This window comes from Aureimonas sp. Leaf454 (assembly GCF_001424685.1).
In the GTDB taxonomy this organism is placed as follows: Bacteria; Pseudomonadota; Alphaproteobacteria; order Rhizobiales; family Rhizobiaceae; genus Plantimonas.
Genome location: NZ_LMQT01000023.1, coordinates 110,008 through 167,173, shown reverse-complemented (window position 1 = coordinate 167,173; position 57,166 = coordinate 110,008). Strand labels below are relative to the sequence as shown.

49 protein-coding genes, 1 other RNA gene and 3 pseudogenes (2 of these 53 running past the window's edge) are annotated in these 57,166 nt (G+C 66.7%); 27 read left to right on the top strand and 26 right to left on the bottom strand.

What is annotated here, in order from left to right; genetic code table 11:
• A protein-coding gene (locus tag ASG43_RS18495) for a 3-deoxy-manno-octulosonate cytidylyltransferase (RefSeq protein WP_056508159.1) crosses the window boundary here: on the top strand, window positions 1–607 show its 3' portion. Its footprint begins 134 nt before the window's first position; the window shows 607 of its 741 coding nt (coding positions 135–741); its start codon lies beyond the left edge, outside the window; it ends in the stop codon at window positions 605–607.
• On the top strand, window positions 604–1,539 hold the full coding sequence (locus ASG43_RS18490; protein WP_056508158.1) for a prephenate dehydratase: 936 nt from the start codon (window positions 604–606) through the stop codon (window positions 1,537–1,539). The genes ASG43_RS18495 and ASG43_RS18490 overlap by 4 nt, the downstream gene beginning before the upstream one ends.
• Window positions 1,540–1,578: 39 nt before the next feature.
• Here the strand turns inward: ASG43_RS18490 and nudC are convergent, their stop codons facing one another.
• Both nudC and ASG43_RS18480 read right to left on the bottom strand, forming a co-directional pair.
• Window positions 1,579–2,511 (bottom strand): NAD(+) diphosphatase, encoded by a 933-nt coding sequence (gene nudC / locus ASG43_RS18485; protein WP_056508157.1) that lies wholly within the window; start codon window positions 2,509–2,511, stop codon window positions 1,579–1,581.
• A complete protein-coding gene (locus tag ASG43_RS18480) occupies window positions 2,508–2,921 on the bottom strand; it encodes an HIT family protein (RefSeq protein WP_056508156.1) in 414 nt (137 codons plus the stop codon). The genes nudC and ASG43_RS18480 overlap by 4 nt, the downstream gene beginning before the upstream one ends.
• Window positions 2,922–2,986: 65 nt before the next feature.
• On the opposite strand from ASG43_RS18480, the gene ffs reads away from it, so the two are divergent.
• An RNA gene (gene ffs / locus ASG43_RS22340) (signal recognition particle sRNA small type) lies at window positions 2,987–3,083 on the top strand.
• A 72-nt stretch (window positions 3,084–3,155) separates the two neighbouring features.
• Here ffs and ASG43_RS18475 read toward each other — a convergent pair.
• Window positions 3,156–3,809, bottom strand: a complete 654-nt coding sequence (locus ASG43_RS18475) for an isoprenylcysteine carboxylmethyltransferase family protein (protein ID WP_056508408.1) — start codon at window positions 3,807–3,809, stop codon at window positions 3,156–3,158.
• A 102-nt stretch (window positions 3,810–3,911) separates the two neighbouring features.
• Here ASG43_RS18475 and ASG43_RS18470 point away from each other — a divergent pair, with 102 nt between their 5' ends.
• From ASG43_RS18470 to ASG43_RS18450, 5 genes are all read left to right on the top strand, one after another.
• Window positions 3,912–5,750, top strand: a complete 1,839-nt coding sequence (locus ASG43_RS18470) for a DNA polymerase III subunit gamma/tau (protein ID WP_056508155.1) — start codon at window positions 3,912–3,914, stop codon at window positions 5,748–5,750.
• A gap of 32 nt (window positions 5,751–5,782) precedes the next feature.
• On the top strand, window positions 5,783–6,106 hold the full coding sequence (locus tag ASG43_RS18465; RefSeq protein ID WP_056508154.1) for a YbaB/EbfC family nucleoid-associated protein: 324 nt from the start codon (window positions 5,783–5,785) through the stop codon (window positions 6,104–6,106).
• 209 nt (window positions 6,107–6,315) lie between these two features.
• Entirely contained in the window at window positions 6,316–6,921 is a 606-nt protein-coding gene (gene recR / locus ASG43_RS18460; RefSeq protein ID WP_056508153.1) for a recombination mediator RecR, read from the top strand.
• Window positions 6,922–6,976: 55 nt separating this feature from the next.
• Window positions 6,977–7,594 (top strand): LysE family translocator, encoded by a 618-nt coding sequence (locus ASG43_RS18455; protein ID WP_056508152.1) that lies wholly within the window; start codon window positions 6,977–6,979, stop codon window positions 7,592–7,594.
• 11 nt (window positions 7,595–7,605) lie between these two features.
• Complete coding sequence (locus ASG43_RS18450) at window positions 7,606–8,844, top strand: lytic murein transglycosylase (protein ID WP_056508151.1); 1,239 nt, start codon at window positions 7,606–7,608, stop codon at window positions 8,842–8,844.
• A 90-nt stretch (window positions 8,845–8,934) separates the two neighbouring features.
• Here ASG43_RS18450 and ASG43_RS18445 read toward each other — a convergent pair.
• Window positions 8,935–10,506: pseudogene (locus ASG43_RS18445) on the bottom strand (PhoX family phosphatase); the annotation flags it as partial.
• 759 nt (window positions 10,507–11,265) lie between these two features.
• Complete coding sequence (locus ASG43_RS18440) at window positions 11,266–11,574, bottom strand: helix-turn-helix transcriptional regulator (protein WP_056508150.1); 309 nt, start codon at window positions 11,572–11,574, stop codon at window positions 11,266–11,268.
• 212 nt (window positions 11,575–11,786) lie between these two features.
• Here ASG43_RS18440 and ASG43_RS18435 point away from each other — a divergent pair, with 212 nt between their 5' ends.
• The 4 genes from ASG43_RS18435 (at window position 11,787) to ASG43_RS18420 (ending at window position 17,693) form a co-directional block, all read left to right on the top strand.
• Complete coding sequence (locus tag ASG43_RS18435; RefSeq protein ID WP_156386775.1) at window positions 11,787–12,449, top strand: hypothetical protein; 663 nt, start codon at window positions 11,787–11,789, stop codon at window positions 12,447–12,449.
• 72 nt (window positions 12,450–12,521) lie between these two features.
• Window positions 12,522–14,069, top strand: a complete 1,548-nt coding sequence (locus ASG43_RS18430; protein ID WP_162244743.1) for an AAA family ATPase — start codon at window positions 12,522–12,524, stop codon at window positions 14,067–14,069.
• 8 nt (window positions 14,070–14,077) lie between these two features.
• A complete protein-coding gene (locus ASG43_RS18425; protein WP_156386774.1) occupies window positions 14,078–14,434 on the top strand; it encodes a hypothetical protein in 357 nt (118 codons plus the stop codon).
• A gap of 967 nt (window positions 14,435–15,401) precedes the next feature.
• Window positions 15,402–17,693: an AAA family ATPase gene (locus ASG43_RS18420; protein WP_056508146.1), complete on the top strand. Its 2,292-nt coding sequence runs from the start codon at window positions 15,402–15,404 to the stop codon at window positions 17,691–17,693.
• Between the two features lie 19 nt (window positions 17,694–17,712).
• Here ASG43_RS18420 and ASG43_RS18415 read toward each other — a convergent pair whose 3' ends face one another.
• The 4 genes from ASG43_RS18415 to ASG43_RS18400 form a co-directional block, all read right to left on the bottom strand.
• A complete protein-coding gene (locus tag ASG43_RS18415) occupies window positions 17,713–18,444 on the bottom strand; it encodes a RibD family protein (protein WP_056508145.1) in 732 nt (243 codons plus the stop codon).
• Window positions 18,445–18,561: 117 nt separating this feature from the next.
• Complete coding sequence (locus tag ASG43_RS18410) at window positions 18,562–19,839, bottom strand: NAD(P)/FAD-dependent oxidoreductase (RefSeq protein ID WP_056508144.1); 1,278 nt, start codon at window positions 19,837–19,839, stop codon at window positions 18,562–18,564.
• A 13-nt stretch (window positions 19,840–19,852) separates the two neighbouring features.
• Window positions 19,853–21,403, bottom strand: a complete 1,551-nt coding sequence (locus tag ASG43_RS18405; protein WP_056508143.1) for a sodium:proton antiporter — start codon at window positions 21,401–21,403, stop codon at window positions 19,853–19,855.
• Between the two features lie 119 nt (window positions 21,404–21,522).
• On the bottom strand, window positions 21,523–22,365 hold the full coding sequence (locus ASG43_RS18400) for an oxidoreductase (RefSeq protein WP_056508142.1): 843 nt from the start codon (window positions 22,363–22,365) through the stop codon (window positions 21,523–21,525).
• A 513-nt stretch (window positions 22,366–22,878) separates the two neighbouring features.
• Here ASG43_RS18400 and ASG43_RS23410 point away from each other — a divergent pair.
• The 5 genes and pseudogenes from ASG43_RS23410 to ASG43_RS18380 all read left to right on the top strand — a co-directional run bounded on the left by ASG43_RS23410 (window position 22,879) and on the right by ASG43_RS18380 (window position 26,731).
• Window positions 22,879–23,145, top strand: a complete 267-nt coding sequence (locus ASG43_RS23410; RefSeq protein WP_156386773.1) for a hypothetical protein — start codon at window positions 22,879–22,881, stop codon at window positions 23,143–23,145.
• 169 nt (window positions 23,146–23,314) lie between these two features.
• Window positions 23,315–23,497 (top strand): annotated as a pseudogene (locus ASG43_RS23650) (chromate transporter); the annotation flags it as partial.
• 245 nt (window positions 23,498–23,742) lie between these two features.
• Window positions 23,743–24,702 carry a hypothetical protein gene (locus ASG43_RS18390; protein ID WP_162244742.1) on the top strand — a complete coding sequence of 320 codons (960 nt, stop codon included), beginning with the start codon at window positions 23,743–23,745 and terminating at the stop codon, window positions 24,700–24,702.
• Window positions 24,703–24,834: 132 nt separating this feature from the next.
• Entirely contained in the window at window positions 24,835–25,740 is a 906-nt protein-coding gene (locus ASG43_RS18385) for an AraC family transcriptional regulator (protein WP_244488158.1), read from the top strand.
• Between the two features lie 82 nt (window positions 25,741–25,822).
• A complete protein-coding gene (locus ASG43_RS18380) occupies window positions 25,823–26,731 on the top strand; it encodes a DMT family transporter (RefSeq protein WP_056508139.1) in 909 nt (302 codons plus the stop codon).
• A gap of 52 nt (window positions 26,732–26,783) precedes the next feature.
• Here the strand turns inward: ASG43_RS18380 and ASG43_RS22335 are convergent, their stop codons facing one another.
• A complete protein-coding gene (locus ASG43_RS22335; protein ID WP_244488157.1) occupies window positions 26,784–26,960 on the bottom strand; it encodes a hypothetical protein in 177 nt (58 codons plus the stop codon).
• On the opposite strand from ASG43_RS22335, the gene ASG43_RS22960 reads away from it, so the two are divergent.
• Complete coding sequence (locus ASG43_RS22960; RefSeq protein ID WP_156386771.1) at window positions 26,951–27,157, top strand: hypothetical protein; 207 nt, start codon at window positions 26,951–26,953, stop codon at window positions 27,155–27,157. The two genes, ASG43_RS22335 and ASG43_RS22960, sit on opposite strands and share 10 nt — an antisense overlap.
• A gap of 605 nt (window positions 27,158–27,762) precedes the next feature.
• On the opposite strand, the gene ASG43_RS18370 is transcribed toward ASG43_RS22960, so the two are convergent.
• The 7 genes and pseudogenes from ASG43_RS18370 to rmuC all read right to left on the bottom strand — a co-directional run bounded on the left by ASG43_RS18370 (window position 27,763) and on the right by rmuC (window position 37,969).
• Window positions 27,763–28,209: a hypothetical protein gene (locus ASG43_RS18370; protein WP_056508137.1), complete on the bottom strand. Its 447-nt coding sequence runs from the start codon at window positions 28,207–28,209 to the stop codon at window positions 27,763–27,765.
• The gene (locus tag ASG43_RS18365) at window positions 28,206–30,167 is read right to left on the bottom strand and encodes a hypothetical protein (protein WP_056508136.1); all 1,962 of its coding nucleotides are present in this window, start codon (window positions 30,165–30,167) and stop codon (window positions 28,206–28,208) included. The genes ASG43_RS18370 and ASG43_RS18365 overlap by 4 nt, the downstream gene beginning before the upstream one ends.
• 4 nt (window positions 30,168–30,171) lie before the next feature.
• Complete coding sequence (locus ASG43_RS18360; protein WP_156386770.1) at window positions 30,172–31,962, bottom strand: hypothetical protein; 1,791 nt, start codon at window positions 31,960–31,962, stop codon at window positions 30,172–30,174.
• A gap of 64 nt (window positions 31,963–32,026) precedes the next feature.
• A complete protein-coding gene (locus ASG43_RS18355) occupies window positions 32,027–33,304 on the bottom strand; it encodes a tyrosine-type recombinase/integrase (protein WP_056508134.1) in 1,278 nt (425 codons plus the stop codon).
• Between the two features lie 1,259 nt (window positions 33,305–34,563).
• A pseudogene (locus tag ASG43_RS18350) lies at window positions 34,564–35,028 on the bottom strand (alkaline phosphatase PhoX); the annotation flags it as partial.
• Window positions 35,029–35,156: 128 nt separating this feature from the next.
• On the bottom strand, window positions 35,157–36,650 hold the full coding sequence (locus ASG43_RS18345; protein ID WP_082491040.1) for a serine protease: 1,494 nt from the start codon (window positions 36,648–36,650) through the stop codon (window positions 35,157–35,159).
• A gap of 149 nt (window positions 36,651–36,799) precedes the next feature.
• Window positions 36,800–37,969 (bottom strand): DNA recombination protein RmuC, encoded by a 1,170-nt coding sequence (gene rmuC / locus ASG43_RS18340; RefSeq protein WP_056508402.1) that lies wholly within the window; start codon window positions 37,967–37,969, stop codon window positions 36,800–36,802.
• A 121-nt stretch (window positions 37,970–38,090) separates the two neighbouring features.
• Here rmuC and def point away from each other — a divergent pair, with 121 nt between their 5' ends.
• The 4 genes from def (at window position 38,091) to ASG43_RS18320 (ending at window position 41,816) form a co-directional block, all read left to right on the top strand.
• Window positions 38,091–38,606: a peptide deformylase gene (def, locus tag ASG43_RS18335; RefSeq protein WP_056508132.1), complete on the top strand. Its 516-nt coding sequence runs from the start codon at window positions 38,091–38,093 to the stop codon at window positions 38,604–38,606.
• Between the two features lie 32 nt (window positions 38,607–38,638).
• Window positions 38,639–39,598, top strand: coding sequence for a methionyl-tRNA formyltransferase (fmt, locus tag ASG43_RS18330; protein WP_056508131.1), 960 nt, complete (start codon window positions 38,639–38,641; stop codon window positions 39,596–39,598).
• On the top strand, window positions 39,598–40,359 hold the full coding sequence (truA, locus tag ASG43_RS18325; RefSeq protein WP_056508130.1) for a tRNA pseudouridine(38-40) synthase TruA: 762 nt from the start codon (window positions 39,598–39,600) through the stop codon (window positions 40,357–40,359). Before fmt ends, truA begins: the two co-directional genes overlap by 1 nt.
• Before the next feature lie 197 nt (window positions 40,360–40,556).
• On the top strand, window positions 40,557–41,816 hold the full coding sequence (locus ASG43_RS18320; RefSeq protein WP_056508129.1) for an MFS transporter: 1,260 nt from the start codon (window positions 40,557–40,559) through the stop codon (window positions 41,814–41,816).
• A gap of 45 nt (window positions 41,817–41,861) precedes the next feature.
• On the opposite strand, the gene ASG43_RS18315 is transcribed toward ASG43_RS18320, so the two are convergent.
• Entirely contained in the window at window positions 41,862–42,500 is a 639-nt protein-coding gene (locus ASG43_RS18315; RefSeq protein ID WP_056508128.1) for a hypothetical protein, read from the bottom strand.
• Window positions 42,448–43,662, bottom strand: coding sequence for a succinyl-diaminopimelate desuccinylase (gene dapE, locus ASG43_RS18310; protein WP_056508127.1), 1,215 nt, complete (start codon window positions 43,660–43,662; stop codon window positions 42,448–42,450). Before dapE ends, ASG43_RS18315 begins: the two co-directional genes overlap by 53 nt.
• A gap of 173 nt (window positions 43,663–43,835) precedes the next feature.
• On the opposite strand from dapE, the gene ASG43_RS18305 reads away from it, so the two are divergent.
• Window positions 43,836–45,233 (top strand): transglycosylase SLT domain-containing protein, encoded by a 1,398-nt coding sequence (locus ASG43_RS18305; RefSeq protein WP_056508126.1) that lies wholly within the window; start codon window positions 43,836–43,838, stop codon window positions 45,231–45,233.
• A 135-nt stretch (window positions 45,234–45,368) separates the two neighbouring features.
• Here ASG43_RS18305 and dapD read toward each other — a convergent pair whose 3' ends face one another.
• A complete protein-coding gene (dapD, locus tag ASG43_RS18300; RefSeq protein ID WP_056508125.1) occupies window positions 45,369–46,223 on the bottom strand; it encodes a 2,3,4,5-tetrahydropyridine-2,6-dicarboxylate N-succinyltransferase in 855 nt (284 codons plus the stop codon).
• Window positions 46,224–46,487: 264 nt separating this feature from the next.
• On the opposite strand from dapD, the gene ASG43_RS18295 reads away from it, so the two are divergent.
• Entirely contained in the window at window positions 46,488–47,366 is an 879-nt protein-coding gene (locus tag ASG43_RS18295) for an LOG family protein (protein ID WP_244488163.1), read from the top strand.
• A gap of 88 nt (window positions 47,367–47,454) precedes the next feature.
• Window positions 47,455–47,754: a hypothetical protein gene (locus tag ASG43_RS18290; RefSeq protein ID WP_056508124.1), complete on the top strand. Its 300-nt coding sequence runs from the start codon at window positions 47,455–47,457 to the stop codon at window positions 47,752–47,754.
• Between the two features lie 16 nt (window positions 47,755–47,770).
• Here the strand turns inward: ASG43_RS18290 and ASG43_RS18285 are convergent, their stop codons facing one another.
• A complete protein-coding gene (locus tag ASG43_RS18285; protein ID WP_056508122.1) occupies window positions 47,771–48,496 on the bottom strand; it encodes a pyrimidine 5'-nucleotidase in 726 nt (241 codons plus the stop codon).
• A gap of 95 nt (window positions 48,497–48,591) precedes the next feature.
• Between ASG43_RS18285 and ASG43_RS18280 the strand changes: the two genes are divergently transcribed.
• A complete protein-coding gene (locus ASG43_RS18280; RefSeq protein WP_056508120.1) occupies window positions 48,592–49,500 on the top strand; it encodes a DMT family transporter in 909 nt (302 codons plus the stop codon).
• Between the two features lie 34 nt (window positions 49,501–49,534).
• Here the strand turns inward: ASG43_RS18280 and ASG43_RS18275 are convergent, their stop codons facing one another.
• The 5 genes from ASG43_RS18275 to ASG43_RS18255 all read right to left on the bottom strand — a co-directional run bounded on the left by ASG43_RS18275 (window position 49,535) and on the right by ASG43_RS18255 (window position 56,351).
• Window positions 49,535–50,824 carry an MFS transporter gene (locus tag ASG43_RS18275; RefSeq protein ID WP_056508119.1) on the bottom strand — a complete coding sequence of 430 codons (1,290 nt, stop codon included), beginning with the start codon at window positions 50,822–50,824 and terminating at the stop codon, window positions 49,535–49,537.
• A 132-nt stretch (window positions 50,825–50,956) separates the two neighbouring features.
• Window positions 50,957–52,111, bottom strand: a complete 1,155-nt coding sequence (locus tag ASG43_RS18270) for a porin (RefSeq protein ID WP_056508117.1) — start codon at window positions 52,109–52,111, stop codon at window positions 50,957–50,959.
• A 120-nt stretch (window positions 52,112–52,231) separates the two neighbouring features.
• Complete coding sequence (argB, locus tag ASG43_RS18265; RefSeq protein WP_156386794.1) at window positions 52,232–53,119, bottom strand: acetylglutamate kinase; 888 nt, start codon at window positions 53,117–53,119, stop codon at window positions 52,232–52,234.
• A 32-nt stretch (window positions 53,120–53,151) separates the two neighbouring features.
• Window positions 53,152–54,429 (bottom strand): crosslink repair DNA glycosylase YcaQ family protein, encoded by a 1,278-nt coding sequence (locus tag ASG43_RS18260; protein WP_082491039.1) that lies wholly within the window; start codon window positions 54,427–54,429, stop codon window positions 53,152–53,154.
• Window positions 54,430–54,434: 5 nt separating this feature from the next.
• Window positions 54,435–56,351, bottom strand: a complete 1,917-nt coding sequence (locus tag ASG43_RS18255; protein WP_056508112.1) for an AMP-binding protein — start codon at window positions 56,349–56,351, stop codon at window positions 54,435–54,437.
• A 670-nt stretch (window positions 56,352–57,021) separates the two neighbouring features.
• On the opposite strand from ASG43_RS18255, the gene ASG43_RS18250 reads away from it, so the two are divergent.
• On the top strand, window positions 57,022–57,166 hold the start of the coding sequence (locus tag ASG43_RS18250) for a response regulator (RefSeq protein WP_056508110.1). The gene runs 218 nt beyond the window's last position; the window shows 145 of its 363 coding nt (coding positions 1–145); its start codon is at window positions 57,022–57,024; its stop codon lies off the right edge, out of view.

Here is a 57,166-nt window from a genome sequence, read left to right as displayed (position 1 = left end):
CGTCGTCGCGACGGATGCGGGCGAGATCGCCGAGGTCGTCCGCTCCGCGGGCTTCGAATGCGCGATGACGCGGGTCGACCACGTCTCCGGCTCCGACCGCATCCACGAGGCGCTGCAGTCGATCGATCCCGGCCGAACGGTCGACACCGTCGTCAACCTCCAGGGCGATCTTCCGACGATCGATCCGTCCATCGTCGGTCAAGTGCTGGAACCCCTGAAGGATCCGTCCTGCGACATCGCGACCCTCGTCGTCGAGATCACGGACGAGGCCGAGCGAACCAATCCGAACGTCGTGAAGATGGTGGGAACGCCCGTCGCGCCGGATCGCTTGCGGGCTCTCTATTTCACCCGCGCCACTGCTCCCTGGGGCGAGGGGCCGCTCTATCACCATGTCGGCATCTACGCCTATCGCCGCGCGGCGCTGGAGCGCTTCGTCGAGCTTCCCGCCTCGACGCTGGAGCTGCGCGAACGGCTGGAGCAGCTGCGCGCGCTCGAAGCCGGCATGACCATCATGGCCGGCATCGTCGACACGGTTCCGCTCGGCGTCGACACGCCGGCCGATCTCGAACGCGCTCGCCGTCATCTCGAAGAGGAGAAGCGGTCATGAGCCGCGTTCGTAAGATCTCGTTCCAGGGCGAACCCGGCGCCAATTCCGACATGGCCTGCCGCACCGTCTTCGGCGATGCGCTGGAGCCGATGCCCTGCGCCTCCTTCGACGAGGCCTTCGAGGCGGTGAAGACCGGCGAGGCCGAACTCGCCATGATCCCGATCGAGAACACGCTCGCCGGTCGCGTCGCCGACATCCACCATCTCATGCCGCGCTCGGGCCTGCAGATCATCGGCGAGCATTTCATGCCGATCCACTTCCAGCTGATGGTGAAGCCGGGCGTCGCCCGCGAGGAGATCCGCGCCGTCCACAGCCATGTCCATGCGATCGGCCAGTGCCGCGAATTTCTGAAGCGCAACGGCTGGAAGCCGGTCGTCGCCGGGGATACGGCGGGCGCGGCCCGCGAGGTCTCCGAGATGGCGGACCGCAGCCAGGCCGCCCTCGCGCCGGAACTCGCCGCCGGCTATTACGGCCTCGACATCCTCGACCGGAACGTCGAGGACAGCGATTCCAACGTCACGCGCTTCGTCATCCTGCGTGATCCCGAGCGCGTCGACATGGCCGACGAGGAGGAGCGGCGCTTGAGCCTCTGGGCTCCGCGCGATCCGCGCCTCAACGAGACCGAGCGCGCCTATATCAGCCGCGACGTGGTGACGACCTTCGTCTTCCGCGTCCGCAACATTCCGGCCGCCCTCTACAAGGCGCTCGGCGGTTTCGCCACCAACGGCATCAACATGACGAAGCTGGAGAGCTACCAGATCGGCGGAAGCTTCTCCGCGACGCAGTTCTACGCCGATATCGAGGGTCATCCCCACGATCCCGCCGTCGCCCGGGCTCTGGAGGAGCTCCGCTTCTTCTCCGCCGAATACCGCAATCTCGGCGTCTATCGCGCGGCGGAGAACCGGCACGCGCTTCTGCTGCCGGCCGAGTGAACCGTCCTGCGGCGAGCCCGGTTCAGGAGCTCGCCAGCATCAGACCGTCGTCGATCCGTCGACGAAGGCCTTCACCAGATGATGGGCGATTGCGAAGCTTTTCGGGGCCGCGAGGCCGTCGGCATGCGTTCCCGCCATCATGGCCGCGACCTCGTCCCGATGGAACCAGCGGCAGTCCTCCAGTTCCTCCCCGTCGAACGAGACCTCGAAGCTCGTGGCGAGCGCCGTGCAGCCGATCATCAGCGAGCCTGGAAACGGCCAGGGCTGCGAGGCGAGATATCTCACCGTCCCGACCTCGATCCCGGCCTCCTCCAGCGTCTCGCGCCGCACCGCGTCCTCCAGCGTTTCGCCCGGCTCGATGAAGCCGGCGAGGCAGGACCACATCTTCTCGGGGAAGCGCGGCTGGCGGCCGAGAATGCAGCGGTCGGCGCCGTCGTGGATCAGCATGATCGAGACGGGATCGGTCCGGGGAAAGTGCGTGTCGCCGCAGCCGGGGCACGTGCGGCGGTAGCCGGCGGCCTCGGGGACGGTCGGCGTGCCGCAGCGCCCGCAGAAGCGCGACTTGGCATGCCAGTTCAGGAAGTGCTCGGCCTGCCCGAGCTGTCCTTCGATGTCGGGATCGAGCGCGCCGCCATTCGCCAGCGGGCGCAGCCCCATGGCGGCGAGCCCCGCGCCTTCGCCCGCCGCGGCGCTGGCGGTGACGGCGAGGGAGGGCGCGCCCGACGCATCGTGTCCAAGGAGAACCGCGGCGGAAAGATCCGAGCCGAGCGCTTGGGCCGTGGCGACGTCGAGGACCGGATCCGCCGTTTCGCCGTCGCCCCGGCAGAGCCAGAACCCTTCGGCGGCGACGAAGACCCGCGCGCCGGAATGGCCGAGCGCCGCCGCGAGCGTTTCCGCGGTCCGTGTCTCTCCGCCGCGCTCCAGGCGGTTTCCGGCAAAGCCCAGCCGGAGGTCCCGGGTCCCGCCGCTCACGAGGCGAGCACCGCGTCGCGCAGCCGCCCGACGGATCGATCGGCGTCCGCGGCATCGTAGACCTCGGCCATGCCGTGGCCCCAGACCGGACCCGGCCACCCCGCGTCGCCTTCGTTGCGCGCGATGATGTGGAGATGCAGCATTGCGACCATGTTCCCGAGAGCGCCGACATTCATCTTCTTTGCACCGAACGCTCGCTTCATCGCCTCGGACACCGTCACGGTCTCGAAGGTGAGCAGCGCCTGATCGAGCGGCGTCAGCTCGAAGATCTCCGAGACGGAGGGCCGGCGGGGCACGAGAATCGCCCAGGGCCAGCGCCGGTCGTTCATCAGGCGGAGCTCGCAGAGCCCCAGGGTCGCGACGGGGAGCGTATCCCGGGCCAGGCGCGAATCGAGTTGGAATGGGTGCATCGCCATCCTTCGCATGCCCGGCGCGGCCCTTGCAATCGGTCCGCAGCCCTGCGATATGAGCCCTGGGAGGTTGGTGGTGGACGAGCCACTCGCCAACCGGGTCAGGTCCGGAAGGAAGCAGCCCCAACGAGCACGGCACGGGTCATCGTGCCAGCCTCCCACCCTTTCCCTCGACGCTCTATCGATCGTGACGACGGCCCCGCTCGAGTGGGACCCTCGGTGATGCCGGGTGCGTCAGGGCAGCAGGAGGCGGATCGGCAGATAGCCGCCGGCCTGGAGCAACTCGATCCCTTCGAAGAGCGGGATCGCCGCGAGAAAGACCAGTCCGTCCGTCAAGGTGCGATAGACCCGGTCCGTGCGAATCGTCATTTCCGGGCGGTCCCGATAGGCGCAGACATTCGGAACGAAGCGCGGAACGCGATCCAGATAGGCCTGGTAGGGCGCGCCGAAGAGGCGGGCGAGATGACGCTCCTCGCGACGGATCACCGGCTGGAAGGCAAGTGCGCAACCGGCCGCGAACGCGAGCGCGAGGATCACGCTTCCCGTCTGTGCGCCGACACCGGCCGCGGCGACCGTTGAGAAAAGGTAGAGCGGATTGCGCGTCATCGAATAGGGGCCGGCATCCACGATCTCCGCCGACTTCCGCCCGCCGATGTAGAACGTGCACCAGATCCGGCCCGCGATGCCGACGACCATCAGGGCGAAGCCGACCTGTTCGATGAGTTCGTGCACCGCCTGGCCATGGCTGGAGCCGACGACGGCGAGGGCCAGGAAAGCGGCAGCGAGAAGCGCGGCCAGAACGCCGCGGCGCAGGCGCTGGAAATGCGAGAGATCCAAGTCGGCCCCCAGGGTTCGATATCGCGGGGGACCATCGCCCCGGTCGGGCATCTCGCCCGGCGCACTTTGAACGGCCGGCATCATGGCTTAAGTGAGGAGCATGGCGCTTCGACTCCCTTGGCTTCGACCCTTCCGACCCCGCGGTCCCGCCCGATGAGCGCGACCGATCCGGCCGCCGCGCCCTATCGGGTGCTGGCCCGAAAGTACCGGCCTCAGAGCTTCGATGACCTGATCGGCCAGGAGCCGATGGTGCGCACGCTGACGAACGCCTTCGAGACCGGTCGCATCGCGCAGGCCTGGATGCTGACGGGCGTGCGCGGCGTCGGCAAGACGACGACGGCCCGCATCCTCGCCCGCGCGCTGAACTACGAGACGGCCGAGATCCACGAGCCGACGATCCACATGAAGGAGCCCGGCGTCCACGACCGGGCGATCATGGAAGGGCGGCATGTCGACGTCGTCGAGATGGACGCGGCCTCCCATACGGGCATCGACGACATTCGCGAGATCATCGCCCAGGTGCGCTACCGCCCGGTGTCCGCGCGCTACAAGGTCTACATCATCGACGAGGTCCACATGCTCTCCAACCAGGCCTTCAACGGCTTGTTGAAGACGCTGGAGGAGCCGCCGGAGCATGTGAAATTCGTCTTCGCCACGACCGAGATCCGCAAGGTGCCGATCACCGTCCTGTCGCGTTGCCAGCGCTTCGACCTGCGCCGCGTCGACGCCGCCAAGCTGATCGGTCATCTCCGCCGCATCTGCGAGGCCGAGGCCGTTCCCGCCGAGGACGACGCGCTCCGTCTGATCGCGCGGGCGGCCGAGGGCTCCGTGCGCGACGCCCTGTCGCTGACCGATCAGGCGATCGCCCACGGGGCGGGCGCGGTCGGCGCGCAAGCCGTGCGCGACATGCTGGGCCTCGCGGACCGGGGACGGGTGATCGATCTCTTCGAACACCTGATGAAGGGCGACGCGCGTGCGGCGCTGATGGAGCTTCGCGACCAGTATGACGGCGGCGCGGACCCCGTCGTGATCCTTTCCGATCTCGCCGACTTCACCCATCTCGTCACCTCCTTCCGCTTCGTGCCGGGCGCGGCCGAGGACCCGACGCTGGCGCCGGCCGAATCGCAGCGCGGCCTCGACCTCTCCCAGCGTCTCTCGGTCCGCACCCTGTCGCAGGTCTGGCAGATGCTGCTGAAGGCGGTCGAGGAGGCGAGGGCGGCGAGCGCTCCCCGTCAGGCGGCGGAGATGGCGATGATCCGCATCGCCTATGCCGCCGACCTGCCCTCGCCGATCGACCTCCTGCGCGAGTTGCGCGGCGGGGGCGACATGCCGGCGGCGCCGGCGGCGCCCGCCGGGCCGAGAGACGCTTCCCTCGTGGAGGCGCGCGCGCCGCAGCCGGCGACGTCGTCGCAGACCGCAGCGCCGCCCCCGGCTCGCCTCTCGATCGCGTCCGGAGGCGGAGGAGAAGCGCGGGCGCAGACCTTCGCGCCCGCTCCGACGGCGATGCCGACACCGGAGCCGCCGGCGCAGATGCCGCGCTATGACTCCATCGAGGCGCTCGTCGCGCTCGCCGAGGAGAAGCGCGATTCCAAGATGCGCGCCTATCTCCGTCGCTATGTCCGGCCGGTGAAGGTCGAGGACGGGCGCCTGGAGATCGAGCTGACCGACGAGGCGCCCCGCACGCTTCCCGGCGATCTCCAGCGCAAGCTTCTCGAGTGGACCGGCAAGCGCTGGACCGTGACGATCTCGAGCGGGGGACGCCCGACCGTGGAGGAAGGCGAGGCGGCGCGCCACACGGCCCTCGTCACCGATGCCGCGGAGGATCCCGAGGTGGCGGCCATCCTGCAACTCTTTCCCGGCTCGCGCGTCGTCGGAGTGAGGCTGCGCGGCGAGGCGGCGGAGGCCGAAGCGGCCGATCTGTCCGGCGACGCCGCGATGATCGAGGACGCCCGGAACGACCCGCCGGTCGACGACGAGGACGACGAGCCCTGACGGGGTGAACGCAACGACTGGAAAGGACGGCCATGAAGGACCTCATGGGGATGATGAAGCAGGCCAAGGCCATGCAGGAGAAGATGCAGGGCCTCCAGGAGGAGATCGGCAACATCACCGCCACCGGCGAATCCGGCGGCGGTCTCGTCCGCGTGACGCTGAACGGGCGCTCCGAACTGACAGCCCTGTCGATCGACCCTTCCCTCGCCAAGCCGGAGGAGAAGGACATTCTGGAGGATCTCCTGATCGCCGCGCATGCGGAGGCCAAGCGTCGCCTCGAGCACGAAATTCAGGAAAAGACGCAGGCCCTCACCGCCGGCCTCCAATTGCCGGGCGGCCTGAAACTGCCGTTCTAGCCCCCCGGCTGGAGCCCCGGACGCCTCAAAGCCTGCGCGACGTCGGCCGACATCCTCGGATCGGCGCCTCGCGCCGCTGAGGCAGCCGGTCCGATCATGGGGACGATGCGGCGGGACGGCGATGTGCCGAGGTCCGGCGATCGCGGCCCGATCCATCCTCTGGCGTGGCTGCAGGCCCGCCGCTCGCACGCGAATCGAACGTCGACACGATGGCCAAATCCATAGCCGGTCCCGAGATCGAGCGGCTGATCCAATTGCTCGCCAAGCTGCCCGGCCTCGGACCCCGTTCGGCGCGGCGGGCGGTGCTGCATCTCGTCAAGCGCCGCGAGCAGCTCCTGTCGCCGCTGGCGAGCGCCATGGCCGAGGCGCTCGACCGGGTCGTCGTGTGCTCCCATTGCGGCAACATCGACACGCGCGACCCCTGCACGATCTGCTGCGATCCCGCGCGCGACCAGACGCTCGTCGTCGTCGTGGAGGATGTTTCCGATCTCTGGGCGCTGGAGCGCGCCAAGGCCCTGTCCGCCGCCTATCACGTTCTCGGCGGGGTCCTGTCGCCGCTGGAGGGCGTCGGGCCGGAGGATCTCACCATCCGAAGGCTCGTCGAGCGCGTCGCCTCCGGCGACGTGCGCGAGGTCATCGTCGCCGTCAACGCCACCGTGGAGGGCCAGACGACGGCGCATTACATCATCGATCAGCTCGCCGGCTTCGACGTGAAGATCACGCGTCTCGCGCACGGCGTGCCGGTCGGCGGCGAACTCGATTATCTCGACGAGGGCACGCTGTCGGCGGCCATGCGGGCCAGAACCGCATTCTGAAGCCGGCGACGTTCTGCTAGGACGATCGGCGACGCCTTGCCCCGCGGAGCCGACGATGACGCCCTCCAGCCTTGCCGCCTACAGTCTGGCCCTCGCCATCGCGGCTGCGATCCCCGGTCCCGGCGTCATCGCCCTCGTGGCGCGTTCGCTCGGCTCGGGCTTCCGGCACGGGCTCGCCTTTCTCGCCGGCCTCGTGCTCGGCGATCTCGCTTATCTCGCCGCGGCCTGCTTCGGGCTCGTCCTCGTCGCGGAAGCCTTCGGCGAGGTCTTCACCCTGATCCGTTACGGAGCCGCCGCCTATCTCGCCTATCTCGCGATCGCCCTCTGGCGCTCGGCTGGGACTGTCGGGCAGATCGAGGCGCTGGCGTCGGAGCGGATCGGCCGAAGTTTCGCGGCCGGATTCATGGTGACGCTGTCGAACCCGAAGACGATCTTCTTTTATCTCGCCCTTCTTCCCACCATCCTCGACCTCTCGGCGATCGGTCTGCCCGACTTCGCCATCCTCGTTCCCGTCACCGCCCTCGTCCTCGTCGTGGTGCTCACCCCCTATGCCGCGCTCGCCTGGCGTGCGCGCACGGCTTTGCGTCGCCCCGACATGCTGGCCCGCCTGAACCGCTGCGCGGCGGCCATCCTCGCGGGTGCCGCCGTCTGGACGGTGATGCGACGCGTTTGAAAGATCTCTCCATGTCCCTGAAATTCCATAGGGCCGCTGCGCTGCTCGCGGTGCTTCTCTGTTCGGCGTCTCCCGTTGGGGCTCAAACCTCGGTCGAGGCCGGTTTCCGGACGTTCCTGGAAGCCGACATCTGGCCGGCGGCGAGGGCCAACGGCGTTCCCCGCGCCGTGTTCGACGAAGCGTTCCAGGGGGTGAAGCCCAATCTCGATCTGCCCGATCTGCAGAAGCCCGGCGAGACCGCGAAGGTGGAAGAGGTCAACCGACAGGCGGAGTTCCAGAGCCCCGCCGCCTATTTCGACGAGAAGAAGCTCGGCGGGCTCGTCGCGAAGGGACGGGGTCTCTTGAAGACGCATGCCGCGCTTCTGAAGCGGATCGAGGCCGAAACCGGGGTGCCGGGGTCGATCGTCGTCGCGATCTGGGGCCGCGAGTCCGGTTTCGGCTCCGCGAAGATCCCCCACAACGCCTTCGAGGTGCTCGGCACGAAGGCCTATCTGTCCCGGCGCAAGGAGATGTTCCGCGCGGAGCTGCTGGCGGCGCTCGACATCGTGGCGGACGGTCATCTCAAAGTGTCCGAGATGCGCTCGTCCTGGGCCGGCGCGCTGGGCCAGCCGCAGTTCATGCCGACGAAGTTCAAGGCGCTCGCGGTCGACGAGGACGGCGACGGGCGCCGCGACATCTGGACGTCCGTTCCCGATACGCTCGCCTCGATTGCCCGCTATCTCCAGTCCTACGGCTGGGTGAAAGGCCGCGACTGGGGTTTCGAGGCGAACGTGCCGGACGCCGTCTCCTGCAGCGGCGAGGGGCCCGACAAGGGCCGCCCGATCCGCGCCTTCGTCGCCGACGGCGTCACCCGTGTTTCCGGCAAGCCGTTCCCCGCAGGGGAACTGCCGGCGACGGGTCATCTCATGATGCCGGCCGGCCGTTCCGGCCCGGCCTTCGTCGCCACGCCCAACTTCTACGTCTTGAAGAGCTACAACAATTCCGACCTCTACGCGCTCTTCATCGGCCATGTCGCCGATCGCATGGCCGGTGGGGGCCGCTTCGAAGGCGGATGGGCCGAGGCGACAGGTCTCTCGCGCGGCGATGTCGCGCGCATGCAGGAGCGCCTGCAGGCCGCCGGCTACGACGTCGGCGGCGCCGATGGGCTCCCCGGCTTCAAAACACGCCGCTCGATCGGCGCCTTCGAAGCCAAGGCCGGACGGCCGCAGACCTGCTGGCCCTCGAAGGATCTGGCGCGGCGCCTGAAGTGAAGCGGCAAGGCGCGGCGCAGACGCCGCCGCACCTTCGATTCCCGGGAGAAGGCGGGGCCGGCCGGGGAAAACCGGCGGCCGGCGCCGGCGTCAGGCCGCGGCGATCTTCCCGCCGCCCTGCCGTGTGATGACGACCACCGAGGGGCGCACGGGCATGTCGGGCTTGAAGTCCGGCCAGCGCGTGGACAGGTCCTCGTAGTAGGACAGGCGTCCGAATCCCTCCCAATCCTCGCCGCCGTCGCCGGGATGCTGGACGGCGACGAAGGCGGTCTGAAGATCCGGCAGGAGCAGGGGTCCGCACATCTCGGCGCCGACCGGCACGCGGAAGAAGAGCTTCGACGTGCCACGCGCCGCGCCTTCCGTGTCGACGGCCCAGAGCCCGTCGGTCCGGCCGGTGCCCTTCGGCGAATTGCCGTCGGTGGAGACCCAGAGCCGGCCCTCCGTGTCGACCGCGCAATTGTCGGGCATGCCGAACCAGCCGTTCTTCGTGGTCTCGGTCGAGAAGGTCGCCCCGACCTCGGCGACGGCGGGATCGCCGCATTTCAGCAGAACCTCCCAGCGGCCCTTCGTCGCCGTGAAGTCGCCATCCGCCTCGGCGATTTCGATGATGTGTCCGAAGGCGTTCTTGGCCCGGGGATTGGCGGCGTCGATCTCATCGTCCTTGCGCTTGGTGTTGTTCGTCAGCATCACGTAGACGCGGCCGTTGGTGCCGTTCGGCTGGATGTCCTCCGGACGGTCCATCTTCGTCGCTCCGAGAAGATCGGCGGCCCGGCGCGTCTCGATCAGGACGTCCGCCTGCGACGAGAAGCCGTTCTGGGCCGTCAGCGGACCCTCGCCGAAGACGAGCGGCAGCCATTCCATATCGCCGCTCTCGGCGAACTTCGCGACGTGGAGCGTGCCCTCGTCGAGAAGGTCCATGTTGGCGGCGCGGTTGTCCGGGTCGAACTTGCCGGCGGTCACGAACTTGTAGACGTAGTCGAACCTTTCGTCGTCGCCGAGATAGAAGACGACTCGCCCGTCCTTCGCCACGATCGATTCCGCGCCTTCGTGCTTGAAGCGGCCGAGCGCGGTGCGCTTCTTCGGCATGGACGAGGGATCGTCGACATCCACCTCGACCACCCAGCCGAAGCGGTTCGCCTCGTTCGGCTCCTTCGTCAGGTCGAAGCGGTCGTGGAATTGGCCCCAGGCATAGGTGCCCTCGGGAATGCCGAGGCGCTTGTAGTTGGCGGCCTCCGGATGGCCTTCGGGCAGCGCTCCCATGAAGTAGCCGTGGATGTTCTCCTCGGCCATGACATAGGTGCCCCAGGGCGTGACGCCGCCAGCGCAATTGTTGATCGTGCCGAACACCGTGCGTCCCGTCGCATCGGCCGCCGTCTGGAGGCGCGCATGCCCTGCCGCGGGACCCGTGAGCTGCATCGGGGTGGTCGCCGTGATGCGGCGGTTCTTCGCGCCGTCGGTCGCGACCTGCCACTTGCCGTCGGTCTTGCGGATCTCGACGATCGTGCCGCCATGGGCCGCCATCTCGACGTCGACGCGCGCCTTGTCGGCCGGCGCGACATCGAGGACCTTCACGGTCTTGGTCGGATCCTTTTCGTCCGGCTTTTCGGAAACCGTGACGATGCCGGGAAACATCAGGTGTTCGTTCGTGTATTCGTAGTTTATATTACATACAAATCTGTCCGGCAGGCTTTCGTCAGGGTCGAGGCACCGAGTGATGCGGGGTTTCCGCGAATCTCTACGTGATCCTGCCAACCAGTCTGTCCGCGGACACTTTCCGTACCCGGCGTCAGTCGGGATCCGGTCTGGCTGTCGGGCAGATGCGTAGCCCGATTTGCGAGCGCGGAACGGCTGCTGCCGAACGATCGCCCGCTTCGTCCGACCGCTTGCGAGACTCTTCTACAGTCTTACGTTTTCCCAGACGCCAGTATCGGTTCAAAGTTCGTGCGTAACCTTTGATAGAATGCGCAAATATCCATCGGCCGCTGTGGTAACGTTGCAATAATCCTATGTTGTCGTCATAATGCAGGGCTGCCTGGCCGACATCGGGGCAGCTTTGCTCGCCTTGACGGAGCGCGTCATGTTCATGGCAACGCGCTTGGACCATACGAGCCGGCATGAGCGTCCAGCGGTCAGGTCGCCATAAGTTGAATGCCACTCCATGCAGCGAAGATGAAGGCACGCTTCGAAGCCAGTTGCATCGGTCGCCTTGCGTCCCGTACGCATCGCAGTGCTTTGGCGAACCGAGATGACGCGTGCTGCCTCAGACCGGGTCGTTGCGCGCTTCCAACCCGAGCATGCCCGCCAGAAGAGGGTCGCCGGTGGTTGAGAAAGCGCGGGCCTTGCGTCCTTCGGCGACCCGCGATTTGACGGAAGCAAGCCGTCCGTTCCGCGCCATGCCGCTCGAGCCATGACGCGCCGGGATCACGCCGAGGGCTCTTCCTGCTTTGCGCGACCGCGGCGCTTCTCTGTACGCTTCCGCGTCCAGCGCTTCGCCGTTGCGCGGGAGACGCGGACTCCCGGTCCGTGGAGTTCCGTCTCCCCCAGGAAGATGATGCCTTCCGCCTCCAGCACCTCCTTCACGAGTTCCATCGTGGACAGCAGGCAGTCGGCTTCGCCCGCCTCCATGTTCTGGAGGGAACGGCGCGACAACTGCGCCCGCTGGGCCAACTCATCGAGCGACAATTTGGCCAGCAGCCGGGCGGCCTGGAGGAGGTTTGGATCGACGGCCATTGGGCCGGAGCATCCCTGAGAGGACGTCGTTGTCAACAATTAGAAGGGGCATGCATTTTGATGGCTTGTGAAGGCAATCGAAGTGGTTTCACAGGCAAAGCATTGCATTCCGATATGGCGAGCAGTATGGAATCGGCATCGAACGGCAGCACGCCCGATTCGCGGGCTAAGCCGGGGCTGCGAGCATCAGCGAGCGAGCGGAGGTGCGTGACGTGACCGCGGTTCCCCTTAACCACGAAGAGATCCTCGGCATGGCCCAGGCGCGCCGGGACCGGAGAGCGGCCAAGCTTGCCGACGGGGCTCGCCGCCTCGCGGCCGCCTCCGGCACGCGTCTCCCGTCCGCCGACGAGCTCCTGCGCGGCCATCCCGTACTGGGCGAGGACATCAGGCGCGACATCGAAGGATTCGTCGACCGTGCCTTGCGCGGGTTGCGGCACCCGGAGGCCACGGAGTCCCTCCGCCGGCTCGCGGAAGCCGCACGCGGCACGATACAAGATGCGCGCGGCGGCGATGATGCGATCCTCGCGGCGATCCGGGCATGCAGCCTCCCGCCCGAAGCTGACCCCGACGGCACCATCCGGCTGCGGTGCGTGATCTATGCCGCCCTCCTCGGGGACGTCGATGCCGCGCATGTAGTCGCTGCCGAGGCCGCACTTGCGGCCTACGTGCAGGATTGGCACCTCGAGGGCGACGGCAGCGACCTCGTTTGGCAGGCGGTAGGCTGGTCCGCGTTCGCCGCCTCCCGCGTCGAGGCGTTTCGGCCGCTACCGTACGCACTCGCCGAGATGCCTTCGGTTCGAGATCGCGTCGACGCGTTCGCCGAAGACTTCCGTCTGAAAGTCGGCCGACTGCTCGATGAGACGGATCGGACATGAAGTTCGTCGATGGGCGCGTCTAGCTCGGATGAGTGCATTTCCGTTACCGAGCTGAACAGGCGGAGACCGCTGATGGTAGACAAGATCGCGGGCACGCTCTCCGTTGACGAGATCGAGCTCTTGCGCGACCGGCATCTAATTCATGGGCTCGTCGCTTGCGGCCGTGCCGGGCTTGAGGATCGACTTCGTGAGGTGCGTGAGGGCCTCGCCCATGAGCGAAGCCGCTTCCTCCTCGATACCGTTGCCGAAGCCAGCAGGATTGAACACTCGCATCTTGTGGACTCCCCGCTTGCGGAGCTCCTGCAAGATGCTGACGAGACCCTTAGGTGGACAGTGCTCACCTACCTTGCCACCTCAGGATACCGCCCTGCCCAGATCGAGCTGTCCAGCCGCTGCGCCGCCGAGGCCTACCTCATGGCATCCCTGCGCGACAACGTTCGAGGAAGAACGCTCGACGTCGCCGGTCGCCGCTTGCTCACACGCGCACTGAACGACGCCGAATGGATGGTGGGCCATGCCGCGGGCTGGGGTGCCGTCGCGAACGGGGCACGGAGCCGAAACCGCCGCGAGGACACCTCGCTCACCGACCATGCGAAGGACTTAGGGGTGGAGGTGACGTCCGGCCTCTGGGCCGCCGTTGCGACGGAAGCTCGAGACGATGGGTATCGGGAAGGATACGCGACGGGTCTCCACGGCGCCGACACAGGTGCAAAGGACGTTCGCGCTGCCGCCGAGCCGACATTCGAGGCCAGGCTGAGCGAGGATGCTCCGTCGCTCGTGGTGGTTTCCCATTCCACGCTGCCGTCCCAAGAGCGACGGGAGTCAGGCCTCTGGGACATCGTCGGCAAGGCCCTGCCGCTCGTGACCGCAAACTTGCTGACCGAGAAGCGTCGTCATCTTCTCGACGCGCACCCGCATGCGGTCGATGCGATCGAACGAATCCTGGGAGACCTCCGCGAGGGGCACGCCGTCTCCTTCCGGCCTACGCTCCTGGTCGGCGCTCCGGGGACTGGCAAGAGCCGCCTCTGTCGCGACCTTCTCGACGCCTTCGGCATTCCGTTCGCGCCTGTCGACGCCGGGACGACGTCGGACCACGGCCTGACCGGATCCGCGCGACGTTGGTCGGGAGCCTATCCGTCCGTGCCCGTGCGCCTGTGGGTCCAGCACAAGATTGCGAACCCCGGCGTTCTGGTCGACGAGCTTGAGAAGGCCGGCCGTTCCTCCGCGGGGTCGGTGCACGATCCTCTCCTGTCGCTTCTCGAACCTCTCTCCGCCGAACGTTGGCGCGACCATTACCTCGACACCGAGGTCGACGCGTCGAAGCTCAACTGGCTCTTCACCTCCAACTCGACGACATCGATCCCCGGTCCACTCCTGAACCGCCTTCGGGTTTGCAGGCTCCCGCTACCTTCGCTCCCGCACGTTCCCGCCATTGCCGCCCGCATCCGGCTCGACCTGCTTCGGGAGCGATCGCTGGACCCCGCCATGGAGCCGCCACTCGACAGCGAGGAGCTGACGGCACTGTCGGCGGCATTCGGAGCGCAAGGCAGCCTTCGCGACCTCAAGCGATACGTCGAGGGCGTGCTCGATGCCCGTCTGCATACCACATTGCGGAATTGAGGACTGCGATGAGCGACAATCCAGATTGGCGTGTGCATCTTGGCCGGCACTGGGCCGAGCAGTTCCAAGGGAGTCCCTTCAGCTTCGCCGTGGGGGACGGTTGGGCCGACCTTCTTCGTACCGTGTTTCGGCGGGTCGACGCCGTGCTCGATGACGACGAACGCGGGTTCTTCGCTTGGTCCGACATCAAGGAAAAGTTCGGCGCCGTGCGCATGACGCACAACGGTAGCGACCATGTCGATGCGATCGTGGACTGGGCCGAGGAGGCGTCGAAGCGGATCTGTGACCGATGCGGCCGCGAGGGGCGGATGCACACCGACGGCGGATGGTGTCGAGTTCGATGCGACGTCTGCGTAGGGCTATGATCAATCATCTCAGGGCGACTAGGAGCCGCAATCACCGGAACGGATACGTCGGATCGCCGGCCTGCGGTAAAGCGAATACCGACGACCTGCAACTTCCATCAATTTCAAGTCGCCATCGAAAGATGGTCGCCGTGGCGCGGCCACTGTTGGCTGTTGGTTCATCCTTCAATCGGCAAGGAATTACGATGACCATCCTCGTGACGCCCGACGGAGCGCTGCGCCAAATCGACGAGCACATCGACATTCTCCGACGTCTCTTGACTGATCTCGAGGAACTTCGTCGAAGCGGTGTGCCCACCCCGAGCTCACTCGGCGAAGCCCCGTTCCTCGATAAGTGGTCGTTTGCTCACCGACTGGTACCCTGCCTGAGCGGCTATCCCGAAGGTCATCCAACGTGCCGATCAGGGCGGATGGCGAGGACCTCGGACCTCTGGGTCATCGCGCCGGAGCGAGGCTACGCCCGCACCCTTACGCGTTTTTATCGTCTGGGTACGCGCGGATCCGTGGACGCCACAGCAAGTTAGGCCGGTATCACCTCGACGAGGCGTTATCCCGACTTCGGCGGCAGCGGCGAAGATGGGATACTGTCTGTGGCTTGGTGGAACCGGTGTCTGCGCCGCCGCAGCGTCTACGCGGTCATTCCGCCAAGCCAGTCGGCCCGCGAAGGCCCGGGTCTCCGTCTACGACATAGCCGCGTCTTTGAAGGCAGCCGAGACACCTCGTCCAGCCGGAAAGGTCAGGCGCACGATATCACCACATCGACTACGAGCCCCTCCGCGGTGGACCAGGTCACGCCGGATGACCGATGGGAACAATCGAGGCGGAGCGGTCGCTCCTGACAAGCACGCCCACCATCCGCCGATGGCGTGAGCCGGAACTGTGGAAAGGGCATCGGCGGCACTACGGAAGCTATCGACACCTGAGGTAGTGTCGTCTAGCCCGTCCGCCGCTCCGAGCCCTTGCCACCATGCTGAAGAAGATCGTTATCAACAACGTCGGCGTGCTGAAGGCCTTCAGCACGCCTAGCAGCCCGCGGCTCGAGCGGTTGACGACGATCTACGCACGGAACGGACGCGGTAAGAGCACCCTCACGGCGATCCTGAAGGCCGCCGGGGACGGTACTGCCGAACCCGTCGTGGGACGGCATTCCTTCGGTAGCGACCGCCCTCCCGAGATCGTCCTTGCAAGGGACTCGGGAACCGTCCGCTTCGCCGGCGAGCGTTGGACGTCGCGCTTGCCCGTTGACGTGTTCGACACGCACTTCATCGCCGAGAACGTGCACGCGGGAGAGATGCCAGACCTCGGGCACGACCGCGGGCTCTTCTCGGTGATCGTAGGCCGGGACGGCGTGCGCCTAGGCCGACGGCTCGAGTTCTTCTCTGGAGCCGCCAAACGCCTTGCGGCCCGATTGAAGGCGGCCGAACAGGCCTTGGTCCTCGACCGGCCGAGCGACATGCCGCTCGCCGACTTCGTCGCCTACGCGGCGGACAGAGGACTGGACGAGCGCATCGCAGGAGCGGAGCGCGCCTTGCGGTCCGCGCGGCAGGCGGAGAGGGTGGCAAGGCTTGCCGAACTGACCCCGCTCCCGATACCGGCGACCCCGGCGGGGGTCGCCTCCGTCCTCGCATCGACCGTGGCGGACGTCGACACCTCCGCGCGGGAGCGGCTCGCGGAACACTTCCGCAAGTTTGGACTCGGGAAGGCCGGCGGCGAGTGGGTGCGGTTCGGCCTTGAACACGTGCACGGGGACGCCTGCCCAATGTGCGGCCGGGACGGCGTCGACGAGCAAGGTCTCGTGACACTGTACTCCGCCGTCTTCAGCGAATCCTACCGCAACCACCTCGAATCCGTTGGCGCGGTCGCGGACACGGTTCGCGACGCCCTCGGACCATCGGCGTCAGGCAGCATGACCCGGATCCTGTCGGACAACGGGACGCTGGTCCGCGATTGGGCCGAGTTCCACGACACTGCCGGCTTCGGGCTTCCTGACGTCTCGATGGCATTGGACGACCTCGCGCGTGCGCACGAGCCCCTGTCCGCGCTTATGGAGGCGAAGCGCGCGTCTCCGCTGGAGCCCGTCAACGCGCCGGACGTCCTCGCTGCCGGCCTGAAGGCGGCCGCACGCGCGGAGGAGCGTATACGAAAGTACAATGTAGCCGTGGAGGCAGCCAACGTTTCTCTCCGCCAGCGCAGGTCCGTCGAGGCCATCCCAGAGGCCAGGGCGGTCGCCGTGCTGCGCGACCTCACCAAGCTGCGCGACCGCATAGACCCCGGCGTAGCGTCGCGGATCGCCACCTACGACAGGGTGCGGCGACGCGATGAATGCGCGCGCCGGATGCGGAAGGTTGCGCAGGACAGGCTGAAGGCGGCGAACCTCGACGCCTCATCGCACTATCACCGCCAAGTGAACTACTATCTTGCCCGCTTCGGCGCCAAGTTCGCGATCTCCGAGATCACTAACAGCATGGCTGGGAACGCCGGCGCCTCGGACTACGGCCTCCTCGTCCGCGGCACTCCCGTCGCGCGGGGACGCGGTCGCGACCGGCAGTCCGAGAGCACGCCGAACTTCCGCAACGCGCTCTCGACAGCAGACAAGACAACGCTCGCGCTGGCGTTCTTCTTGGCCAAGCTCGACCGCGACCCCGACCTTTCCGGACGCATCGTCGTATTCGACGACCCTCTGTCGAGCCACGACAGCCATCGCAGGTCGCGGACGGTGGAGGCCCTGCGGGAGCTGGGGACACGGTGCCACCAGGTCCTTGTCCTGTCGCACGACGAATGGTTTGTGCGTGAGCTGTGCAGGGCATGCCATGCCATGAGCCCGGTGACCTACCAGATTGAGTTCGAGGGCGCCGAGCAGTGGTCAGTCGCCAAGAGCGTCGACCCGGACGACCTGTGTCGGAGTGACCACGCGGTCTCGGTCGACACGCTGAGGGCCTTCCACGAACGACGCGACGGCGACCCCGCGACCGCCGTGCTACATGTCCGGAGGGTGCTGGAGACGCATTTCCGGCGCGCCTACTCCGGCTGGTTCGGTCCCGTCGACGATCTCGGAGCCATAGTCGACGTGATCAGGAAGGAAGGGCCCAACCATCCATGCGCGTCGCTGCTCCCCCGGCTGGACGCCTGCAATGCGGCGACACGCAAGCGGCACCACGGGGAGGACGCGCGGTTCGGTTCGAGAACGGGTGTTGATCCCGATGAGCTGGACGGCATCGTACGGGATGCCCTGGTGCTCATCGGGGCGGTCAGGAGCTAAGCCATACGCTTCACCAGGTTCAACGAGCGGCGCACTGCTTATCCGTCTGGGACGCGGTCACCGCGTACCGTAGGTGAAGAAGGTCATGTTCCAACGGCTCGGCACCGATCAAGGACAGTTGGACCTTACCCGCCAACCCCTCGTCCCCATGGGCAACGATCCCCTGCTCGTTGACCCGGCCCACAATCGCGGGCGCAACGATAACGCTCAGCTCGTCGACGAGTCCTGCGGCGAAGAACGAGCCGTTGATGCCGGCCCCGCCCTCAAGCAGAAGGCTTTCGATCCCGAACGCTACTCGCAACGTCCGAAGCGCCTGCGCGAGATCGATCTCGGGTCCGTCAGCTACGATGTACGAGATCCCGTCGGCCGCAAGCTCCGCGATGTGCTCGTCCGGAACGTCGCTGCCAAGGACCACGATCACGGCGTCGCCGTTGATGTCGGGCTTCCGGAAGTGGAGCTTCCCGGATCGGTCGATCGCGATCGCATATTTCCCGGTCCCGGGACGGGCGACGTGGAGCGGCCTCTCGACACTGACGGGGCCTGAGGGACGATGCGGTTCACCCTTCGCCATTTCGGCCATCGTTACGCGGCCCACGAGCCAAGCGTCGCCCGCGAGGGCTTCATGAACTGCTTCATACGCCTCGTGCCAGTCCTGCACGGTGCCGTTCGGGCTTTGCGTGTAACGGCTGGGATGGAGCCCGCCGTCGATGGACGACATCATGTGGCAGATCACCTTGGGACGGTCGTTCATGCTCGTTTTCCTCGATTGATCGTGATGATCGGGCATCGTCCGCGCCGACCTCGCCGTCGTCGTGTCTTGGCGTCGCCTCTCGCTTAAAGGCGCTCGGGATCGTTGGCACGGACTGGGCTAATCCTCGTGAACTTTTGCTGACGCGAACCCACGCAATCGAGCGCCCCGCGTGACGGCGGCGAAGGCTTCGTTTGCGGCACGGACGCCGCTGTCATGGGCGCCGTGCGCTGTGGTGAAGTCGAACGGGTGTGTGGCTTCGCCTGCGAAGAACACGCGATCGTCGAACGGCTCGGCGAGGCGTGCTCGAGCCGCGGCATAGCCGGGCAAGGCGCAGCTATAGGCGCCGCCGATCGAGGACGTTCGGTGCCAATGTGAGGCTGCCAGTGGACGCAAGAAGCGCTTCACGTCGCTTCCGAACAGTCCCACAAGCTCGTCCCGAGCGAATTCGAAGCCTTCATCCATTCCTTGGTCCACGACGCCGGCGCCATCCCCGCCGAGGAAGCATTCGATGACGGGCGCCCCGAGTGGTCGGATGTAGTAGCTCCCTGTTGCCCGGGTCCGGGGGTTGCCGAGCACGCTCGTTTCGTCCTCGAACGGCGCGTCGCCGACGATCTCGAGGAACACCTTCTCGTTCCGTCCGAGCGGCAGCGAAGCAGCGGACGCTTGCCATAGTTCGAGGTCGGGGGGCATCCGGATGGCACTGCTGGCAAGGACCGCCGTCGAGACGGTGAGGATGACCGCGCGGGCCTGGATCAGGCCGACAGTCGTCGTGACCGCAACCCCATCCCGAGTGAAGTCGATACACTGAACGGCAACCCCGGTGTGCACGGTCGCGGACGGCGGCAGGCCGGTGGCGATCAGGGCGCCGTAGCCCCCGACGACGCGCCAGTTGTTGCGCGTCGACGCATCGTCGTAGGTGATGTAGTCCTTCGCTGAGATGCGCTCGGGACCGACGCCGCTGATGAACCCGGTCATGGCCGCGATGAAGCCGTTCCAAGGTCCGTCGGGAACGAGCGCGTCGCTCGCCCTGTCGCTAGAAGAGGCAGCGTCGGCAAGGCGGTCGGTCCATGCTTCGTACGCACGCCTGGCCGCTGCTTGGTCCTCTCGTGGGAAGCCAAGGTCTCGGAACTGCTGGCCCCAGACCGCAGCGCGGCGATCGACGGTGAAGCCCGACCGCTCGGCTATCGCGGTCCAGGCGTTCCGGTCTCCCGAATGAAGCCATCCGCAGCCAAGGTCGAGCGCATGCCCGTTGACGACGCGCGTTTCGGCCCGCCCTCCGACGCGGTCCATCGTTTCGAGAAGCAGCGGGGACGCGCCGAGTTCGGACAGGCGCCGCGCCGCGCCGATACCGGCTGCGCCGGCGCCGACGATCAGGAAGTCGACTTCGTGGGTCATGCCGTGCCCTGCCTCAGGTTCGTGTCGCGACCGCGAGGTCGGCGACGTCGAGCTCCTCCTCGATGAGATGGAACGCGTCGTCGCCGATCGTCCCGTCCCGTCGAAGTTCCAAGAGGCGCTCTCGTCTCGCGACCAGAGCCCTGGCCCGCACGGCCTTTTCCGGTGGCGTCGGCCTTCCGTCGCCTTCCCTCGCCTCTTCGGCCACACGGCGCTCAAGGGCCAGCTCGTCACGCAGGACCTTGGCTCCCGGCGCCCCGTCATCCCGAATGGATGCGATCCCTGCGTCCGCGGTCGCGATACGGGCCTGCCGGACTTCCATCTCGATGGGGTCCACCTCTTCGAGGTGAAGCGCCTTCACCAGCGGGCGCAAAGTCAGACCCTGGATCACGAGGGTGCCGAGGGTGACGGCGAACGCGCAGAACAGGAGCATGCCCCGTTCCGGGAAGTCGCCGGGCAAGGCGAGAGCCGTCGCGATGGTGACGATCCCCCGCGTGCCGGCCCAGCCGACGATCAGCCCCGTCCGCCAGTCCGGCAGCGTGCCGCCGTCAAAACGTGCCGGGTGGCTCCGCTTGATCTGACGTCGGTTCCATGTGGCAGCCGCAAGCGTCCAGACGAGGCGGACGCCGATCACCGTCGCGAGGACCGCTGCGCCGACCAGCGTCCAATGTCCGAGCTCGTGGGCGGGAGCGGCGGCGATGACGGGACCCAGTTCCAGTCCAATGATGAGGAAGGCGAGAATGTTGAGGACGACGACCGCGGTCTCCCAGACGGCATAGGAGGGAATGCGCAGACGCGCGGACGGATAGGCGGAGGGCAGCCGCGCCAGCGTCATCGCATAGCTGACGATTGCCAGGATCGGCGACATGCCGAGCCATTCCGCGGCGACCCAGACGCCGAAGGTCGAGATGAACTGGAAGATGATCGACGAGGGCACGTCCTCGATCTGACGGGTGACCTGCCCGACGAGCCAAGCCAAGGCGACACCCGCCACCAGGCTGCCAACCAGCGACAGGAGGAAGGCAGGCGCGATCACTTCCGCCCCGATCCCGCCGCCCGAGGCTACAGCCGCCAGCGCCAGCCGATAGATGAGCAGCGTGGACGCGTCGTTGAGGAGCGCCTCGTTGCGCAGGATGACGGAGACGCGGTGGGGCAGTTTCACGTCGCGAAGCACGGTCGTCGCGGCGACCGCATCCGGCGGCGCCACGATCGCGCCGATGGCGATCGCTGCCGCCCAGGGGATGGTCGGCACGAGGTGATGGACCACCACGGCGACCGCCGCGGTTGTCAGGCCGACGGCGATCAATGCAAGGCTCAACACCGCGCCCCAGTTCCGCTTGAGGTCCCGGAGCGAGGTGTCGTAGGCCGCGTCGAGCAGGACCGGAGCGACGAAGAGCGCCAGCACCAGCGAGGGTTCGAGGTGAAACTCGACGTCGAAGGGTGCGATCGCGATGGCGACACCGAGGAGTGCCAGCAGGACCGGGTAGGGCAAGTGCCAACGCCGGGCGAGCCCGAGCATGCCGACGCCGACTGCCAGCATGACGAGGATGGTCTCAAACACGATCATGGAGCGCTCACAGGCAGCTTTGCCGACCGCAAAAGGTAGAGCGGTTCTCCTGCATCACCATCAGGACGCTTCGGCCCCGTGACGGAAGACCGAGATCCGTCAGGACCGAACCGCGCATCTCAATGATCGCTTGGGAAATCTGCGCCGAGCGACACCTCTTCCCATTGGTCGAACTCCTCGCCGATCGCAGCGAGCTGCTGGCGCGCCATCTTGAGACCCGGTGCGCCCAGCACGAGCCGAAGCGGAGGCTTCTCGGCGTCGACCGCGGCAATGATGGCATGCGCAGCCCGGACGGGATCGCCGACCTGTTTCCCGCTGCTCTCGGCAACCTGTTTGAGACGCGCGTGAACGGTTTCGTCGTAGGCGGCGATCGGCTGTCCCGAGCTCTGGAGGGAACGTCCCGCCCAGTCGGTTCGAAACGGGCCAGGGAGCACGACCGTCACCTTTAGCCCGAGGGCACCCACCTCCTTCGACAGCGCCTCAGAGAAGCCGACGACGGCGAACTTCGTGGCGGCGTAGTAGCCGGAGCCGGGATTGCCGATCAGGCCTCCGACGGAGGAGATGTTGACGACGTGGCCACGCCCCCGGGCGCGCATGTGGGGGAGGGAGGCTTTGGTCATGGCGATCAGGCCGAACACGTTGGCCTCGAACTGCGCACGGTAGGCCTCTTCCTCCGCTTCCTCGATCGCGACGAGCAGGCCGTACCCGGCGTTGTTGACGAGGACGTCGACGCCGCCGGATGCCTCGACCGCGGCGACGGCTGCCGCCACCTCGTCCGGTTTCGTTACGTCGAGCTGGAGAGCCGTGGCGTTCTCGTGGCCTTCGACGAGGTCGGTCAGGTCCTCGAGCTTCCGGGCGGTCGCGAAGACGCGCTCGCCGCGTTCGATCAGGACTTCGGCGAGAGCCCGTCCGAGCCCGGTCGAGCAGCCCGTAACGAGCCAGTTGCGGTGGTCTTGGGGCATGTGTTTTCCAATCGGTTGGACACGAACGCATGGTTTGTCGGCATGCGATGATGTTCGCTGGCCAGTGGCGGATCATGAGCCGCGACTAACCTAAGGTGTCGGTCAGCGAGGCGCTCCGGTGTCCTCCAGCCACTTCGTAACCTCCGTCAGGGTCTCGCGTTCCTGGTCGCATTCCTTCGAAAAGGCTTCGAGGAGCCGGGCGTCCGGCGCGTGTTCGGCAACTGTGCTGCTCTCTCGCTGCTGTCACGACTAGGATCGCTGGGTGCCGGAAGTTTACGACACAGAGATCGGAAAATATTTCTGCTCTGTTGGGCAGCCAAAACATGCTGGCGATAGGGAGCGGCTGGAAGGCTGCTGTCGACTGAAGCTTGCCGTTCGACGTGCTTCGCTGGAGACGTGAAAGCGGCCGTTCCGCGGTACGGGTTACTACGCGCTGATCGCCACGCCCCCCCAAGGGCCTTCCACGAACGACGCGAGGGCGACCCCGCGACCGCTGTGCTGCATGTCCGTAGGGTGCTGGAGACGCATTTCCGGCGCGCCTACTCTGGCTGGTTCGGTCCCGTCGACGATCTCGGGGCCATAGTCGACGCGATAAGGAAGGAAGGCTTCCGCCATCCATGCGCGCCGTTGCTCCCCCAGTTGGACGCCTGCAACGCGGCGACGCGTGAGCGCCACCACGGAGAGGACGCGCGGTTCGGTTCGAGAACGGGTGTTGATCCCGATGAGCTGGACGGCATCGTACGGGATGCCCTGGTGCTCATCGGGGCGGTCAAAAGCTAAGCCATACGCTTCAGTAGGGTTCAACGAGCGGCGAGCTGGTCATCCGTCTGGGACGCGATCACCGCGTACCGCAGGTGAAGAAGGTCATGCTCCAACGGCTCGGCACCGATCAAGGACAGTTGGACCTTACCTGCCAACCCCTCGTCCCCATGCGGTGGCGGCGCCGACCCATCTGTCCTTCGGTATCCCGCGCAGGGCCGGCGTCGCCTGCCTCGCCCTGTTCGCGGTCCCGCTCGTCGGGTTGCCCCTGCTGGCGACGGCTACTGGGTCGCAGTCGGTTGCCCTGTTCGACGCTTTCTACCGTTCCGGCTCGCTTGTGTTCGGAGGCGGCCACGTGGTGCTTCCCCTCGTGGCGGTAATGCCGTTCAACGAGACGGGAGCCGAACCCGGCCAGACCTACTTCGCGGATGGGCTCAGCGAAGACCTCATCACCGGGCTTTCCGCTATCCTGAGCTGGCGGTGGTCGCCCGCAACTCCACCTTCGCCATCCGTGGGCAAGCCATGGACACGCGGACCGTCGGTCGCACCCTCCATGCCCGCTATGTCGTGGAGGGCAGCGCGCGGCGCCAAGGCGAGCAGTTGCGGATCTCGGCCCAGTTGATCGACGTGGAAACGGGTGCGCACCTCTGGGCCAGGACCTACGACCGCGCCGTCACGGACGTCTTCGCCGTGCAGGCCGAACTCTCGACTGAGATCGTCGCGGCCCTCGTGCCCTGTGTCCGGCGTTCCGAACTGGTTTCGTCCGACAAGAAGCCAACCGAGGACCTGGGGGCATACGATCTCGTGCTCCGTGCCCGGGGCGCCCATCCACATGGTGCGGTCGACGCGGCTTCCCTCGACGTCTCTCGCGACCTCCTACATCAAGTCTTGGCCGCAGATCCCGACTATGCAGAGGCACACGCGCAACTTGCCCTGAACCTGATCCAAGGGACGGTTCTCGGCAGCGGCGCCGGCGACCTCTCGGCGGGCGTTGATCAGGCACGCCAGGCGATCCGACTCCAGCCGGACCTCGCGCTTGGCTATCGTGCCCTGAGCTTCGGCCTCGCGGTCGGTGGCGACTATGCCGGGGGCCTCCATGCGGCGGAGCGCTCGGTGTCCCTCAATCCCAACGATCCGGAGAGCTTGGCGGGATTGGCGAAGGCGCAGCTCCGCTTCGGATCCTACAACGAGGCGGCACGCAACGCCGCCCGGGCCAGCGAGCTTCATCCCATGGCACCCGACTACTACGCCTTCATCGAGGGGCAGGCTCTCTACGCCTCGGATCGTTTGGACGAGGCAGCCGACGCCATGCGGGACTGCCTGATCGGCACAGACCAACGCGCAAACTGCCTGCGCATAGCGGCGGCCGTCGACGTCCGCCGCGGGAAAGTGGACGAGGCGAGGGAGTCCATGCGCCTCCTCATGGCCCTGGACCCCGGCTTTACGCTGGAGAAGGAAGCGGGGGCCCAGCGCTACGGGACGATGCCCGTCCTGCGTCGCTACATGGCCGATCTGGGGGAAGCCCGCCCGCCGAGGTCCGCGACGATAGAGATCGTAGCGCCGCGTCCTGCGAGCTGAACGTAGGCTTGGAACAAACCGATAGGCCAGTGTGAGAGCCGTGGTGATTAGTGCTTAGGCTCATTCGGGTGGAAACCGGTCGAGCAGCTTTCGAGGCGTTTGGTGCAGAAAGCTGCCGTTCGCGATAAGTGGATGAACGGTAACAACGGCGTGAACAGTCAGGTGGAAGCGATGGATGATGGGCCGGGCCCTGTGTCCCGATCGGAGCGGGTGTCGCTTCGGCGTCCGCTCGGCCATCGCGGCCTCGAGACGCTGGCGGCCCACTACGTGCGCCAGCGGTTCAAGCCGCACTCCCACCCCGAATATCTGATCGGCGTCATCACCGGCGGCGTGCACTCGGTCTGGTGCCGTGGCGAGCGTCATACGGCCCTGCCGGGAACGGTCATGTCGATGCGGCCCGGCGACGTCCATCACGGCAACGCGGCCGTCGAGGCCGGCTGGATGCAGCGCATGTTCTACGTCGCCGAGGACACGATGCGCGAGATCCTCGGCGATCGCCTTGACGCATCGACTGCTCCGCTCCCCGACTTCGAACGCTGCGACCGCCACGACCCCCTGCTGGCCGTGCGCCTCAAGCGCATCCACGACAGGATCCACGCCTCGCGGCTGATGCTGTCGCGCGATGCGGCCTGGGCCGACTTCGCGGACGTCGTCGCCGTGCTGGCCGGCGGCGCGCCTGGAGACGACAGCCCAGGGGCTTTGCCCGATACGCGCGCCCGTGCGATGGTCGACTATCTACATGCCCATGTCGGCGAGGACGTCAGCCTGGACACGCTCTCGTCGCTCGCTGGCCTCCGCCGCCGGCAGACGATCGACCTATTCAAGAGGGAAACCGGCCTACCGCCGCATGCCTACCATATCGGCCTGAAGGTCCGTTTGGTTCAGGACCGCCTGCGCAAGGGGCACGCGCCCGCCGCCGCCGCGATGGAGGCGGGCTTCGCCGACCAGAGCCACATGGCCCGTCACTTCTCGGCCATCGTCGGCCTGACGCCTGCGGCCTATGCGCAAGCCGACCGGGTCCGCACTTTCGTTCTATAGCGCGCTCGCCTCGTTCCCTACCAAGCCCACCGGAAGCCGAGGACCGCTGTGGTCCGGCGGCAGGCAGGGCGAAGGCTTGAGCATGTCCCATCCATCCGGCACCGCGGCGCAAGGCGCGCACCGATCGACGTTTGCCGCCGACGCGGCGGTGCTCGGCATCGCGCTCGTGTGGGGCGCGAGCTATCCCGCCACCAAGAGTGCGCTGGCCTATGCCCCCGTCCTCGTCCTGATCTTCTACAGGTTCACGGCCACGGCCTGCCTGATGGGGCTGGCGGCGCGCCGCGAGCTCGCTTCCGCCGGGCGGGGCGACGTCCTTCGCGGCGCTGTGCTCGGGACGATCCTGGCCGCGATCTTCGTCTGCGAGATCGCGGGCCTCGCGATGACCAGCGCGACGAACGCGGCCCTCATCATCTCGCTCTGCACGCTCTTCACCCCGTTCCTGGACCATGGCCTGTCGCGCCGCCTGCCGCCGCCGATCGTCGTCTGCGGCGCGATGATCGCATGCGTTGGCGTGGGCCTGCTCGTCGGCGGGCTGACGAGCTGGACGCAGGGGGACGCGCTCATTCTTCTCGCCGCTGTGCTTCGTGCGGTGATGGTGGTCTCGACCAAGCGTTTGATGTCGGCACGTTCGCTCTCCTCGGTCGCGCTGACGGCCGTGCAGGCCGCGACCGTCGCCACTGTTGCCCTGGTCGCCCTTGCCCTGACAGGCGGCGTCGGGGGCTTGGCAGTGCGGGCCGGCGCCGGCTTCTGGGGCAGCGTCGCGTTCCTGTCCCTGTTCTGCACGATCGCTGCCTTTTACGTCCAGAACGCCGCAGTCCGCCGCATGAGCCCGACACGGGTCGGTTTTCTGATGGGAACCGAGCCGTTGTTCGGCTTCGCCTTGGCGCATGTCCTTCTGGCCGAGCCCGTCACCGGCGCCGCCGTGCTCGGCGCGGCACTCGTCGTGGCGGGAACGTTCGCGGGGCTTCTGGCCGACCACCGGACGGGCTGAAGCCGGCGGCCATCCCTCGATCATCGACTGCGGCGCTCGGAGTATCCAGCCATCAGCGTAGGGTGCGAAACGCCTTGCGCATCTCGTCCGCGAAGACTTGCGGCTGCTCGAAGGCGGCGAAGTGCCCGCCACGCTCGACCTCATTCCAGTAGAAGAGGTTGGGCCATTTGGCCTCAGCCCAGGCTCGCGGCGCGCGGTAGATCTCTTTCGGGAAGATCGTTGCCGCCATCGGCAGCTCGATGGTATGGCCTCGCTCACATCCTGTCGATGGTCATCACCCGCGAGACCGGCATCGCCATGGCCCCGACCCTCGGCGGGCCGGAGCTGATCCTCGCGGCTCTCGTAATCATGGTCGGCGGGCTCGTAGCGCTCCTGCCCGCCGCCTTGCTGCACCGGTGTCCCCTGGTCGAAACGCTGCGCGCTTGACCACGCGTGGTTGGCAAGCCCCGACGCTGCCGGCAGATGCGGACCGATGCGGTTGCCTGAGGGCGTGCCGGCTCAGGCCGCAAGCTCTGCGGCGATGACGCCACTGACGTCACGCGCGGTCCGGGCGGCACTGATGAGAGTTGCGGAGGCCGGTCGATTCAGTCGCCATAGCAAGCAGCCACATGCGGAACTCGGCGACCGACCGGGCCCCGTCCATCGCTATGCGGCTGTCGTCGCCGACGATCCCGAGCGGGCGGAAATGATCGAGGTTGGACCGGAAGCCGGCCACCACATGACCGCCTCCTCAAGGATCTCAGTCTGCATCGTCTTGCTGCCGAGCAGTCGCTCAAGGTTGCGAATCCGCGTCCGCAGATCGCGGACCCTCTGCACGCCTCCTGCGGCTGGAGCGGCGAACGAGTTCGGTATCGTGCCGCCCTGGGACTGCGCGTCGCAGAAGGCGACATGGTGAAGTTCGTCTCGATTGCCGCAGCGCGGATGTTCGCCCGAGTGACTTGCCCAGGCACTGTCGACGTCTTGAAAAAAGGCTTCGGCGAACGCGCGACATCCATGCCGCGGGCGGCACATGCGGTGCCCAACACCGATTATCACTTGCCCATGTCGTCGGGTGGTCTGAAGGCGACAACGTTGTTTCCGGCCTCGGATCGGTCCTGCCGCGCGGCGCGTCGCTTCCCTCTATCTGTTTCCTTCTCGAGCTCCCGCATGCGGATGATCATTGCCGCAGCCGCGTCCAGGGCTCTGTCGCGATCCTCCGTCAACTGCTTGTTCGTTCTGTTCAGCCCATCGAGCTTCGCCTGCAAGCGAGCGAGGGGCCCCTTCTCAAGAATTTTGATGCGATCGAGTATCGCCGTTCGCTCATACAATGTGCTCCGACCTCGTTTGGCCTCCTTGGCCACGTTCATCGGATTTAATCGAATCGTCTGACCCTTCTTGAGTTTCGCAACGAGTTCCGGATGACTGGGACACTTCTGAAGTATGCGGTCGATCGCGAGATTAAAATCGCGGTCGATCTCGTCGCATGATTCCTCGATCATTCGCCTTTTACCTCCGCCGCCTTGATACCGAACCGGGACAACACCGAGGCACATTGAGCCATCCTCAACCGTGAGAGGCTTGCGAGGCCGGCCTCGCCTGACGCGGTCGCGGACTTGTAGACCTCATCGTAACGGTCCCAGCGCGCACGCCAGAAGGCTGCGTGGTCGGGGGACAGGGCGAGGTTCTCGCACTCCCAGCATACATCTGGCCGGGCGGCGGACCAGAGCGGGGTCGGCATCACCCAGCGGGCAACGCATCCCATCGTGCAACGGCCGGATCCCGGGCGATAGATGCAGTCGCCGGCCGGCTGGCCCCCGAAGCTCAGTTCGTGGACCCGAACGCCCGTTTCGATCACGATGTCCTCGATGTCGCTCCTCCTTTCGGCATCGTCCCTGTTGCCCAAACGGACCCCGAGCCGCTCCCCCGACTGCCGCACCGTTTCCGCCATGGTGCCGGAAGTGGACTTGCGCTCCGATACGAGGGAACCAAGAAACGCGATGGAGTTCTGGACCGCGGCGTCGTCAAGCACCTGCCTGTACTCGGGGTCGACCCTCGCGTAGCCGACTTCCGTGACGGCGAGGTTGACGTGTAGAAAGTGCGTGCGAAGCGCCGGAGGCATGCGGCTGTCGGTGCGGACCACGAACTGGGCGAAACTCTTTCGCCACTGGCTGGGAGCGATATTCCAGTCGGTTATGCCCGCATGCTCCCTTGCAAACGCCTTCTGTGCACGTCGCACCTGATCGCTAATGGCCGGGACGAAGGTCGTCGCGGGAGTGATGTAGGTTTGGGCCCGCTGAGCGTACAGGGCGAGCCGCCGCTTGTTGGCGTCGGTTCGGAAGCAACGGTACAGCCTGACCAGCGCGAGGACAGCCTTGATCGGCGGGGGCAGATGGCTCGTGCCGACGGGTCTGGAGCCGGCGACCCACTCGTGTTCCGTCCAGTCGTGGCGCCCCTTGTACACCCTGCCCTTTATGAAGAAGATCTCGTCGAGTCCGGATACGGACCTGCGCACCGAGATGCACGCCGGGAAGCCCGACCTTGTCGGATCGACGACGAGGCCGCAATATTCCGAAGTGCGCAGACCCACGCCGCCTTGGATCATTACCGAACACGCGTCGCGCACTGTTGCCATTGCGCTCCAGATTAACCAGGCGGCTTCGCCTTGGAAGTAGGGCAGCGCGCCCGGGAACTTGCGTGAGACCGTTCCTAGATACCGACGCAGCCTCGCCTCTCGCTTGCACTCGCCGAGGGCGGCGATTCCGCCGGCGATTTTCATGTAGGCTTCGATTGCGCCGATGATCTCGTCGACGACGTCCAGCACTGCCATCGCGGACGTCATCACCTTGATGAACACGTCGTCTTCCATTGGGGGGATTTGTCCGCGCGCGTCAGCGGCCAATTCCTTCGCTTTGGAGAAGGGCGACGCGCCTCCGTAGGGTTCGCCGGCAGCGGGCTCGACGCCCGCCAACCTCAACTCCGAAGCCTGCTCCCACAGCAGTCTCGGCAGTGTGAGGAAGTGCAGGAGGTAGGTGGCGGTCGGCGGGTTCACGCGACCGACGATCTTGTCCAGGCAAAGATGTTCCACGTACTCTTCGAATGCGGTGGCATCGAGCTCGGCAAAAGCCCTGTAGTCGTTCTCAACCATCCAGCGGGCAAGGTAAGCGACCTGCTTGCCAAAGTAGGAGGCCATCCCCGGCTTGTATCGGATCCCAGCAGTCGACGCCGTAAACAGCGACCATATCAGACGACGGAACGAGTCCAGCAGACTTTCCCACTTCGGATCGGCGAGCCGCGATCCGTCGTGCAGACGTACCGCCCAGTTGATCGTGCTGCGGTCGTCGCGCTGGCCAGCGGTGTGATTATCAAACTTCCATTGGTCGTCATTCCAGAACGATCTGTTGCTGACCCTTTGGCCGCACAACGACTCCTTTTTCAGGTGGTGGAGTTTCGCCTGCATCTGTTTACTCGATGATGTCCAAGGGCGGCAGGCGCATGTCTTCGGCTGCTGCCCAAACGGTTCGATCCGAATACAACGGAAGCCAGATTGTCCTAATGGCTTGGAGGGCTGGAAGCCAAAAGCCGATCCAGCGCGACGCATTCACGACCGACTTCGCAGATTCGATGGAGGCTTCCAACTGGACGATACGGGCCAAGCTGTACGGATCCCGAGGGTTGACGGCAGCCAGCGGGCACATCGGGCAACTACCCCAGGCCTGGCACAACCTTCCCGGCTTTTCGCCCTCGATCGGCGAGTCGTAGGGGTCGAGGCAATCGTAGCCGTCTGTCGCCGCGCGTGTCGCTCCTCCCTTGCCCGACTGCCTTGGATCGGACTTGCCTCTAGTCGCGACCCAGCGGTCCCTTCGATTCTGATGCTGTGCAAGCCTCTCCTTGCCTCGCTCCTTTGAGGCGTCGGACGTGTAATGCATCTCCGTGGTTTCGTAGCTCTGATGATTGAGTATCGACTGCCTGGCGATGATGTCGCCATGGTACAGTATATCCACCATCTCAGAGATGGTCGGCCGGATCTGTGCCAGCGTGAATGGATGCAGCTCGTTTTCCGCGACGAATTTCTTCAGGTTGTGGCCGAGCAAACTTTGGTCGCGCACCTGAAAACCCCCGACCTGGGACGTGCCTGTCTTCGGGAAGATAAACAGCTTGTTTGCGTCATGCGGTACCGAGGCCCAACGAATGCGCGCGGTGAGCTTCCTTACGGCTTTGATGAGATTGATGGGGTTGTCGATGCTTCTGTCGCTCGCCGGATATGTGCGATACTGGCTTATGCGCGAGCGGTTCTTCTTCCCAAGCAGTCGATGGCGTCTGTCACTGCCGAAAATCTCGGCATCACCGATTAGCAGCGGACTTTCCCGTACACAGTCCTGTCTAATTGTGATGGTCGTCTGTGAATTGAATGCAGTCTTGATGCAAAGAAGAACGATGAACGGGATGACAGTCCTTGAACTGAGGTGCAGGTAGCTCCAGACTTCCGCAAGCCCACCAGCATCGCGCACTCCTCTTCCAAGCGCCGGATGATGGGCATCCGCCTTTTCGATGGTCGGCAAGTAGCCATTCATTTCGCGGGCGATAGTCGAGACGGTCTGGGCCAGCGTTGTCGCCGCACCCCACGTCGGCGGCGGGTTGCTTCGGCCTTGGCGGATGAGCAGCCCACCTGCTCGGTGACGCGCCAACGCGACGTTGATCTCCTTTAGACACGCAAGCTCGATCTTGGTGAGCTCGACGATGGGTATCCCCTTCCGGGACACACCGTCGCCGCGTGCCCCGCTCCATGGATTGCGGCGCAGCCGAAGATCGGGAGGCAGCAATTTGGCATAGGCAGGTATGGTTTTGAGCGACGCAATTATCGCTCGGAACGTCCCATAGTAATGACGCCTGGTCCCTTCGCCCAGGCTCACGGTGAGATGGACGATGTACCGGTCGACCAACTCCTCAGAGAATTCCTCAAGCTTGATCGCCGATCTCCCGTCCTCCTTGAGAAAACCGAAGAAATTGGTGGCTGCGGCGAATGCCGCCCGCGCGGTCCCTTCGACGTTCTTGTGGTAGGCGATGAAAAGGGCCTCCGCGAACGGAACGGCGATATGGACGCAATCTGTCCACTGCGCAGGGGCGCGCAACGGTCGGGCGGGCCCCTCCGTGCCCTGCGGCATCAGTATGGACAGTTTGGCGATCGATCCCGAGGCCTCACTTTCGACCGTGACGCCTCCTTTGTAGCGCTGGTGATCGCGAAGCTGGACCACGTTGCCCGGAGCGCTCGCGCTCCGCCGCACGGCAGAAACAAGCGAGGACCGATCGATCGTCCGCCTAGCCACCTCGGAGCCTCCGCATGTAATCGTTCAATGCATCGGAGACTTCTGCCTCCATGCCGTCCACACTTCTCAGATATATCTTAATGGTGGTACTTACGTGGGCATGTCCAAGTAACCGACTGAGTACGAGCCAAGGTGCGCTTTTACCTCGGCGGACAAGCTGTTGGTACATGACGGCAGCATAGGTATGCCTCAGATCGTGGAAATGATGCCGGGCAACCGTGATCAGTTCCTGGCTTCCGTTCCATTCGATCGCCTCCACATAGGTCAGCCCGGCTTGCAGCACGGCTTTGCGGAAGTTCCGCCACAGGGTGTGGTTTGTAAGTGGACGACCCGGGTTGCGATGTGAGTCTGAGCGGTTGACGAACAGCGCCAGAGTCTTGGGACGGCCCAAGACGCATTCGGCGCGCTCGCCGGCGATGTATTCCTTTATGTCCTCGTAGATCGGTAGGGGAATGAACACCCTTCTTGGCTTCATCCCCTTCGTTTTCGTGATCAGCATCGGGACGGAGCCTTGCCAACCGCGTGGCCGCAGGTTCAGTATGTCAAGAACCGTGAGGTTGGTAATCTCGTCGAGGCGCATGCCAGTTCCCACTGACAGGCTCGCCGCCAGGCGGTAGACTGAGGTTTGCGGCGCGACCCGCGCCTGCGGCACCGGACCCAGAATGCCGAGGATCTTGGTCAAGTCTTCGATGCCGATCGCGTCGACGCTGTCGGTCCCGTCTTCTCTAGGTATCAAGTCATCGTCACTGAATTCCTTGTATTTTCCCTCTTCGTTGCCTCGGGCCGGTGCGTTGCAAGCGACTTCGAGAACATCCTCAGGATCCGCCTCGAACAGATCGTCGCAAAGCCTATTCCGGTAAGCCCATCGGTAAAACTTGCTTATCGTTTGCAGTCGCCTGCGGATGGTGGATAACTTGTATTTCCGTTTCGTCAGGGGAGAGGGCGTTGACATGAGCGCCTCTCGGTATTGCGTCAAGTCGCTGAATACGACTTCGTCCCAAGCGAGCCCAACAACTACCAGAAATGAAAACCATTCGTAGAGATCGTCGCAGAATGCTTTCTGGCTGTTCCCGACCGATGCCACCCTCGCGGATTTAACGCAGCGAGCGTAGAGGAACAGCAGGACGGGACCTATGACGGCCTGATCGGCCGAGACCAGGTATCGAAATCCAGGTGGCAGCGCGTATCGACGGATGCTTCTCCATTCATCTTCGGTGCATTGGATCTGTTCGCGTCGCATTTCACCTGCGGTCACAATGCGGATAGCCATCAGTCCTCGCCGTTCCAGCGCGACTGCGCCATGCTGCTATCCCGCCTCCCATGGCGCTGCGGTGGGGCAGATGGCAGCCGACTTCTCCCGCACGCCCAGATGGTATGATGGTGGCACCCTCCTCACTTGCGTAAGCATCCGTTCATGCCAGCATCGGAAACTGTCCAGTCGTTTCGCACGCGTTTTCTCCTATCAGCATGCATGAATACCCAATATCATTAAAACCAGCAACTGATTGCGCGAGAAGCCAAGACATAATATGCACATTTTTTCAGTTATCCGTGGAAATATCAACAAACTACAGATTGAATATTGAAAAAACCCGCATACTACGAAGCAATAGGATTCAAACCTTCGCTTGCTGATGCAGATAGATCCTATTGTAAGGACTTAATCCTTTCATCAAGGATTCGTTCTGTTCGGTTTGCGTCACCGTACCGAATTGCGCGAATACAACCTAGAATGACATATCGGCGGGTTCAGTGGTTAGGCGATCGTCCCGAGACGTTCTTGGTCCCGCTCGCAGCGGTCTCTGTCCGCAATAATTTTTCGGCAGTCGCATTCGGCACCCTGAAGGTCTTCGCCCGGCCTCAACGAGGCCAGGTCCTTCTCTGCCCTTCCGTGGCCCTGCGGGCAGCAGCCCGTCTCGACCTACTGCTTGCGCTGCGGACGGTCCGCGGATCCCCACGCTTCCCAGCTTCCCAGCTTCCCAGCTTCCCAGGACCCGGACGGCTTTTCGCCGTCGGTGGTGGTTCGTTACGCCCACAGGGGCAATGCCGCTTGTCCTCATGCCTGCTCATGGCGGTGGGCACATGGAATAGCCGCAAGATCGCTAGGCATTGTGCGTCCGGCCAGCGTCCCATGCGAGTGCAAGCGATCCTTAGCCCATTAGCGGTGCGGCCTTGTCGCCATTACATTGAGGAATGTATCAAACCTCGCCCTCGTCGACTGCCGCCAGTCTGATCATCTACGAAGCCGCACCCGACGCGATGGCCGCGGTGCTTGTGGTCGGGTGTTCGGAGTTCCGACGCCTGCGTCCCCGCCGCGCGGAACACGACTGCTTCATTGACCGCTTAAAGCCCGCCCTAGGGGCGGGTCCAGGGAGCAATCTGGATCCAGAGCATTAGGAGAGGAGGGACGCCTACGGCACTTTGGAAGGTGCGCCGTCCCTCCTCTCCTAATGCTCCTCTGGTCTGTGCAACCAATGCAGGTTGATCACGTCGGCCAGAGGTGCGGACAGTTCGCTAATGTAAGATAACGTGGTTGACGACGAGCAGTCCGTGCTCGCTCGATCCCGCGATCGGAATGAAGCCGACATAGTCGTTGTTGTAGCCGAACTGGCGCGACTGCGATTCCGCGGTCTGCCGGGTTGGGTCGAAGGCGGGCGAGTCGGGGAAGAGGGCATCGCCCCAACGGAGCAGGACGTCGGCATCGTAGCCCTCGGCGACGTGATGACGCTCGTCGATGCCGGCTTCCACCTCCTGGAAGCTGAACCGCGATGCTGCCGTCTCGGCATGGGCTTCGTCGGCCGAGAGAAGGGCGAGGGGGCTCACCGTCGCGGCGATCGCGGCGGTTGCGAGGGAGCCGCGCAAGAAGTCGCGCCGGGAGAAGCGCGATGCGATGATCTCGCCCATCGTCGCGTTCGGCGAGACGTTGTGTCCCTCGCCGTCATTGTCCTCGAGGAGGCTGGTGCGGAACGCCCCGCATGTCGTGTCCTGCGTCATGGTCCAAAACCTTCCCCTGGAGGCAGCGCCTCACCTTGAAATGGTTCCAGACTGCTAGACGCGCCGCATGACAGCGCAATGACGCCTGCGGATCGACGCCCGCAGACGCCGGACGACCGTAACCGATCTCAGCCTTCGTTGAGGCAGAGGACGGGGAGGATCCCGGACTGGACGCCTTCCGTCGTGTCGGCGACGCTCTTTTCCGCGGCGGAGGCCGAGGCGGCGATGTAATCGATCCCCTGCGCTTTGAGGAAGCGAACGGCGGCGTCGGGTCGGATCGCGAAGTTGATCGACTGCGGAATGTCGCCCGTCGCGTCCGCGATGGCGACCGCGTTCAGCTTCGCCGTCACCACGCCGACGACACGTCCCGACAGATCGACCAGGGGACCGCCGGAATTCCCGGGCTGCACCGGCGCGGAGATCTGCAGATAGCGCGGGTCGTTGCCGAGGCCGAGAAGCGAGGAGATGTTGCCGCGCGTGACGTTCAGGCTGTCGGCAAGGATCGACCGGAGGGGATAGCCGAGCGCCAGAACGTCCTCGCCCAGGCGGGGAACGCCGGTCATGACGGACAAGGGCGTGCCGAGGTCGCCGGGCACATGGACCAGAGCCAGATCGTTCGCCTCGTCGATCACGATCTGGTCGGCCTTGCCCGCTGTGCCGACCATGACGCTGCGGCAGGCCTTGGCGACATGGGCATTGGTGAGGAGCCAGCCGTCCTTGGACACCACGAAGCCGCTGCCCGACGAATCCACGGCGGCGGTCCGATCCCCATCCGGCTCCGGCGCGATGCCGACATGGAGCAGCGACGAGCCGAGCGAGGCGCGCTCGGAGGGGACGACCGCCGACACGATCCCGCTTTCTTCGCCCACGGTTTCGCGTCCGACCAGCCGCAACTCCGACCCCGGACCAACGGGTTCGAAGAGGTTCATGGCGACCGTCACGAAGGGCCGGAGCTTCGCCTCGTCGGAGCGCGCAAAGGAGATGACATAGCCGCGAACGTCGCCGTCGACACCGCCGAAGCGCATCGCGTAGGGGCGTCCATTCTCCTGCCCGGAAACCGAGAAGCCGTCGATGGAGACGATCGCGTCCTCGACGGTGCGCGTTTCCGTCGCGGTGCCGAGGACCTCGAACAAACCGTCCAGGGACTGCCCGTCGCCGGACAGACGGACCGTTTCGATCTCGATCGAACCGTCGGCGGAGCGCCAGACGCGACCGACATCGGTCGTTCCGGCATCCGAGACCAGAGCCGTCGGGAGCGCCAGGCGGGTGCCCGTCTCGGCATCGTCGAAGAGCTTGAAGCCTGTCGCCTTCTCGGCCGTGTCGCTGATGTCGATCAGGCGACGAAGCATGTCCTCGTCGATGATCCCCGTGGCCGCCAGGCCGTGCCGCGCCTGGAAGTCGCGAATGGCGCGCAGGCTCGCGGCGTCGATCTCGCCGTCGAAGGCGCCGGAATAATCGCCCGCCCAGGCCAATCGCATCTGCAGGCCCAGGCGAAAACCGACTTCGGTCTCGTGATTGTAGGCGGACGAAAGCGACGTTGCGTCAGACGTCAAGGTTCCGCCGATCGCCGGCGTGGCGATCAGGAAGCAACCGAGGAAAAGGGCCTTGAAATGGCGACGCATGCCGCTCTCCGAAGGGCGAGGTACCGTACGAAAGGCATAACGTCTCTTAGCAGATTTTCGATCCGCCCGCGCGTAACGATTTGTCAATCGTGCCGTGTGATCTTTTTCGCCCCCGAATGTTCGAGCCGTTGCGGCGCCGATCTCTTGGGTCACGTCACGCCGGCCATGCGCTCCTGCAGGGCTGCGGGATTGCTCTCGCTCGACGGGCCGAGTTCGACCTCGCCGATTCTCTCGCCTCGCCGAAGCAACTTTTCCGTCGAGATCAGGATCTGGTCGACATCCCGCCCGGTCTGCCCGAAATGCGTGCGAAGCGCCGCGACCCGGGTATCGAGGCGGGTGATGTCCTCCATGAGGAGCCGGACTTCCGACTGGATGCGCCCGGCTTCCTGCCGCATCCGCGCATCCTTCAGGATCGCCTGGACGACCTGGATCGAGAGCATCAGGAGCGAGGGTGAGACGATCACGACCCGAAGGCGCTGGGCTTTCTGGACGATGTCCTCGAAATGCTCGTGCAGTTCGGCGAAGATGGACTCCGATGGGACGAACAGGAACGCGGTGTCCTGCGTCTCGCCCGGCAGGAGGTAACGCTCGGCGATCGCCTTGGCATGCACGTCTATATCCCGGCGCAGCCGCGCGGCGGCCAGTTGCCGGTCGACATCGGCCTCCGAACCTCGGAACGCCGACCAGGCCTCCAACGGAAACTTCGCGTCGATGACGAGGGCGGGCGCCCGGTTCGGCATATGCACGAGACAATCCGGCCGCCGTCCGTTCGAGAGCGTCGCCTGGAAGGTGTAGGCCCCGCGCGGCAGGGCGTCCGCGACGATCGCCTCCATCCGCCCTTGTCCGAAGGCGCCGCGCGCCTGCTTGTTGGAGAGAATGTCCTGCAGCCGCACGACCTCGCCGGCGAGGTCGCTGATGCGCCCTTGCGCCCGATCGATGACGGCGAGGCGCTCGGAAAGGGCCGAAAGGCTTTCCTTGGTCTCGCGGGTCGTCTCCAGGATCGAATGGCCGACCCGGTTCGACATGCCGTCGAGCCGCTCGGACAGCGTCCGCGTCAGATCGGCCTGCCGCGTGCCGAAGATTTCCGCCATGGTCTGCATGCGCCCGGTGATCTCGGCCTGCGAGCGCAGGACCGCATCGAGACGCTCGGCCGTGTCGTCCTGCGACTCGCGGGCGCGACGGCGTCCCCGAAAGGCCAGAAACGCAGCGAGGAGAAGGAACCCGGTCACCCCGGCGACCAGCCAGTCTCCGAGACTCAGCGACCCGCCGAAAAGCGGAACGGGACGCGAAAGGACAGCGCTGAGGGTCACGGGATCCATGCGAGGAACGCTACCGGCAACGCTGAGGAAAAGCCAGATCAAACCATGAACAAAAAATCGTCCCATTCCGCGCGGCCGTCTGTCGATTGACCGCCGCGCCGCCAGCCATTACCTGACGGGAATGTCGATCAAGCCGCTCATCATCCTTCCCGATCCCCTTCTGCGCCAAGTCTCCCGCCCGGTCGAGACGGTGGACGCGGCAGTCCGGCGCCTGGCGGATGACATGCTGGAGACGATGTACGACGCACCCGGCATCGGGCTCGCGGCGATCCAGATCGGCGAGCCGCTGCGCATGTTGACGATCGATCTGGCCGGGGAGGACGAGGAGAAGGCGCCGCAGGTCTTCCTCAATCCCGAGATCGTCGCGACCTCCGAGGCGCTCTCCGTCTACGAGGAAGGCTGCCTGTCGATCCCGGACTATTATGCCGAGGTCGAGCGGCCGGCGAGCGTGACCCTGCGCTATCTCGGGCTCGACGGGGCCATGCATGAAAGCGAGGCGACGGGACTGCTGGCGACCTGCCTGCAGCACGAGATCGATCATCTGAACGGTGTTCTTTTCATCGACCACATTTCCAAGCTGAAGCGGGACATGGTCGTGAAGAAGTTCACGAAGCTGGCGCGCAAGGCGACGGCCTGACGCCGCCGGCGGCGTTGCCCGAGAGGCCCGACATGCGCATCGTCTTCATGGGAACGCCGGCCTATGCCGTGCCGACGCTGCGCGCGCTGGCCGAAGCCGGTCACGACATCGCCGCCGTCTATTCCCAGCCCCCGCGCGCGGCCGGCCGCCGCGGCCTCCAGTCGACGCCGTCGCCCGTGCAGGCCGAGGCCGAGCGGCTCGGCCGTCCCGTTCGCACGCCGCTTTCGCTGAAGGGCGTGGCCGAGATCGCGGATCTCGCGGCGCTCGAGGCAGACGTCGCGGTGGTCGTCGCCTACGGCCTCCTCCTGCCGCAGGCCGCGCTCGACGCGCCGCGTCTCTTCTGCCTGAACGGACATGCCTCGCTTCTGCCGCGCTGGCGCGGCGCGGCCCCGATCCAGCGCGCGATCGAGGCCGGGGACCCGGAGACTGGGGTCATGATCATGCGCATGGAGGCCGGGCTCGACACCGGCCCCGTGGCCGCGACCCGGACGGTCGAGATCGCGCCGAACGAGACCTCGGGCGAACTCCACGACCGACTGTCGCGGCTGACCGCGGAGGCCATGATCGCCGTGCTGGACGATGTGTCCGTCGGCTCGCTGGACTTCGAGCCACAGGAGGCGATCACGGCGCGAACGGGGCGGGAAACCGTCTATGCCCGCAAGATCGAGAAGGCCGAGGCGGAGTTGGATTTCGCCCTGCCCGCCGACACGATCGCCCGGCGGATCAATGCCTTCTCGCCTTTCCCCGGCGCCTGGACCCTGATCGACTTCGGGCCGGGGCCGGAACGGGTGAAGCTCCTTCGGGCCGAGAGGGTGGAGGATGCGAGCGGGGCGGAGCCCGGCACGGTCCTCGACGACCGCCTCCTCGTCGCCTGCGGACGGGGCGCCGTCCGCATCCTCGATCTTCAGCGCGCGGGCGGAAGACCCCTGTCGGCGCAAGCCTTGCTTCGGGGCGTTCCGCTGCCCCCCGGCGCTCGCATCGGTCGGCGCTGATGCCGCGCTACAAGCTGACGGTCGAGTATGACGGCACGCGCTATGTCGGTTGGCAGCGGCAGGCGAACGGCCATGCCGTGCAGGAGGCGATCGAGACGGCCTTCGAGGGTTTCACGGGTGCGAAGGTGACGATCTTCGGCGCGGGGCGCACGGATGCCGGCGTCCACGCGACGGGACAGGTCGCCCATGTCGACCTTGCCAAGGACTATCGCACCGACACGGTGCGCGATGCGCTGAACGCCTATCTGCGCGACGAGGCGGTGACGATCCTGTCGGCGGAGGTGGTGCCGGATAGCTTCGACGCCCGTTTTTCCGCGCGCAAGCGCCATTATCTCTATCGCATCTTCAACCGCCGCCCGCCGCCCGCCATCCTCAAGGGGCAGGTCTGGTGGGTGTGGACGTCGCTCGACGTGGAGGCGATGGACCGCGCGGCCAAGCGGCTTCTGGGAACCCATGACTTCAACACGTTCCGCTCGGCGCACTGCCAGGCGAAGAATCCCGTCCGCACGTTGGACCGGCTCGATGTCCTGAAAGGGCCCGGCGACGAGGTGCACATCCACGCGAGCGCGCAGTCCTTCCTGCACAACCAGATCCGATCCTTCGCAGGATCGCTGAAGCTCGTGGGCGAGCATCGCTGGTCGGAAGACGACCTCGTCGCCGCGCTTCGATCGCGCGACCGCAAGCGTTGCGGACCCGTCGCGCCGCCGGACGGCCTCTATCTCACGCAGGTCGATTACGGGGCCGCGCGCGCCGAACCTTGAGACCGGCAGGCTTCGTCCGGTCGCTTCGGCATAGGAGCCTTGCACAAATGCGAGGAGTCCCCGGAAGCCTCCGGGGGTAGTATCCCAGCTTGGCCGGCCCGCTCCGCAGAGCGCGTGAACGCCCGACGCCATTACCCGAAGCCATCGCCCGAAGCCATCGCGCCGAAGCTCAGACCGCCGGAACCAAGGGACCTCTCATGTCCGACATCTCGACCGTCGAGCCGGCGTCCGTACGCCGCGACGCGGCCGGCGCCGCGGGGGTGTCCCCGAAGGCCGCCGGGCTCACCGAATTCGCGCTGGCGATCGGCGGCTTCGCCATCGGCACCGGCGAGTTCGCCATCATGGGCCTCCTGCCCGAGGTCGCCACGGGGCTCGGCGTCTCGACGCCCGAGGCCGGCCACGTTATCTCCGCCTATGCGCTCGGCGTCGTCGTGGGCGCGCCCTTGATCGCGGTCGCCGCGGCGAAGATGGCCAAGCGCCAGCTTCTCCTCATCCTCATGGTCGTCTTCGCCCTCGGCAATCTCGCGAGCACCCTGGCGCCGTCCTATGCGAGCTTCCTCGTCTTCCGCTTCCTGTCCGGCCTTCCGCACGGCGCCTACTTCGGCGTCGCCGCGCTCGTCGCGGCGTCGATGGCCGCGCCGAACCGGCGCACGCAGGCGGTCGGCCGCATCATGCTGGGCCTCACCATCGCGACGCTGGTCGGGACGCCCCTGGCCACGTGGCTCGGCCAGCTCGCCGGCTGGCGCTCGCTGTTCGCGAGCGTCGGAGCGATCGCGGCGCTGACGGTGCTGCTCGTCGCGATCTTCGTGCCGCAGGACAAGGTGCGGGACGGCGCCGGCGCGCTGCGCGAACTCGGCGCCCTCCGGCGCTCCCAGGTCTGGCTGACGCTCGGGATGGCCGCCGTCGGTTTCGGCGGCATGTTCGCCGTGTTCAGCTACGTCGCCTCGACCGCGGTCGAGGTGGCCGGCCTCACGGAAGGAAGCGTCCCCTTCATCATGGCCGCCTTCGGTGCCGGCATGGTTCTCGGCAACATCGCGGGGTCATGGCTCGCGGATCGTTCGCTGCTCGGCACGATCGGCGGGATGATGGCCTTCAACGTCGTCGTTCTCGCCGTCTTCGCGCTCTTCGCGGCAAGCCCTGCGGTGCTGTTCGCCTGCGTCTTCCTCATCGGCTGCGGGGTCGCCGTCGGCCCGGCGCTCCAGACCCGGCTGATGGATGTCGCGGGCGACGCGCAGACGCTGGCCGCGGCCCTCATGCATTCGGGCTTCAACATCGCGAACGCGCTCGGCGCCTGGCTCGGCGGCGCGGCGATCGCGGCCGGCTACGGCTATGCCTCGACCGGCTGGGTCGGCGTCGTTCTCGGCCTCGGCGGGCTCGCCATCTTCGCGTGGTCGCTCTCGGCCGAACGCGCCCGCCCGGCATCCTCGGTGCTGCGCGAGGCGGATGCCTGCGCCTGAGCGGGTCCGGGATCGGCCCATCCGCTCCGACCGTCCGCCGCTCGTTCAGAGCAGCGGAATGCCCGTGACGTCCATCACCGCGCCGTAGGCGACGAGCGTCGAGACGATCATCAGCGCGACGACGCCGCAGGCGACGGAGAGGTCGCGCCCGATCGCCGTGGAGGTGAGGCGCGCGGTCAGGAGAATGGTCGCCACCGTCGCGGCGAGGCCGAGCGCCTCGCTGGCCGGACCGTTCCCGAGGACGAAGATCAGCAGCCAATAGGGCGTCAGCGCCCAGGCCAGCAGCGCGCCGCCCCAATTGGTGGCGATGACGAGCGGCGCGATCTTGCGCGTTAGGCCGAGCGGCCGCGCGGCCAGCATCAGGATCACGATCGGCAGGATCCAGGCGAGGATGTCGGCCAGCGCATGCGCGCCGTAGGCGGCGGCCGGCGACGCCAGCCCGGCGAGCCCGGCCTCCCGTTCCACCGCCTCGAACTCGATCCAGGAAAGGGCCACCGGCGGCGCCGCGACGAGGATCGCGGTGAAGGAGGTCCAGAACCCGTCCGCCGAAAGGTCCAGGCGCTTCAGTCCCTCCGGCTTGCCCGCCATCAGCAGGGCCGCGCCGTGGAAGTAGGTCAGGATCTCGGCCAGATCAGGCGTGCGATCCGGCGTTTGCGGCGAACCAGCGGGAGATGAAGGCGTCATAGATGTCCGTCAGTGTCTCGAGATCGGAAACGGCTGCCCGCTCATTGGACATGTGCATGGTCCGCCCGACAAGACCGAACTCGACCACCGGACAATGATCCTTGATGAAGCGGGCGTCGGAGGTGCCGCCGGAGGTGGAAAGCTCGGGGCGTCGTCCCGTCACCGCCTCCACGGCGGATCCCAGCGCATCGATCAGCGCCTCGTCGCGGGTGAGGAAGGCCTCCGCCGGCCGCTCGCGCCAGGCGATGTCGTAGGCGATCGGATCGGAGCGGCCGGGCCGGCGGCGCGTGTCCGAGAGGACCGCATCGAGCCGGCGGCGGATTTCCGCGGTCAGGCTCTCCGGCGTCCAGGTGTCGTTGAAGCGGATGTTGAAGGCCGCGCTCGCCGTGGCCGGAATGACGTTCACGGAGGGCCGCTCGCCGGTGTCCAGCGCGGTGATCTCGAGGTTCGACGGCGGGAAGCGTTCGTTGCCCGCGTCGAAGGGCTCGGCAAGGAGGGCATCCATCAGGACCATCAGCCCGCGAACCGGATTGTCGGCAAGATGGGGATAGGCGACATGGCCCTGACGGCCGCGCACCGTCAGGAGGCCGGACAGCGAGCCGCGCCGCCCGACCTTCATCATGTCGCCCAGCGCCTGCGGATTGGTCGGCTCGCCGACGAGGCAGGCGTCGAAGACGAGGCCGCGCGCGCGCGCGAAGTCGAGGAGCTTGACCGTACCGTTGACCGCCGGTCCCTCCTCGTCGCCCGTGATCAGCAGGGAGACGCGTCCCTTCGGCGCGCCGTCGCGTTCGAGGACGCGCGCCAGCGCCGCGACGAAGCAGGCGATGCCCCCCTTCATGTCGACCGCGCCACGCCCATGAACCTCGCCCGCCACGATCCGGCCGTCGAAGGGCGGCGCCTGCCAGTCCGCCTCGGGGCCGGGCGGCACGACATCGGTGTGGCCGGCGAAGACGAGATGGGGACCTTGCGATCCGAGCGTCGCCAGAAGGTTTTCCACATCCGGCGTGTCCACGTCGCGGAACACCGGACGCTCGACGGTGAAGCCGAGAGGCTGGAGCCAATTCTCCAGCAGCTTCAGGGCGCCTCCCTCCTCGGGCGTGACTGAGGGGCAACGAATCAGCGATTGGAGAAGGGGGGTCGGGTCAGTCGGAAGCTTGTGCATGGCTTGTCGTAATCCATCGCGAAGCTGGGTTCCATGCCGAGAATTGTTGCCAAAAGGTTTCACACGGAGACAGAATGTGTGAAGACGGTGGCAGCGACGGCGTTCTGCCTTCCGGCTGCCTTGTTTGCCGCCGACCGACGTCTGCGATCGTTGAAACAGCTCAGGGGAACGGCATGCGACAGAAAGCGGGACAGGGGCACCACGCACGCCCCGAACGACAGGTCGGCGTCATCGCCCTCGCCTGTGCCGTCGTCCCCTTCGCACTGTCCGCCTGCAACTCCTCCCAGCCCAAGCCCTCCCTCGCCGAAAAGCCCGCCGGCCAGAGCTATGGCTACGCACCGGTGCGCGTGATGGCGTTCGCCGACGGGACCCGCATCGCCATGCCGACCACGAAGCCGAGCGTCACGGCGCTGGCGAATGCTCGGACCGCCGTCGCCGCCAAGGACGAAGCTGCCGCCAAGGCCGGTGCCGCGAAGACCGGCGCGCCGGTGGATGCAGCCGCCGAGGTCGCCGCGCTAAAGGCCGATGTCGCCGAGCGCAAGGCCGAGCAGGCGTCGCAGGCCGTGGCCGAGGCCTCCGCCGCCAGGCAGGCGTTCAAGCCGGGCACGCCTGTCGCCGCGTCGGCTGCCGCCGGCGCCGTGGCCACCGCGATGCCGGCGGAACCGAAGCTGGCAGCGAAGACCCGCCGGGTGACGGAAGCGAAGAGCGAGACGTCCGCGGTCGTCCAGACGGCAACCGCGATCGCGTCCGTTCCGGTCAAGGGCGCGCGCGCCGTCGCCGGTGGCGCCAAGCACGCGGTCGAGGCGACCATCGAGACGGTCGGCGACGGCGCCGAGGCGGCCAAGGACGTGACCGTCGCCGCGATCGACACGACGGTCGACACCGCCAAGCGTGTCCGCGACCGGATCGGCGACACGTTCAAGGGCACCGACACCATCACCGGCTCGTCCGCGATCGATCGCATGATCGAGGAGCAGGCCGCAGCGAACAACATCCCGAGCGATCTCGCCTATGCCGTGGTGCGCGTCGAGAGCCATTACAATCCGACGGCGATCGGGGGCGGAGCCTACGGCCTCTCGCAGATCAAGCCGGCCACCGCGCGCGGCCTCGGCTTCGCCGGTCCGGCCAAGAGCCTCCTCGAGCCCGAGACCAACCTTCGCTACGGCATGAAGTATCTCGCGGGCGCCTGGGAGAAGAGCGGCCACGACGTCTGCGGCACCGCGATGCGCTACAAGGGCGGGCATCGCACGACGCGCATGACCAAGTCCGCCGCCATCTACTGCGCCAACGTCAAACGCCACATGGCGGCCATTGAGCGCCGCCGCGGCCCGGCCAATCGCGGCGTTATGACCGCCGCGGCCGAGCGCGAGAAGACGGTCGCCGTCGCATCGCGCACGGATCTGCCGGGCGTTCCGACCCCGACCTCGCGCGCCATCCTCGCCGCGGCCGATTCGCAGTCCGGGCGCCGGGTCGCGAGCGCCGGTCCCGCCATCGTGCCGGCGCAGGTTCCCGCCTTCGCCTCCGCCCCGATGGAGCGGTCCGGCCGGGTCGCCGCCCCCGCGCTCGACTGATCTCGTCGACCCGCATCCGAACATCGAAAAGCCGGCGCGATCGAGGAGATCCCGCCGGCTTTTTCGTATCGGACGTCGGAGCCGTTCGTGGCATCGGCGGCGGGCGGCGCCTTCGCGCCGGCGCCGTCCGCAACCTTAGCTGCGCAGGAGGTCGTTGATCGAGGTCTTGGAGCGCGTGCGTTCGTCGACGCGCTTCACGATCACGGCGCAATAGAGGCTGGGTCCCATCTCGCCGTTGCCCATCGGCTTGCCCGGCATGGCGCCGGCGACGACGACGGAATAGGGCGGCACTTCGCCATAGGTGACCGAGCCGGTTTCCCGATCGACGATCTTGGTGGACTGGCCGATATAGACGCCCATGCCGAGCACCGAGCCCTGGCGCACGATGCAGCCCTCGACGACCTCCGAGCGCGCGCCGATGAAGCAGTCGTCCTCGATGATGGTCGGTCCGGCCTGCATCGGCTCCAGCACCCCGCCGATGCCGACCCCGCCGGAGAGGTGGACGTTGCGTCCGATCTGCGCGCAGGAGCCGACCGTCGCCCAGCCGTCCACCATGGAATTCTCACCGACATGGGCGCCGAGATTGACGAAGGAGGGCATCAGGACGACGCCGCGGCCGATGAAGGCGGAGCGTCGCACCACGGAGCCCGGCACGGCGCGCAGGCCCGCTTCGCGAAACCGGTTCGCGTCCCAGCCGGCGAATTTCGAGGGCACCTTGTCCCACCAGGTCGCGCCGCCGGGACCGCCCTCGATGATCGCCATGTCGTTGAGGCGGAACGAGAGGAGCACGGCCTTCTTCAGCCACTGGTGGACGGTCCAGGTGCCGTCCTCGCCGCGCGTGGCGACCCGTGCCTCGCCCCGGTCGAGCAGGCCGAGCGCCGTGTCGACGGCCTCGCGCACGGCGCCGGTCGTGTCGGCTGAAATGCCGTCCCGAGCCTCGAAGGCGGCCTCGATCGTGGTCTCAAGGTCGGCGTGGGCGGCGGCGGTCATCGCGAGGTCTCCAGGTTCCATGGCATGGGTCCGCTTCTTAGAACATCGGGCGGCAAAGTGAACGAGATTCTGTGGCGGCGGCGAGACGTTGCGTCCGGTCCGGCCGTATGTCCGAGCCACAACCTCTGGCATGCGGTCGGGACTTGCTAACCACTCTGCGTTCGAATCGACCGCGATCGAGGTGGAACAAGACCCTCTTCCGCCTTCGTTCATAGGCAAGGGACTACAGACGACAGCCGGTGACGAGCGAGGATGCGAGCGATGATGGACGAGATGGGGTCTCGTGGTGGCGACGGGCAGGGCGGGGCCGGCGAGGGCGAAACCTGGGATCCGTTTCCGAGCTCCGGCGAGGATCGGACGCTCGCCAAGGTCAAGCCCGACACGCCGCAGACGCGGTCGCCGACCTACCGTCTCGCCTATGACGATGCCGAATTCCTGACCAGCGAGCCGATGCGCGGCGTCCGGCTGCAACTGGAACTGATGAAGCCGGAAATGGCGCTGACCGCGGCCGGCATCCTGTCGACGGTCGTGCTCTTCGGCGGCGCCCGCATCCCGGCGCCCGGCGCGGCGGCCTGGGCCGCCCGCAACGAGGAGCAGCGCCGCCGCCTCGAAGCCAATTCGCGCTACTACGACGAGGCCCGGCGCTTTGCGCAGATGTGCTCGCAGCACTCGGCCAATTCGCATGGCGGCAAGGAGTTCGTGGTCGTGACCGGCGGCGGGCCGGGCGTCATGGAGGCCGGCAATCGCGGCGCGGCCGACGTCGACGCCGTGTCGATCGCGCTGAACATCACGCTGCCCCACGAGCAGGCTCCGAACCTCTATGCGACGCCCGAGCTCTGCTTCAACTTTCACTACTTCGCCGTGCGCAAGATGCATTTCCTCCTGCGCGCCAAGGCGATGGCGATCTTTCCCGGCGGCTTCGGCACGCTCGACGAGCTCTTCGAGGCGCTGACGCTGATCCAGACCGGGCGCATGGCTAAAATGCCGGTCATCCTCTTCGGCGTCGATTTCTGGCGTCGCGTTCTGAACCTCGACGTTCTCGCGATGGAGGGCATGATCGCGCCGGAGGATGTCGATCTCATCACCCTCGTCGACACCGCGGAAGAGGGCTGGGACAGCATCCGGAACTTCTACGCCTTCTGACGCTGCGCGAGCGAGGCGGCTTGGCAACCGGGAACGAGCCGTGCCGGGCGACGTTGGGCGAAGAGGCCGACCGAAGGAGACTTCCGCCATGACCGACACCGATTCTCAGATGATGCGCCGGCAGCAGGCGCTCGACAACCGTCAGACCATCGCACCCGACGAGACGCGAGCGCCGAAGGACTGGGCGGATTCCGATGCCGCGAGCGCCCATGCGCGCGAGGCCGCGTTGAACGGCACGGCGGTCTACGAACGCGAGCAGCAGGACGCGATCTTCGAGGAGAACAAGGTCTTCGAGGAACCGGTCGAGGAAAGCGTCGAGATCTCGGCGCGGTCGTCCGATCCGGAGAATTCGCTCGTGCAGCGCGGCCGGTCGCAGCTGAAGCGCTGACCGGCTCCGAGCCGTCTCAGACGGCTCGGATGCGCGTCAGGAAGGTCGCGAGGTCCTCGGTCACGAAGTCGATGTGCTCGCCCTCGCGCCCCTCGTGCTCCCAGACGTCGCCCAGAACCTCCTCGAGCGGCGCGGGCACGATGAGCACCGTGCGCATGCCGAGCCGCTTCGGCACTTCGAGATTGCGCGCGAGATCCTCGAACATGGCGGCCCGCGTCGGATCGATGGCGTGCAGCCCGACGAAGCGGTCGTAGGTCGACGACGCGGGCTTGGGGTTGAGGCCGGCCGCGACGATGTCGAAGATGTCCTCGAAATGGTCGAGAATGCCGAGCGCCCGCGCCGTGCGTTCGGCGTGGCCCCGATCGCCGTTCGTGAAGATGAACTTGCGCCCGGGCAGGGCCCTGATCTCGTCGCCCAGGGCCGGATCGGCGACGAGACCGGAATAGTCGATGTCGTGGACATAGGAGAGGAACGCGTCGGGATCGATGTCGTGGACCGTCATCAGCCCGCGCAGGGTCGTGCCATGATCGCGGTAGAAGCCTTTCTGCACGACGCGCGCCTCATCGTGCGGCAGCTTCAGGAGATCGGCGACGAAGGCCGTCATGCGCCGATCGATCTGCGAGAAGAGGTCGGAGCGGCGGGGATAGAGCGTGTTGTCGAGATCGAAGATCCAGTCGCGGACGTGGTCGAAGTCGGCGGGCGCCGCTTCGGCGGTCTGGCGGATCAGCGTGTCGGTGTTCATGATGCCAAGGCTTTCCGGCTGGCGGGACGCGGCTTGCCCGGCGGTTTCGGGCGGCTCATAGACGAGGTCCCGCCGAACTTGCCGGACCCCGACCCTTGCCCCTCTGGATTCCCCTTACCATCGCAGCCGCCTTCCTGCAAAACGCACGTTCGGCGCTGCAGAAGCGCCTGAACGGGAGCCTGAAGGCGAGCGGGGCCACCTTCGCGCGTTTCGGCTTCGGCCTTCCCGTCGCGCTGCTCTACGCGATCTCGCTTCATCTCTTCGCGGGGATGGCCTGGCCCCAGACGTCCGCGCGCTTCTATGCCGCTGCCGCCATCGGCGGTCTCGCGCAGATCGGCGGCACGTTCTGCCTCGTGCAGCTCTTCGCGCTTCGCAATTTCATGGTGGGCACCGCCTATTCCAAGACAGAACCGGTCCAGGCCGCGCTGTTCGGCCTCCTGATTCTCGGCGAGACGGTAACGCCGCTCGGCCTTGCCGCCATTCTCGTCGGCGTCTGCGGCGTCGTCGCGATCTCGCTCGGCGGGCGGAGCGCGGCGACGGGCGGATGGCGCGGCGCGCTCTTCTCGCGGGCCGCCGGCATCGGCATCCTGTCCGGCGCCCTGTTCGGCGCCTCCGCGGTCTTGTTCCGGCTGGCGTCCCTGGCGCTCGGCGATGCCGAGGTCGCGATGCGCGCGGCCTTCGCGCTCTGCGTCGCGACCGCGTTCCAGACGACGGCGATGCTCGCCTATTTCGCCATGCGCGACCCGGCCGAACTCGCCGCGATCCGCAAGGCCTGGCGCCCGGCGTTTCTCGTCGGGATCGTCGGCGTCGCCGGCTCGATCGGCTGGTTCACCGCCATGACGCTCCAGAAGGTCGCCTATGTCCGCGCGCTCGGCCAGATCGAGCTCGTCTTCACCTTTCTGTCCTCGGTCTTCATGTTCAAGGAGAAGATCCGGGCCTTGGAGGCGTTGGGCTGCCTCCTGATCCTTGGCGCGATTCTCGCGATCCTCGCCGGGGTCGGGTGACCCCGGCGGAACCGGTCTCGATCGTCGGCCTCGGTCAGTCCTGCCCGAGGCGCTGGCGCGAGGGGCCGAGGACGAGGGCGACCGCCGTGATCGCCGCCGCGCCCGTCAGGTAGAGGCCGACCGAGCCGATGCCGTATCCGGTGGCGAGCTTGGTCGCGACCAGCGGCGCGAGCGAGGCGCCGAGAATGCCGCCGAGATTGAAGGTCATCGAGGCCCCGGTGTAGCGCACCGCCGTCGGGAAGAGATCCGACAGGGCCGTTCCAAGCGGTCCGTAGGTCAGTCCCATCAACGTGAAGCCGATGATCTGGAAGGCGATGACGGCGGCCGTCGTTCCCAAGCCGAAGAGGGGTTCGAAGGTGAAGCCGAAGATGCCGATCCCGAGGGTCGCCGCGATCAGGACGAGGCGGTGGCCGTAGCGGTCCGCGAGGAGGGCCGAGATCGGGATCGCGAAGCCGAAGAAGCAGACGCCGAGCATCTGGATCGGCAGGAACGTGCCGCGCGAGAATCCGAGCTGGGTCGTGCCCCAGGACAGGACGAAGGTCGTCATGAGGTAGAAGAGGACGAAGGTCGCAAGCGCCGCCACCGTGCCGGTCAGAAGCTCGCGGCCGTGCCGGGTGAAGATCGTGGCGAGCGGAATCCGCACGCGTTCGTGGCGCTCGATCGCCTTGGAGAATTGCGGCGTCTCGTGGATCTTCAGCCGGACATAGAGGCCGACGAGCACGAGCAGAGCGCTGGCGACGAAGGGAATGCGCCAGCCAAACGAGAAGAACTGCTCGTCGGTCAGGACGTCCGAGAGGATCAGGAAGCTGCCGGTCGCGCAGATGAAGCCGATCGGCGCGCCGAGCTGCGGGAACATGCCGTACCAGGCCTTCTTCCCGGGCGGCGCGTTTTCGGTGGCGAGGAGCACCGCGCCGCCCCACTCGCCGCCGAGGCCGAAGCCCTGGCCGAGACGGCAGAGCGCCAGGAGCAGCGGCGCGAGGACGCCGACGCTGCCGTAGGTGGGCAGAAGCCCGATCGCCACCGTCGAGAGGCCCATCGTCATGAGCGCCGCGACCAAGGTCGCCTTGCGGCCGATCCGGTCGCCGTAATGACCGAAGACCGCGGCGCCGACGGGACGGGCGAGGAAGGCGATCGCGAAGGTCGCGAAGGACTGCAGCACCGCCGCGCCGGGATCGCCGCTCGGGAAGAAGAGCGTGGGAAAGACGAGAACAGCCGCCGTCGCGAAGATGTAGAAGTCGAAGAATTCGATCGTCGTGCCGATGAGGCTGGCGAAGAGGACGCGGGATCGGGAGTTGACGGGCGCGGCGGCGGCGATGCTGGACATGGAAGGCCTGCTGATGAACTCGGAAGCGGGACCCCTATCGTAACCTTCGGTACGGTGCAAGTCGAACCGTACCGTTCGTTACGCAACCTCCGACGATCGACCCGTCTCGATCATCCGTGCCCGATCTCCTCGTCAGTAGATGAAGGCGAAGCGGCCGAGGGTCGTCTGGAAGGTCGCGCCGTCCTCGGGACCATCCACCACTTCGGTCACGGCATGGCTGAGCGACAGGCGGAACATGTCGGCGGGGTACCAGTTGACGATGCCGGTCCCGGACCATTGCTCTCCGGCATCCGGGCCCGCGTCGGAAAGGTCGAGATGGTCGACGCGCAGACCGGCCTCGATGGCGCCGATGCCCTCGCCGGCAGGACGGCGGGGCTTCACCTGTTCGAAGGTTCCCGACGAGGCCTCGTAGCCGCGATGATCCTCGGTGAGGAAGACGAGGAGCGCGGCGTAGCCGCCGTTCAACTGCGCGGTGCCGCGGCGGCGATCCTCGACGTCGGCGAGCGTGTACTCGCTCTGAAACGTCACGCGTCCGAGGGTCGCGGCGAATTCCAGATTGCCGGCGACCATCTGCTCGGCCTCCTCGAAATCGCCGGTCTCGATGGTCGCGACGTCGAAGAGGCTGGCGCCCGCATCGCCGGAGAACGAGCGCGGGCCTTCGGCATCGAAGCGTCCCATCAGGCCGAGCCCGAGATGCACCGCGTCGTCGCCCTCGAGATAGGGGGCGAAGGTGGCGCGCCCGGACACCGTCCAGCCGTCGTCGAAGGGCTGCTCGTTGATGTCGGCCCCGAAGACGCCGCCGCTGAGGCTGAAGCGCTCGCCGCCATAGGCAAGGCTCGCGCCGGTCAGATCGCCCGGCAGGAGGTTGGCGTTCTGCCCGTCCTCGTTGAAGGTCGCCGAGCGGCTGCCGGTGAGATCCTGCAGCGAGAAGGGAAGGTCCTGCTGTCCCGCGCGGATCGTCAGCGCCTCGCTCAAGGCGTAATCCACATAGGCGTAGACGATCTCCGGCCCGTCGCTCGGTGCGAAATCGATGGTGAGGCGGCCGCCGAGATCGTGATAGCCGAAATCGGCGTAGATCCGGGCGCGCCGCAGGGCGGCGTCGGTCTTGTCGATGTCGTCGGCGAGGCGGTCCGGCGAGGCCGAAAGCCGGCCGACATCCATCTGCACGAAGGGCGAGAGCGCGAGGAAGACCTCGTTTGTGCCGAAGCGCAGGGGATCGGGTGCTTCCTCGGCCAGAGCCGGCGTGACGGAGAGGATCGCCGCGGCGAGGAAACGGGGAAGGCGCATCGGGGCTCCGGGGGGCGGTGTCGGAGCCGTTCTTGTGGCCGCTGGCGGCGTCGCTTGAAAGTGCGCGAAGGTCACAGCCGTTCGACCAGTGTCCTTCGCGAAACTGTCATGCGGCTCCGGTCAGGGAACGATCAGCGTGCCCGCGCCATGCTCGGTCAGCAGTTCGAGCAGCACCGCGTGGCGCGTCTTGCCGTTGAGGATGACGACGCCGCCGACGCCCCGCTCGATCGCCTCGATGCAGGTCTCGACCTTCGGGATCATGCCTCCGGAGATCGTGCCGTCCTTGATGAGCGCACGGGCCTCGGCGACCGAAAGCTCCTTGATGAGCTTGCCCGACTTGTCGAGGACGCCGGGAACGTCGGTGAGGAAGAGGAGGCGCTCCGCCTCCAGCGCGCCCGCGATGGCGCCCGCGAACGTGTCGGCGTTGATGTTGTAGGTGTGCCCGTCGCGGCCCGGTGCGACCGGCGCGATGACCGGGATCATCTCGGAGCGCGCGAGGAGGTCGATCAGCGTCCGGTCGACCTCGACCGGCTCGCCGACGAAGCCGAGATCGAGCACGCGCTCGATGTTGGAATCGGGATCGATCACGGTCTTCTTCGCCTTCTCCGCGAAGACCATGTTGCCGTCCTTGCCGCAAAGGCCGATCGCCCATTCGCCCTCGGCGTTGATGAGCGCGACGATCTCCTTGTTGATCGAGCCGGCCAGGACCATCTCGACGATCTCGACCGTCTTCTGGTCGGTGACGCGCAAGCCGTTCTCGAACCGCGACTCGATGCCCATCCGCGTCAGCATGGCGCCGATCTGCGGGCCGCCGCCATGGACGACGATCGGGTTGATGCCGGACTGCTTCAGGAGCGCGATATCGCGCGCGAAGGCCTTCCCGAGTTCGGCATTGCCCATGGCGTGGCCGCCGTATTTCACGACCACCGTCTTGTTCTCGTAAGCCTGCATGAAGGGCAGGGCTTCCGCCAGGAGTTCGGCCTGCTGCTCCCCGTTCGCGGCATCCATGGGCATGTCGGGTCCTTTCGCGAATACGCGGGTCACGGCTCGTCCTTCGTCGGCGGGTCCTTAGCCCCATTCGCCGGGAGCGTCCATGACGGGAACGTGACATCGCGCGCCGCCTCGGCCGCGAGCCGCGGTCCGAAGTCGCCCTCCGTCTGGACCTCGATCCCGGCGAGGCCGAGCCATTTCGCCATCAGCGCCAGTTCGGCCAGCAGCGCCGCCGCCGTTTCCTCGGGCGCATGGGGTTCGGCATGGGCCGAGAGGACGCGCAGGATGCCGGCCGCACGGTCGGCCTTCAGGTCGACGCGGGCGACGAGCCGGTCGCCGAGGAGGAACGGCAGGACGTAATAGCCGTGGACCCGCTTTTCCGCCGGCGTGTAGATCTCGATCCGGTAGCGGAAGCCGAAGATCCGCTCCGCGCGGCCGCGCTCGAAGACCAGCGGATCGAAGGGCGAGAGGAGGGCGCGCGCCTCGACCTTGCGGGGCTGCCGCGCCGCGGGATGGAGGAAGGCCGGCTTCGACCAGCCCTCGACCGAGACGGGCAGCAGCGCGCCGGCCTCCACGAGCTCGGCGAGGCGCGGACGCACGTCCCCGGGCGCCAGACGGAAATAGTCGCCGAGATCGCCCGCGGTCGCGATCCCCAGCGCCCCGGCCGAACGCAGGAGGAGTTCGCGATGGGCCTCCTCGGGCGAAGGGGTGGGCATGGCGAGGATCGCGGCGGGCAGCACGCGTTCGGGCAGGTCGTAGACGCGCTCGAAGCCCCGGCGTGTCGCCGTCGTGATGCGGCCCGCCCAGAACAGATATTCGAGCGCGCGCTTGGTGTCGCTCCAGCCCCACCAGCCGCCGGGTCCCTTCGGCCCCTCCATCTTCGAGGTCGCGAGCGCGCCCTCGTCGACGATGCGCGCGAAGACCGCCTCGACCGCATCGCGCCGTTCGCGCGAGAAGCTCGCGAGGCCGCCGTAGATTCCGGTTCCGGCTTGCGCGCGCGCCATCCGCCAGCGCAGGAGCGGGTGCGTCTCCAGCGGCAGGAGCGAGGCCTCGTGCGCCCAGTATTCGAAGAGCCGGCGCGGCTTGCCCCAGGCGGCGGCTTCGAGCGCGGCGCGCGGATAGTCGCCGAGCCGGGAGAACAGCGGCATGTAGTGGGCGCGTGCCGAGACCGAGACGCTGTCGATCTGGAGGAGATGGAGGCGCCCGATGGTGCGCCCCATGCGCCGCCAGTCCGGCGCCTCGGCCGGACGCGTCTCACAAAATCCCTGCGCGGCGAGCGCGATTCGGCGGGCGAGCGCCGCGGACAGGGTGTCGGGGCGACGTGGCAAGCCGGTCAGGCCTCCGGACGAAGCCGCCCGACGGCGCTCTCCACTTCCGCGAGCGCGGCGGGATCCTCGATCGTCGCGGGCGTCTCGTAGGCGTCGCGATCGACGATCTTCTTCAGGGTTCCGCGCAGGATCTTGCCCGAGCGCGTCTTGGGCAATCGGTCGACGACGACGATCCGCCGGAACGCCGCGACCGGCCCGATCCGTTCGCGCACGCGCGCAACGAGTTCGGCCTCCACCGTCTCCATCGCGCCGGCCGAGCCGTGCTTCAGCACCACGAAGCCGCAGGGCAGCTCGCCCTTCATCTCGTCGCGCATGCCCACCACGGCGCATTCCGCCACGGCGGGATGGCCGGACACCGCCTCCTCCATCTCGCCGGTCGACAGGCGATGCCCCGCCACGTTGATCACGTCGTCCGTGCGCCCCATCACCACGATGTAGCCGTCGGCATCGATCAGCCCGGCGTCCGACGTGGCGTAATAGCCGGGAAAGACGGACAGATAGGCGTCTCGAAACCGCTTGTCCGCATTCCACAGCGTCGGCAGCGCGCCGGGCGGCAGCGGCAGTCGGATGGCGATCGATCCGAGGGTGGCCGGCGGCAGGACATGGCCGTCGGGATCGAGGATCGCCATGGCGTAACCCGGCATCGGCACGCCGGGACTGCCGTATTTCACGTCGAGGAGCCCGAGACCCGCCGGATTGGCCGCGACCGGCCAGCCCGTCTCGGTCTGCCACCAGTGATCGATCACCGGAATGGCGAGGGCCCGTTCGGACCAGAGGATCGTTTCGGTGTCGGCGCGCTCTCCGGCAAGGAACAGCGCGCGCAGCTTCGACAGATCGTAGGCGCGAGCCTTGCTGCCGTCGGGGTCCTCCCGGCGCATGGCCCGGATCGCCGTCGGCGCGGTGAAGAGGGCGACGACGCCGTGCTCGGCGGCGATGCGCCAATAGGTGCCGGCATCGGGCGTGCCGACCGGCTTGCCCTCGAAGAGCACGCTCGTGCAGCCTTTCAGAAGCGGGGCGTAGACGATGTAGGAATGGCCGACCACCCAGCCGACATCCGACGCGGCGAAGAAGACCTCGCCCGCCTTCGCCCCGAAGATCGCCTCCATCGACCAGTGGAGGGCGACCATGTGGCCGCCCTGGTCGCGCACGACGCCTTTCGGCTGCCCGGTCGTGCCGGACGTGTAGAGAATGTAAAGCGGATCGGTCGCCTTCAGGCGCGCGCAGGGAACGCTCCGGCCGGCCGCGATCTCGGCGCGCGCGCGCTCGCGGGCGTCGTTCCAGTCGTGATCGCGTCCGGCGACGAGTTCGGCGGGCCGTTGCGGGCGCTGCAGCACGAGAACGGCCTCGGGCTTGTGGGCGCTGAGCTCGATCGCCGTATCCAGCAGCGGCTTGTAGGCGACGATGCGGCCCGGCTCGATGCCGCAGGAGGCGGTCAGCACCGCCTTTGGCCTCGCGTCGTCGATCCGGGTGGCAAGCTCGCGCGCGGCAAAGCCGCCGAAGACGACCGAGTGGATCGCGCCGAGGCGGGCGCAGGCGAGCATGGCCGCGACCGTTTCCGGCACCATCGGCATGTAGATCACGACCCGGTCGCCGGTGACCACGCCCAGATCCTGAAGCGTCGCGGCCAGGGCTTCCACCTCGGCGAGCAGCTCGCGATAGGTGATGCGCCGCTTCGTCCCCGTCACCGGCGAGTCGTAGATCAGCGCCGCCTGCTCGCCGCGTCCGGCCGCGACATGCCGGTCGAGGGCGTTGTGGCAGGTGTTGCAGACGGCGTCGGGGAACCAGCGCCCATAGACGCCGCTCGCGGCGTCGAACGCGATTTCGGGCGCCTCGAACCAGTCGATCGCGCCGGCCTCCCGCATCCAGAACGTCTCGGTGTTGCTCTGCCAATCGGCATAGACGTCATGGTAGCGACTGCGCATCCGGGTCTCCCAACCATCCGGAGGTCTCGGCCCCCAGGCCAAGTCCATCACGACATTCTTACGGGACGCGCGCGCGAAGGGAAACGATCTCGATCAACCGCCGGGCCGCCTGTTTGTCAGGGCATCGACCCCTTCGCTTCGGCCCCTTCGATGCCGCTAAGCTCGATGCCGCGGCCGAGCGAGGAACCGCGAAATGGGACAGGGAGAGGCGTGAGAATCATGCGGTCGAAACAGAGGGATGTCCGCCGGCGCGGCGACCTCGCACGGGCCGGTCTAGTTCGATGGCGTCGCGTGGACGTATCGAGCCGCCGGCTTCCGTTCGGCAGCGCCGATCGATGGCCGCTCCCGCGTTTGTGGCCAATCTGCAACAGCTCCGTCGATCGCGAAAAAGCGTCGGGAACGATTTCGACGCCGGGCCGTTCCGACGGTTGAGATGTGCTGGGCCTTTCCCGCGCGCTCTCCATGCAAGGTGTGTCGGCATGTCGTCGATGGGGTTCGATGAGATGCCAAGAGGGGTGTTCGAGTTGGCGACAGGTATGACGCATCCGTCGAGGAGATCTCGATCGTTCACGGGAATCCAGAGCTTTGCTTCGCGGGGAGGGATCTCCTGCTCGGTCGAAGCGACCGCCCGCATCTCCCGGCGCGTTCAGACCGCGATCGCAGGTCTTTCATGAAACTGCGCGTGCTGATCGTGGAAGACGAACTGATCCTCGCCATGGATCTCGAGGACATGCTCCTGGACGCCGGCCATGAGGTCGTGGGTGTCGCAGCCGACATGCATCAGGCGATCGCGATGGCCGAGCAGCGCTCGCCCG

Bases quoted from the DNA above. Each gene is read 5' to 3' on its own strand.
- ASG43_RS18420 (WP_056508146.1), top strand. From the start codon at position 15,402: ATGCTGAAGAAGATCGTTATCAACAACGTCGGCGTGCTGAAGGCCTTC.
- ASG43_RS18285 (WP_056508122.1), bottom strand. From the start codon at position 48,496: ATGAACACCGACACGCTGATCCGCCAGACCGCCGAAGCGGCGCCCGCC.
- ASG43_RS22335 (WP_244488157.1), bottom strand. From the start codon at position 26,960: ATGGCGGCAACGATCTTCCCGAAAGAGATCTACCGCGCGCCGCGAGCC.
- truA (WP_056508130.1), top strand. From the start codon at position 39,598: ATGCCGCGCTACAAGCTGACGGTCGAGTATGACGGCACGCGCTATGTC.
- ASG43_RS18400 (WP_056508142.1), bottom strand. From the start codon at position 22,365: ATGCCCCAAGACCACCGCAACTGGCTCGTTACGGGCTGCTCGACCGGG.
- ASG43_RS18490 (WP_056508158.1), top strand. From the start codon at position 604: ATGAGCCGCGTTCGTAAGATCTCGTTCCAGGGCGAACCCGGCGCCAAT.
- ASG43_RS18480 (WP_056508156.1), bottom strand. From the start codon at position 2,921: ATGCACCCATTCCAACTCGATTCGCGCCTGGCCCGGGATACGCTCCCC.
- ASG43_RS18380 (WP_056508139.1), top strand. From the start codon at position 25,823: ATGTCCCATCCATCCGGCACCGCGGCGCAAGGCGCGCACCGATCGACG.
- ASG43_RS18320 (WP_056508129.1), top strand. From the start codon at position 40,557: ATGTCCGACATCTCGACCGTCGAGCCGGCGTCCGTACGCCGCGACGCG.
- ASG43_RS18365 (WP_056508136.1), bottom strand. From the start codon at position 30,167: ATGCAGGCGAAACTCCACCACCTGAAAAAGGAGTCGTTGTGCGGCCAA.
- ASG43_RS18440 (WP_056508150.1), bottom strand. From the start codon at position 11,574: ATGGCCGTCGATCCAAACCTCCTCCAGGCCGCCCGGCTGCTGGCCAAA.
- ASG43_RS18295 (WP_244488163.1), top strand. From the start codon at position 46,488: ATGGACGAGATGGGGTCTCGTGGTGGCGACGGGCAGGGCGGGGCCGGC.
- ASG43_RS18275 (WP_056508119.1), bottom strand. From the start codon at position 50,824: ATGTCCAGCATCGCCGCCGCCGCGCCCGTCAACTCCCGATCCCGCGTC.
- ASG43_RS18475 (WP_056508408.1), bottom strand. From the start codon at position 3,809: ATGCCCGACCGGGGCGATGGTCCCCCGCGATATCGAACCCTGGGGGCC.
- def (WP_056508132.1), top strand. From the start codon at position 38,091: ATGTCGATCAAGCCGCTCATCATCCTTCCCGATCCCCTTCTGCGCCAA.
- fmt (WP_056508131.1), top strand. From the start codon at position 38,639: ATGCGCATCGTCTTCATGGGAACGCCGGCCTATGCCGTGCCGACGCTG.
- ASG43_RS18450 (WP_056508151.1), top strand. From the start codon at position 7,606: ATGTCCCTGAAATTCCATAGGGCCGCTGCGCTGCTCGCGGTGCTTCTC.
- ASG43_RS18415 (WP_056508145.1), bottom strand. From the start codon at position 18,444: ATGAACGACCGTCCCAAGGTGATCTGCCACATGATGTCGTCCATCGAC.
- recR (WP_056508153.1), top strand. From the start codon at position 6,316: ATGGCCAAATCCATAGCCGGTCCCGAGATCGAGCGGCTGATCCAATTG.
- dapD (WP_056508125.1), bottom strand. From the start codon at position 46,223: ATGACCGCCGCCGCCCACGCCGACCTTGAGACCACGATCGAGGCCGCC.
- ASG43_RS18290 (WP_056508124.1), top strand. From the start codon at position 47,455: ATGACCGACACCGATTCTCAGATGATGCGCCGGCAGCAGGCGCTCGAC.
- ASG43_RS18355 (WP_056508134.1), bottom strand. From the start codon at position 33,304: ATGGCTATCCGCATTGTGACCGCAGGTGAAATGCGACGCGAACAGATC.
- ASG43_RS18305 (WP_056508126.1), top strand. From the start codon at position 43,836: ATGCGACAGAAAGCGGGACAGGGGCACCACGCACGCCCCGAACGACAG.
- ASG43_RS18430 (WP_162244743.1), top strand. From the start codon at position 12,522: ATGGTAGACAAGATCGCGGGCACGCTCTCCGTTGACGAGATCGAGCTC.
- ASG43_RS18425 (WP_156386774.1), top strand. From the start codon at position 14,078: ATGAGCGACAATCCAGATTGGCGTGTGCATCTTGGCCGGCACTGGGCC.
- argB (WP_156386794.1), bottom strand. From the start codon at position 53,119: ATGGATGCCGCGAACGGGGAGCAGCAGGCCGAACTCCTGGCGGAAGCC.
- ASG43_RS18385 (WP_244488158.1), top strand. From the start codon at position 24,835: ATGAACGGTAACAACGGCGTGAACAGTCAGGTGGAAGCGATGGATGAT.
- ASG43_RS18370 (WP_056508137.1), bottom strand. From the start codon at position 28,209: ATGATCGAGGAATCATGCGACGAGATCGACCGCGATTTTAATCTCGCG.
- ASG43_RS18315 (WP_056508128.1), bottom strand. From the start codon at position 42,500: ATGACGCCTTCATCTCCCGCTGGTTCGCCGCAAACGCCGGATCGCACG.
- ASG43_RS18345 (WP_082491040.1), bottom strand. From the start codon at position 36,650: ATGCGTCGCCATTTCAAGGCCCTTTTCCTCGGTTGCTTCCTGATCGCC.
- rmuC (WP_056508402.1), bottom strand. From the start codon at position 37,969: ATGGATCCCGTGACCCTCAGCGCTGTCCTTTCGCGTCCCGTTCCGCTT.
- ASG43_RS18255 (WP_056508112.1), bottom strand. From the start codon at position 56,351: ATGCGCAGTCGCTACCATGACGTCTATGCCGATTGGCAGAGCAACACC.
- ASG43_RS18270 (WP_056508117.1), bottom strand. From the start codon at position 52,111: ATGCGCCTTCCCCGTTTCCTCGCCGCGGCGATCCTCTCCGTCACGCCG.
- ASG43_RS18465 (WP_056508154.1), top strand. From the start codon at position 5,783: ATGAAGGACCTCATGGGGATGATGAAGCAGGCCAAGGCCATGCAGGAG.
- dapE (WP_056508127.1), bottom strand. From the start codon at position 43,662: ATGCACAAGCTTCCGACTGACCCGACCCCCCTTCTCCAATCGCTGATT.
- ASG43_RS18405 (WP_056508143.1), bottom strand. From the start codon at position 21,403: ATGATCGTGTTTGAGACCATCCTCGTCATGCTGGCAGTCGGCGTCGGC.
- ASG43_RS18455 (WP_056508152.1), top strand. From the start codon at position 6,977: ATGACGCCCTCCAGCCTTGCCGCCTACAGTCTGGCCCTCGCCATCGCG.
- ASG43_RS18410 (WP_056508144.1), bottom strand. From the start codon at position 19,839: ATGACCCACGAAGTCGACTTCCTGATCGTCGGCGCCGGCGCAGCCGGT.
- ASG43_RS18470 (WP_056508155.1), top strand. From the start codon at position 3,912: ATGAGCGCGACCGATCCGGCCGCCGCGCCCTATCGGGTGCTGGCCCGA.